Source organism: Streptomyces sp. NBC_01217 (assembly GCF_035994185.1).
GTDB lineage: Bacteria > Actinomycetota > Actinomycetes > Streptomycetales > Streptomycetaceae > Streptomyces.
Genome location: NZ_CP108538.1, coordinates 1611430 through 1669100, shown reverse-complemented (window position 1 = coordinate 1669100; position 57671 = coordinate 1611430). Strand labels below are relative to the sequence as shown.

Annotated in this window: 54 protein-coding genes (2 of these 54 only partly in view); 48 read left to right on the top strand and 6 right to left on the bottom strand. The window is 70.2% G+C overall.

Annotation, left to right across the window (positions count from 1 at the left end; genetic code table 11):
• The 16 genes from pgsA to OG507_RS07090 form a co-directional block, all read left to right on the top strand.
• A protein-coding gene (gene pgsA, locus OG507_RS07165; protein ID WP_327366298.1) for a phosphatidylinositol phosphate synthase crosses the window boundary here: on the top strand, positions 1 to 64 show its 3' portion. 611 nt of this gene lie to the left of the window's left edge; the window shows 64 of its 675 coding nt (coding positions 612–675); its start codon lies off the left edge, out of view; its stop codon occupies positions 62 to 64.
• Positions 61 to 1005 (top strand): phosphatidylinositol mannoside acyltransferase, encoded by a 945-nt coding sequence (locus OG507_RS07160; RefSeq protein WP_327366297.1) that lies wholly within the window; start codon positions 61 to 63, stop codon positions 1003 to 1005. The genes pgsA and OG507_RS07160 overlap by 4 nt, the downstream gene beginning before the upstream one ends.
• The gene (locus tag OG507_RS07155; protein WP_327366296.1) at positions 1002 to 2162 is read left to right on the top strand and encodes a glycosyltransferase family 4 protein; all 1161 of its coding nucleotides are present in this window, start codon (positions 1002 to 1004) and stop codon (positions 2160 to 2162) included. Before OG507_RS07160 ends, OG507_RS07155 begins: the two co-directional genes overlap by 4 nt.
• Positions 2163 to 2365: 203 nt before the next feature.
• On the top strand, positions 2366 to 2863 hold the full coding sequence (locus OG507_RS07150) for a hypothetical protein (protein WP_327371885.1): 498 nt from the start codon (positions 2366 to 2368) through the stop codon (positions 2861 to 2863).
• Between the two features lie 183 nt (positions 2864 to 3046).
• Positions 3047 to 3967, top strand: a complete 921-nt coding sequence (gene pdxS / locus OG507_RS07145; protein WP_327366295.1) for a pyridoxal 5'-phosphate synthase lyase subunit PdxS — start codon at positions 3047 to 3049, stop codon at positions 3965 to 3967.
• 6 nt (positions 3968 to 3973) lie between these two features.
• Positions 3974 to 4567, top strand: coding sequence for a pyridoxal 5'-phosphate synthase glutaminase subunit PdxT (gene pdxT / locus OG507_RS07140; protein WP_327366294.1), 594 nt, complete (start codon positions 3974 to 3976; stop codon positions 4565 to 4567).
• A gap of 61 nt (positions 4568 to 4628) precedes the next feature.
• Positions 4629 to 5381 carry a YebC/PmpR family DNA-binding transcriptional regulator gene (locus OG507_RS07135; protein WP_327366293.1) on the top strand — a complete coding sequence of 251 codons (753 nt, stop codon included), beginning with the start codon at positions 4629 to 4631 and terminating at the stop codon, positions 5379 to 5381.
• Between the two features lie 124 nt (positions 5382 to 5505).
• The gene (gene ruvC / locus OG507_RS07130; RefSeq protein ID WP_327366292.1) at positions 5506 to 6081 is read left to right on the top strand and encodes a crossover junction endodeoxyribonuclease RuvC; all 576 of its coding nucleotides are present in this window, start codon (positions 5506 to 5508) and stop codon (positions 6079 to 6081) included.
• Positions 6078 to 6704: a Holliday junction branch migration protein RuvA gene (gene ruvA, locus OG507_RS07125; protein ID WP_327366291.1), complete on the top strand. Its 627-nt coding sequence runs from the start codon at positions 6078 to 6080 to the stop codon at positions 6702 to 6704. Before ruvC ends, ruvA begins: the two co-directional genes overlap by 4 nt.
• A 71-nt stretch (positions 6705 to 6775) precedes the next feature.
• Positions 6776 to 7849: a Holliday junction branch migration DNA helicase RuvB gene (ruvB, locus tag OG507_RS07120; protein ID WP_327366290.1), complete on the top strand. Its 1074-nt coding sequence runs from the start codon at positions 6776 to 6778 to the stop codon at positions 7847 to 7849.
• Positions 7850 to 8013: 164 nt separating this feature from the next.
• Entirely contained in the window at positions 8014 to 8493 is a 480-nt protein-coding gene (yajC, locus tag OG507_RS07115) for a preprotein translocase subunit YajC (protein ID WP_327366289.1), read from the top strand.
• A gap of 146 nt (positions 8494 to 8639) precedes the next feature.
• The gene (secD, locus tag OG507_RS07110; protein WP_327366288.1) at positions 8640 to 10379 is read left to right on the top strand and encodes a protein translocase subunit SecD; all 1740 of its coding nucleotides are present in this window, start codon (positions 8640 to 8642) and stop codon (positions 10377 to 10379) included.
• A gap of 1 nt (position 10380) precedes the next feature.
• Positions 10381 to 11484: a protein translocase subunit SecF gene (secF, locus tag OG507_RS07105; protein ID WP_327366287.1), complete on the top strand. Its 1104-nt coding sequence runs from the start codon at positions 10381 to 10383 to the stop codon at positions 11482 to 11484.
• The gene (locus tag OG507_RS07100) at positions 11481 to 12035 is read left to right on the top strand and encodes an adenine phosphoribosyltransferase (RefSeq protein WP_327366286.1); all 555 of its coding nucleotides are present in this window, start codon (positions 11481 to 11483) and stop codon (positions 12033 to 12035) included. The genes secF and OG507_RS07100 overlap by 4 nt, the downstream gene beginning before the upstream one ends.
• A 132-nt stretch (positions 12036 to 12167) precedes the next feature.
• Entirely contained in the window at positions 12168 to 12632 is a 465-nt protein-coding gene (locus tag OG507_RS07095; RefSeq protein WP_327366285.1) for a hypothetical protein, read from the top strand.
• A gap of 258 nt (positions 12633 to 12890) precedes the next feature.
• On the top strand, positions 12891 to 15464 hold the full coding sequence (locus OG507_RS07090; protein ID WP_327366284.1) for a RelA/SpoT family protein: 2574 nt from the start codon (positions 12891 to 12893) through the stop codon (positions 15462 to 15464).
• 98 nt (positions 15465 to 15562) lie between these two features.
• Here OG507_RS07090 and OG507_RS07085 read toward each other — a convergent pair whose 3' ends face one another.
• Both OG507_RS07085 and OG507_RS07080 read right to left on the bottom strand, forming a co-directional pair.
• Positions 15563 to 16792 carry a DUF349 domain-containing protein gene (locus tag OG507_RS07085; protein WP_327366283.1) on the bottom strand — a complete coding sequence of 410 codons (1230 nt, stop codon included), beginning with the start codon at positions 16790 to 16792 and terminating at the stop codon, positions 15563 to 15565.
• A 203-nt stretch (positions 16793 to 16995) separates the two neighbouring features.
• On the bottom strand, positions 16996 to 17790 hold the full coding sequence (locus OG507_RS07080) for a peptidylprolyl isomerase (RefSeq protein ID WP_327366282.1): 795 nt from the start codon (positions 17788 to 17790) through the stop codon (positions 16996 to 16998).
• 148 nt (positions 17791 to 17938) lie between these two features.
• Between OG507_RS07080 and OG507_RS07075 the strand changes: the two genes are divergently transcribed.
• The 4 genes from OG507_RS07075 to OG507_RS07060 all read left to right on the top strand — a co-directional run bounded on the left by OG507_RS07075 (position 17939) and on the right by OG507_RS07060 (position 22317).
• Complete coding sequence (locus tag OG507_RS07075; protein WP_327366281.1) at positions 17939 to 18625, top strand: MBL fold metallo-hydrolase; 687 nt, start codon at positions 17939 to 17941, stop codon at positions 18623 to 18625.
• A gap of 14 nt (positions 18626 to 18639) precedes the next feature.
• Positions 18640 to 19902 (top strand): histidine--tRNA ligase, encoded by a 1263-nt coding sequence (gene hisS / locus OG507_RS07070; protein WP_327366280.1) that lies wholly within the window; start codon positions 18640 to 18642, stop codon positions 19900 to 19902.
• Between the two features lie 327 nt (positions 19903 to 20229).
• Positions 20230 to 20865 (top strand): vitamin K epoxide reductase family protein, encoded by a 636-nt coding sequence (locus OG507_RS07065; protein WP_327366279.1) that lies wholly within the window; start codon positions 20230 to 20232, stop codon positions 20863 to 20865.
• A 69-nt stretch (positions 20866 to 20934) separates the two neighbouring features.
• A complete protein-coding gene (locus OG507_RS07060; protein ID WP_327366278.1) occupies positions 20935 to 22317 on the top strand; it encodes a replication-associated recombination protein A in 1383 nt (460 codons plus the stop codon).
• Between the two features lie 29 nt (positions 22318 to 22346).
• Here the strand turns inward: OG507_RS07060 and OG507_RS07055 are convergent, their stop codons facing one another.
• Positions 22347 to 23048 (bottom strand): DUF2470 domain-containing protein, encoded by a 702-nt coding sequence (locus tag OG507_RS07055; RefSeq protein ID WP_327366277.1) that lies wholly within the window; start codon positions 23046 to 23048, stop codon positions 22347 to 22349.
• Between the two features lie 188 nt (positions 23049 to 23236).
• On the opposite strand from OG507_RS07055, the gene rpsD reads away from it, so the two are divergent.
• Positions 23237 to 23851, top strand: coding sequence for a 30S ribosomal protein S4 (gene rpsD / locus OG507_RS07050; protein ID WP_030918857.1), 615 nt, complete (start codon positions 23237 to 23239; stop codon positions 23849 to 23851).
• Between the two features lie 17 nt (positions 23852 to 23868).
• On the opposite strand, the gene OG507_RS07045 is transcribed toward rpsD, so the two are convergent.
• Complete coding sequence (locus OG507_RS07045; protein ID WP_327366276.1) at positions 23869 to 26073, bottom strand: ATP-binding protein; 2205 nt, start codon at positions 26071 to 26073, stop codon at positions 23869 to 23871.
• 224 nt (positions 26074 to 26297) lie between these two features.
• Between OG507_RS07045 and OG507_RS07040 the strand changes: the two genes are divergently transcribed.
• The 13 genes from OG507_RS07040 to nusB all read left to right on the top strand — a co-directional run bounded on the left by OG507_RS07040 (position 26298) and on the right by nusB (position 39578).
• Positions 26298 to 26747, top strand: coding sequence for a DUF948 domain-containing protein (locus OG507_RS07040; RefSeq protein WP_327371884.1), 450 nt, complete (start codon positions 26298 to 26300; stop codon positions 26745 to 26747).
• 7 nt (positions 26748 to 26754) lie between these two features.
• Entirely contained in the window at positions 26755 to 27117 is a 363-nt protein-coding gene (locus OG507_RS07035) for a DUF6167 family protein (protein ID WP_327366275.1), read from the top strand.
• Complete coding sequence (gene alaS, locus OG507_RS07030) at positions 27117 to 29786, top strand: alanine--tRNA ligase (RefSeq protein WP_327366274.1); 2670 nt, start codon at positions 27117 to 27119, stop codon at positions 29784 to 29786. The genes OG507_RS07035 and alaS overlap by 1 nt, the downstream gene beginning before the upstream one ends.
• An 8-nt stretch (positions 29787 to 29794) precedes the next feature.
• Positions 29795 to 30268 (top strand): Holliday junction resolvase RuvX, encoded by a 474-nt coding sequence (gene ruvX, locus OG507_RS07025; protein ID WP_327366273.1) that lies wholly within the window; start codon positions 29795 to 29797, stop codon positions 30266 to 30268.
• 96 nt (positions 30269 to 30364) lie between these two features.
• Complete coding sequence (gene mltG, locus OG507_RS07020; protein ID WP_327366272.1) at positions 30365 to 32152, top strand: endolytic transglycosylase MltG; 1788 nt, start codon at positions 30365 to 30367, stop codon at positions 32150 to 32152.
• Positions 32149 to 32976 carry a shikimate dehydrogenase gene (locus OG507_RS07015; RefSeq protein WP_327366271.1) on the top strand — a complete coding sequence of 276 codons (828 nt, stop codon included), beginning with the start codon at positions 32149 to 32151 and terminating at the stop codon, positions 32974 to 32976. Before mltG ends, OG507_RS07015 begins: the two co-directional genes overlap by 4 nt.
• 147 nt (positions 32977 to 33123) lie before the next feature.
• Complete coding sequence (gene aroC / locus OG507_RS07010; RefSeq protein WP_327366270.1) at positions 33124 to 34308, top strand: chorismate synthase; 1185 nt, start codon at positions 33124 to 33126, stop codon at positions 34306 to 34308.
• Positions 34305 to 35951: a 3-dehydroquinate synthase gene (gene aroB, locus OG507_RS07005; protein ID WP_327366269.1), complete on the top strand. Its 1647-nt coding sequence runs from the start codon at positions 34305 to 34307 to the stop codon at positions 35949 to 35951. Before aroC ends, aroB begins: the two co-directional genes overlap by 4 nt.
• The gene (gene aroQ, locus OG507_RS07000; protein WP_327366268.1) at positions 35948 to 36388 is read left to right on the top strand and encodes a type II 3-dehydroquinate dehydratase; all 441 of its coding nucleotides are present in this window, start codon (positions 35948 to 35950) and stop codon (positions 36386 to 36388) included. Before aroB ends, aroQ begins: the two co-directional genes overlap by 4 nt.
• Before the next feature lie 138 nt (positions 36389 to 36526).
• Positions 36527 to 37339 carry a Pro-rich N-terminal domain-containing protein gene (locus OG507_RS06995; protein ID WP_327366267.1) on the top strand — a complete coding sequence of 271 codons (813 nt, stop codon included), beginning with the start codon at positions 36527 to 36529 and terminating at the stop codon, positions 37337 to 37339.
• A gap of 81 nt (positions 37340 to 37420) precedes the next feature.
• A complete protein-coding gene (locus OG507_RS06990) occupies positions 37421 to 38527 on the top strand; it encodes an aminopeptidase P family protein (protein ID WP_327366266.1) in 1107 nt (368 codons plus the stop codon).
• A 50-nt stretch (positions 38528 to 38577) separates the two neighbouring features.
• The gene (gene efp / locus OG507_RS06985; protein ID WP_030918902.1) at positions 38578 to 39144 is read left to right on the top strand and encodes an elongation factor P; all 567 of its coding nucleotides are present in this window, start codon (positions 38578 to 38580) and stop codon (positions 39142 to 39144) included.
• A 2-nt stretch (positions 39145 to 39146) separates the two neighbouring features.
• Positions 39147 to 39578 carry a transcription antitermination factor NusB gene (gene nusB / locus OG507_RS06980; protein WP_327366265.1) on the top strand — a complete coding sequence of 144 codons (432 nt, stop codon included), beginning with the start codon at positions 39147 to 39149 and terminating at the stop codon, positions 39576 to 39578.
• A 177-nt stretch (positions 39579 to 39755) separates the two neighbouring features.
• Here nusB and bldD read toward each other — a convergent pair whose 3' ends face one another.
• Positions 39756 to 40256 (bottom strand): transcriptional regulator BldD, encoded by a 501-nt coding sequence (bldD, locus tag OG507_RS06975; RefSeq protein ID WP_014044812.1) that lies wholly within the window; start codon positions 40254 to 40256, stop codon positions 39756 to 39758.
• Positions 40257 to 40477: 221 nt separating this feature from the next.
• Here bldD and pyrR point away from each other — a divergent pair, with 221 nt between their 5' ends.
• The 14 genes from pyrR to OG507_RS06905 all read left to right on the top strand — a co-directional run bounded on the left by pyrR (position 40478) and on the right by OG507_RS06905 (position 57106).
• Complete coding sequence (pyrR, locus tag OG507_RS06970) at positions 40478 to 41062, top strand: bifunctional pyr operon transcriptional regulator/uracil phosphoribosyltransferase PyrR (protein WP_327366264.1); 585 nt, start codon at positions 40478 to 40480, stop codon at positions 41060 to 41062.
• Positions 41063 to 41154: 92 nt separating this feature from the next.
• Positions 41155 to 42141: an aspartate carbamoyltransferase catalytic subunit gene (locus tag OG507_RS06965; protein ID WP_327366263.1), complete on the top strand. Its 987-nt coding sequence runs from the start codon at positions 41155 to 41157 to the stop codon at positions 42139 to 42141.
• A gap of 2 nt (positions 42142 to 42143) precedes the next feature.
• Positions 42144 to 43430 carry a dihydroorotase gene (locus OG507_RS06960; protein ID WP_327366262.1) on the top strand — a complete coding sequence of 429 codons (1287 nt, stop codon included), beginning with the start codon at positions 42144 to 42146 and terminating at the stop codon, positions 43428 to 43430.
• Positions 43427 to 44008 carry a PH-like domain-containing protein gene (locus tag OG507_RS06955; RefSeq protein WP_327366261.1) on the top strand — a complete coding sequence of 194 codons (582 nt, stop codon included), beginning with the start codon at positions 43427 to 43429 and terminating at the stop codon, positions 44006 to 44008. Before OG507_RS06960 ends, OG507_RS06955 begins: the two co-directional genes overlap by 4 nt.
• Positions 44005 to 45147, top strand: a complete 1143-nt coding sequence (carA, locus tag OG507_RS06950; protein ID WP_327366260.1) for a glutamine-hydrolyzing carbamoyl-phosphate synthase small subunit — start codon at positions 44005 to 44007, stop codon at positions 45145 to 45147. The genes OG507_RS06955 and carA overlap by 4 nt, the downstream gene beginning before the upstream one ends.
• Positions 45140 to 48448 (top strand): carbamoyl-phosphate synthase large subunit, encoded by a 3309-nt coding sequence (carB, locus tag OG507_RS06945; RefSeq protein ID WP_327366259.1) that lies wholly within the window; start codon positions 45140 to 45142, stop codon positions 48446 to 48448. Before carA ends, carB begins: the two co-directional genes overlap by 8 nt.
• 73 nt (positions 48449 to 48521) lie before the next feature.
• Entirely contained in the window at positions 48522 to 49631 is a 1110-nt protein-coding gene (locus OG507_RS06940; RefSeq protein ID WP_327366258.1) for a quinone-dependent dihydroorotate dehydrogenase, read from the top strand.
• Complete coding sequence (pyrF, locus tag OG507_RS06935) at positions 49628 to 50467, top strand: orotidine-5'-phosphate decarboxylase (protein WP_327366257.1); 840 nt, start codon at positions 49628 to 49630, stop codon at positions 50465 to 50467. The genes OG507_RS06940 and pyrF overlap by 4 nt, the downstream gene beginning before the upstream one ends.
• Positions 50468 to 50712: 245 nt before the next feature.
• The gene (locus OG507_RS06930; RefSeq protein WP_014157387.1) at positions 50713 to 51036 is read left to right on the top strand and encodes an integration host factor; all 324 of its coding nucleotides are present in this window, start codon (positions 50713 to 50715) and stop codon (positions 51034 to 51036) included.
• Between the two features lie 38 nt (positions 51037 to 51074).
• On the top strand, positions 51075 to 51692 hold the full coding sequence (gmk, locus tag OG507_RS06925; RefSeq protein WP_327366256.1) for a guanylate kinase: 618 nt from the start codon (positions 51075 to 51077) through the stop codon (positions 51690 to 51692).
• Positions 51693 to 51784: 92 nt separating this feature from the next.
• Positions 51785 to 52057, top strand: coding sequence for a DNA-directed RNA polymerase subunit omega (rpoZ, locus tag OG507_RS06920; RefSeq protein WP_003970369.1), 273 nt, complete (start codon positions 51785 to 51787; stop codon positions 52055 to 52057).
• 132 nt (positions 52058 to 52189) lie between these two features.
• On the top strand, positions 52190 to 53392 hold the full coding sequence (gene coaBC, locus OG507_RS06915) for a bifunctional phosphopantothenoylcysteine decarboxylase/phosphopantothenate--cysteine ligase CoaBC (RefSeq protein WP_327366255.1): 1203 nt from the start codon (positions 52190 to 52192) through the stop codon (positions 53390 to 53392).
• Between the two features lie 251 nt (positions 53393 to 53643).
• Positions 53644 to 54852 carry a methionine adenosyltransferase gene (gene metK, locus OG507_RS06910; protein WP_327366254.1) on the top strand — a complete coding sequence of 403 codons (1209 nt, stop codon included), beginning with the start codon at positions 53644 to 53646 and terminating at the stop codon, positions 54850 to 54852.
• Positions 54853 to 54961: 109 nt separating this feature from the next.
• On the top strand, positions 54962 to 57106 hold the full coding sequence (locus OG507_RS06905; RefSeq protein WP_327366253.1) for a primosomal protein N': 2145 nt from the start codon (positions 54962 to 54964) through the stop codon (positions 57104 to 57106).
• A 105-nt stretch (positions 57107 to 57211) separates the two neighbouring features.
• On the opposite strand, the gene OG507_RS06900 is transcribed toward OG507_RS06905, so the two are convergent.
• On the bottom strand, positions 57212 to 57671 hold the 3' portion of the coding sequence (locus OG507_RS06900) for a hypothetical protein (RefSeq protein WP_327366252.1). 89 nt of this gene lie beyond the right edge of the window; 460 of the gene's 549 nt are visible here — the last part of the coding sequence; its start codon lies off the right edge, out of view; the stop codon is at positions 57212 to 57214.

The following is a 57671-nucleotide window of genomic DNA, read 5'->3' as shown; positions in this document are numbered from 1 at the left end:
GTCCGCGGAGGCCGATGCGGCCGAGGCCACCGCTGCGGGTCCGGGGAGCGGGGCCGCACAGTGAGCGGCGCACCGGGCGACGCGCCCACAGGCCTGCGGGACCGGCTGACCGACGGGCTGTACGGGTTCGGCTGGAGCGCCGTCAAGAAGCTCCCCGAGCCGGTCGCCCGGGCCCTCTTCCGCACCATCGCCGACCAGGTGTGGAAGCGCCGGGGCAAGAGTGTGCTGCGGCTGGAGTCGAATCTGGCGCGGGTGGTGCCGGGGGCGTCTCCTGCCCGGCTCGCCGCGCTCTCCAAGGCCGGGATGCGCTCGTACATGCGCTACTGGATGGAGTCGTTCCGGCTGCCCACCTGGAGTCCCGCGCGGATCAAGGCGTCCATAGAGGTGGCGGACGCGCACCGGCTGACCGACGGTCTCGACGCCGGCCGCGGTGTCGTCCTCGCCCTTCCGCACCTGGGGAACTGGGACCTGGCGGGAGCCTGGGTCACCACCGATCTCAAGGTGCCCTTCACCACGGTCGCCGAGCGGCTCAAGCCGGAGACGCTGTACGACCGTTTCGTGGCCTACCGCGAAGGGCTCGGCATGGAGGTCCTGCCGCACAGCGGCGGCGCCGCCTTCGGCACCCTGGCACGGCGGCTGCGCGCGGGGGGCCTGGTCTGTCTGGTCGCCGACCGAGATCTGTCGGCCTCCGGCGTCGAGGTGAAGTTCTTCGGCGACACCGCACGCATGCCCGCGGGACCGGCGCTGCTGGCCCAGCAGACCGGAGCGCTGCTGCTGCCCGTGACGCTCTCGTACGACGAGACGCCCGTAATGAAGGCGCGCATCCATCCGCCGGTCGAGGTGCCCCGGTCAGGCAGCCGTACGGAGAAGACGTCCTCCATGACACAGGCGCTGGCCGATGCCTTCGCCGTCGGGATCGCCGAGCATCCGGAGGACTGGCACATGCTGCAACGGCTCTGGCTTGCGGATCTGGAGCCCGGGGACAACCGGGAGGACCGGCCGTGAAGATCGGCATCGTCTGCCCGTACTCGTGGGACGTACCCGGCGGTGTGCAGTTCCACATCCGGGACCTGGCCGAACATCTGATCCGGCTGGGCCACCGGGTGTCGGTGCTGGCGCCCGCCGACGACGAGACACCGCTGCCGCCGTACGTGGTCTCGGCGGGCCGGGCCGTGCCCGTCCCGTACAACGGCTCCGTCGCCCGGCTGAACTTCGGCTTCCTCTCGGCCGCCCGGGTGCGCCGCTGGCTGCACGACGGCACCTTCGACGTGATCCACATCCACGAGCCGACCTCGCCGTCGCTGGGGCTGCTGGCCTGCTGGGCCGCGCAGGGGCCGATCGTCGCCACGTTCCACACCTCCAACCCGCGCTCCCGGGCGATGATCGCCGCGTACCCGATCCTGCAGCCCGCACTGGAGAAGATCAGCGCGCGCATCGCGGTGAGCGAGTACGCGCGCCGGACCCTGGTCGAGCACCTGGGCGGAGACGCGGTCGTCATCCCGAACGGGGTCGATGTCGGCTTCTTCGCCGGGGCCGAGCCCAAGGCCGAGTGGCAGGGCGGCACGATCGGCTTCATCGGGCGCATCGACGAGCCCCGCAAGGGCCTGCCCGTCCTGATGAGGGCACTGCCCGCGATCCTCGCCGCGCGCCCGGAGACCAGGCTGCTGGTGGCGGGCCGGGGCGACGAGGAGGAGGCCGTCGCCTCGCTGCCCGAAGAGATGCGCGCACGCGTCGAGTTCCTCGGCATGGTGAGCGACGAGGACAAGGCGAGGCTGCTGCGCAGCGTCGATGTGTACGTCGCGCCCAACACGGGCGGCGAGAGCTTCGGCATCATCCTGGTCGAGGCGATGTCGGCCGGCGCGCCGGTCCTCGCCAGCGATCTGGACGCGTTCGCCCAGGTCCTGGACCAGGGCGCGGCGGGCGAGCTCTTCGCCAACGAGGACGCGCACGCGCTGGCGTCGGCGGCGGTCCGGCTGCTCGGCGACCCGCAGCGGCGTACGGAGCTCAGTGAGCGGGGAAGCGCGCATGTGCGGCGTTTCGACTGGTCGACGGTCGGGGCGGACATCCTCGCGGTGTACGAGACGGTGACGGACGGCGCGGCCTCGGTGGCCGCCGACGAACGCACGGGCCTGCGCGCCCGCTTCGGACTGGCACGGGACTAGGCGGGGCGGCGCCTCAAGACCGTTGCCGGGGATACAGGTCAAGTCCGTCCGGCGATTGAGGACCGGGGTCGGGGGCGGCGCCCCTGCTGCCACCGGGCCCGCTCGCACACCGGGCCGGACGGCCGCCCCGCCCGCGCCCGGTAGCCTTGCCGCCCGTGATCGAAACCCTCATCTGGATCGCCGTCGCGATCGTCGCGATCGGTATGTACCTCAGCTGGACCGCCGGACGGCTGGACCGGCTGCACACCCGCATCGACGCCGCCCGCGCGGCCCTCGACGCACAGTTGCTGCGCCGCGCCTCGGTCACCCAGGAACTGGCCACATCCGGCGTCCTCGACCCCGCCGCGTCCATCGTGCTGTACGAGGCCGCGCACGCCGCCCGCCAGGCGGAGGAGGAGAACCGCGAGGTCGCGGAGAGCGAGCTGAGCACCGCGCTGCGGGCGGTGTTCGGTGAGACGGCGCAGGTGGAGTCCGTGAAGGAGATCCCCGGCGGCGAGGACGCGGCGTTCGAGCTCGCCGCGGCCGTGCGCCGGGTCCCGATGGCCCGGCGGTTCCACAACGACGCGGTGCGCGCGGCGCGTGCGCTGCGCAGGCACCGTACGGTGCGGTGGTTCCGGCTGGCCGGGCACGCCCCGTTCCCGCTCGCCTTCGAGATGGACGACGAGCCACCGGTCGCCCTGGCGGACCGCCCCGTCAGCTGACCCCTGCCGGTCGGCCCGGAGGCCGCTGCCGTACGTGACCGGGGCCACAACTCGTCCCGTACGCGTTCAAAACGATCCACCGGCCTTCCATTGGCCCTTGCTGTGGACTGGTCCCGGAGAGTTTGCTCAGCACTGCGCCCAGCAGCGCCTTTCTGCAACTTTTTCTCCGAGTGAGGTCGATCCGTGTCCACGCTTCCCATCACCCCGCAGTCCACCGACACCCCGGCCACCGGCACCGCCCGCGTCAAGCGCGGCATGGCCGAGCAGCTCAAGGGCGGCGTGATCATGGACGTCGTCAACGCTGAGCAGGCGAAGATCGCCGAGGACGCCGGCGCCGTTGCAGTCATGGCCCTGGAGCGCGTGCCCGCCGACATCCGCAAGGACGGCGGCGTGGCCCGGATGTCGGACCCGAACATGATCGAGGAGATCATCGAGGCCGTCTCCATCCCGGTCATGGCGAAGTCCCGCATCGGACACTTCGTCGAGGCCCAGGTCCTGCAGTCCCTCGGCGTCGACTACATCGACGAGTCCGAGGTCCTCACCCCGGCCGACGAGGTCAACCACAGCGACAAGTTCGCCTTCACCACCCCGTTCGTCTGCGGCGCCACCAACCTGGGCGAGGCCCTGCGCCGTATCGCCGAGGGCGCGGCCATGATCCGCTCGAAGGGTGAGGCCGGCACCGGAAACGTCGTCGAGGCGGTCCGTCACCTGCGCCAGATCAAGAACGAGATCGCCCGGCTGCGCGGCTACGACAACAACGAGCTGTACGCCGCCGCCAAGGACCTCCGCGCCCCCTACGAGCTGGTCAAGGAGGTCGCCGAGCTCGGCAAGCTGCCCGTCGTGCTGTTCTCCGCGGGCGGCGTCGCCACCCCCGCCGACGCCGCGCTGATGCGTCAGCTCGGCGCCGAGGGCGTCTTCGTCGGCTCCGGCATCTTCAAGTCCGGCGACCCGGCCAAGCGCGCCGCCGCCATCGTGAAGGCCACCACCTTCTACGACGACCCGAAGATCATCGCGGACGCCTCCCGGAACCTGGGCGAGGCCATGGTCGGCATCAACTGCGACACCCTGCCCGAGGCCGAGCGCTACGCCAACCGTGGCTGGTAGTCACTGATGAGCGACACCCCTGTGATCGGAGTCCTGGCTCTCCAGGGCGACGTACGGGAACACCTGATCGCCCTGGCCTCGGCGGATGCCCTGGCCAGGCCGGTCCGGCGTCCCGAGGAACTCGCCGAGGTCGACGGCCTGGTCATACCCGGTGGCGAGTCCACCACGATGTCCAAGCTGGCTTCCCTGTTCGGCATGCTGGAACCGCTGCGCGAGCGGGTACGAAACGGGATGCCGGTCTACGGCACCTGCGCCGGAATGATTCTGCTCGCCGACAAGATCCTCGACCCGCGCTCGGGCCAGGAGACGATCGGCGGGATCGACATGATCGTGCGCCGTAACGCCTTCGGGCGGCAGAACGAATCCTTCGAGGCAGCCGTCGAGGTCGCCGGAATCGAGGGCGGCCCGGTCGAGGGCGTGTTCATCCGCGCCCCTTGGGTGGAATCGGTCGGCGCGCAGGCCGAGGTGGTCGCGGAGCACGGCGGTCACATTGTCGCCGTGCGCCAGAGAAATGCCCTGGCGACGTCTTTCCACCCGGAACTGACCGGGGACCATCGGGTTCACGCGTTGTTCGTGGACATGGTGCGCGCAGTCGGCTGACTCGATCCCGGTAGGATCCCTCGGGTTCGGATCGATTTTGGTGACGCGAAGGAGAAGGCAGATGTCCGGCCACTCTAAATGGGCTACGACGAAGCACAAGAAGGCCGTGATTGACGCCAAGCGCGGCAAGCTCTTCGCGAAGCTGATCAAGAACATCGAGGTCGCGGCCCGCACCGGCGGTGTGGACCCCGAGGGAAATCCGACCCTCGTGGACGCGATCCAGAAGGCGAAGAAGAGCTCCGTACCGAACAAGAACATCGACTCCGCGGTCAAGCGCGGTGGCGGTCTCGAAGCGGGCGGCGTCGACTACCAGACGATCATGTACGAGGGTTACGGCCCGAACGGCGTCGCGGTGCTCATCGAGTGCCTCACCGACAACCGCAACCGTGCCGCATCCGACGTGCGTGTCGCGATGACCCGCAACGGCGGTTCGATGGCCGACCCGGGTTCGGTCTCGTACCTCTTCAACCGCAAGGGCGTCGTGATCGTCCCCAAGGGCGAACTGACCGAGGACGACGTCCTGGGTGCCGTGCTCGACGCGGGCGCCGAGGAGGTCAACGACCTCGGTGACAACTACGAGGTCGTCAGCGAGGCCACCGACATGGTCGCGGTCCGTACCGCGCTCCAGGAGGCCGGCATCGACTACGACTCCGCCGAGGCCAACTTCCTGCCCACCATGCAGGTCGAGCTGGACGAGGAGGGCGCGCGCAAGATCTTCAAGCTGATCGACGCGCTGGAGGACAGCGACGACGTGCAGAACGTCTTCGCCAACTTCGACGTCTCGGACGAGGTCATGGAGAAGGTCGACGCCTGAGCCGCGCTCAGCACAGCCTTCACGGACGGGCCGACGGGGACACACCCCGTCGGCCCGTCGCATTGTCAGTGCGAGCCGATAGCCTGCGGGAACAGTTGACCGATCGGTACGGAGGGGGCCTCCCATGCGGGTACTCGGCGTCGACCCGGGGCTGACCCGGTGCGGTGTCGGCGTCGTCGAGGGCGTCGCCGGCCGCCCCCTGACGATGCTCGGCGTCGGAGTCGTCCGCACCCCGGCCGATGCGGAGCTGGGCCACCGGCTGGTCACCATCGAGCGTGGCATCGAGGAATGGCTCGACGAGCACCGGCCCGAATTCGTCGCCGTGGAGCGGGTGTTCAGCCAGCACAACGTCCGTACGGTGATGGGCACCGCCCAGGCCAGCGCGGTCGCCATGCTCTGCGCTTCCCGGCGCGGCATCCCCGTCGCCCTGCACACCCCCAGCGAGGTCAAGGCGGCCGTCACCGGCAGCGGCCGGGCCGACAAGGCACAGGTCGGAGCCATGGTCACCCGGCTGCTGAGACTCGACTCCCCGCCGAAACCCGCCGACGCGGCAGACGCCCTCGCGCTCGCGATCTGCCACATCTGGCGGGCCCCCGCGGTCAACCGCCTCCAGCAGGCACACACGGCCGCCGCCGCGGCCGCCCGCGCCCCGCGCGTTCCCCGTACCCCCGCAGTTCCCGTCCGGAAGGTCCCCCGATGATCGCCTTCGTCAGCGGCCCCGTTGCCGCACTCGCCCCGACCACGGCCGTGATCGAGGTCGGCGGCATCGGCATGGCCGTCCAGTGCACGCCGAACACCCTCGCCGGCCTCCGGATCGGCAAGGAGGCCAGGCTGGCCACCTCCCTCGTCGTACGGGAGGACTCCCTCACCCTCTACGGCTTCGCCACCGACGACGAGCGGCAGGTCTTCGAGCTGCTCCAGACCGCCAGCGGAGTCGGCCCCCGGCTCGCCCAGGCGATGCTCGCCACCCACAGTCCGGACGCCCTGCGGATCGCGGTCGCCACCGGCGACGAGAAGGCGCTCACAGCCGTCTCCGGCATCGGCAAGAAGGGCGCGCAGAAGCTCCTTCTCGAACTGAATGACAGACTCGGCGAGCCCACCGGCGCCCACATCGGCCAGCAGGGCATCGGCACCCCGGTCACCTCCTCCTGGCGCGATCAGCTGCAGGCCGCCCTGATCGGTCTCGGCTACGCCACCCGCGAGGCCGACGAAGCGGTCACCGCGGTCACCCCGCAGGCCGAGGCTGCCCTGGCCGAGGGCAGGCAGGCCCCCGTGCCGCAGCTGCTGCGCGCCGCGCTGCAGACCCTCAACCGCGCCCGCTGACCCGACGCGACATCCCCGACGCACGGGCATCGCACGGCCCGGCACCGAAACACCGAGGCGGAACTGACCGAATGAACTGGGACGAGACCGGACCCGACACCGACGAGCGGCTCGACGAGCGCCTTGTCGACGCCGACGCGGACGGCGAGGACACCGCGGTCGAAGCGGCGCTGCGGCCGAAGGACCTCGATGAGTTCGTCGGCCAGGAGAAGGTGCGCGAGCAGCTCGACCTGGTCCTCAAGGCGGCCAGGGCCCGCGGCGCCACCGCCGACCACGTCCTGCTCTCCGGCGCCCCCGGCCTCGGCAAGACCACCCTCTCCATGATCATCGCGGCCGAGATGGGCGCGCCGATCCGGATCACCTCGGGCCCCGCCATCCAGCATGCGGGTGATCTCGCCGCGATTCTCTCCTCCCTACAGGAGGGCGAGGTCCTCTTCCTCGACGAGATCCACCGCATGTCGCGGCCCGCCGAGGAGATGCTCTACATGGCGATGGAGGACTTCCGGGTCGATGTGATCGTCGGCAAGGGCCCCGGCGCCACCGCCATCCCGCTGGAGCTGCCGCCCTTCACCCTGGTCGGCGCCACCACCAGGGCCGGGCTGCTGCCGCCGCCGCTGCGCGACCGCTTCGGCTTCACCGGCCACATGGAGTTCTACGCCCCCGCCGAGCTGGAACGCGTCATCCACCGATCCGCCCGCCTCCTCGATGTCGAGATAGACGCCGACGGAGCCGCCGAGATCGCCGGCCGCTCCCGCGGTACGCCCCGTATCGCCAACCGGCTGCTGCGCCGCGTCAGGGACTACGCCCAGGTCAAGGCCGACGGGCGGATCGACCGAGCCGTCGCCTCCGTGGCCCTCGGGGTCTACGAGGTCGATGCCCGCGGCCTCGACCGGCTGGACCGTGCGGTGCTCGGCGCCCTGCTGAAGCTCTTCGGCGGCGGCCCCGTGGGACTGTCCACGCTCGCCGTGGCCGTGGGCGAGGAGCGGGAGACGGTCGAGGAGGTGGCGGAACCCTTCCTGGTACGGGAAGGGCTGCTGGCCAGGACACCGCGGGGGCGCGTCGCGACGCCCGCGGCCTGGGCCCACCTCGGCCTCGTCCCCCCGCAGCACGGCGGAAAGGGACAACAGGGTCTGTTCGGGGCGTGATGAGTCACAGGTTCACCCGGACAGGAACCACCGGGCGATGCCGGGCGTTGTTCCATCGATGCGGACTCGCTTAGACTCCGCCGATGCCGCCCGTACAGGTCGGTGTACCCACCCCCGTAGATCAGGCCGCCTTCCAGCGCGGTCGTGCGAAGGAAACTCGTCCCGTGAATCCCGTGACTCTCCTCCCCTTCATCGTGCTCATCGGGGCCATGTTCCTGATGACGCGGTCCGCCAAGAAGAAGCAGGCGGCCGCCGCCCAGATGCGCAATGAGATGCAGCCCGGCACCGGCGTCCGCACGATCGGAGGCATGTACGCCACCGTCAAGGAGCTTCACGACGACACGGTTCTCCTTGAGATCGCGCCCGGCGTCCACGCCGTCTACGCCAAGAACGCCATCGGCGCAGTCCTCGACGACGCGGAGTACAACCGCATCGTCCACGGCGACGGCGATGACGCCCTCGACATCGATGGCGCGGTCGTCCCGGACGACGCCTCCTCGCTGACCGAGGCCGAGGCCGACGAGGACACCTCGGACGATGCCAAGATCGACCTGGGCAAGAAGGCCGACGACGCCGAGCCGAAGGACACCGAGTCCGGCAAGAAGTCCGAGGGCAAGGCCGACGGCGAGGCCGACGCGAAGTAACCCACGACCCGGGGATGCCGCGAGCCCACCGGCATCCGGCACTCCTCGGACCGTACGGTCTTCTGCGGGGGCGGGTCCCCACTACACTTCGTGGCCGCTCGGGCGCGTACCCGGCGCGGGGCGGTTGGACAGGGAGAAACGAGAAGGTGGCAGCACCGAAGAAGAGCCGAGGGCCGGCCGGCGGTCAGGGCAGGCCGGGGCGTTCCCTGGCTCTGATCCTGATCGCCATGGTCGCGCTCACCGGTGGGATGTTCCTGGCCGATCAGCCGACCCCACGTCTGGGCATCGACCTGGCGGGCGGCACGTCCATCACGCTTCAGGCGAAGAGCGAGCCCGGCCAGGAATCGGCGATCAACAAGACCAACATGGACACCGCGGTCCAGATCATGGAACGCCGCGTCAATGGTCTGGGCGTCTCCGAGGCCGAGGTCCAGACACAGGGCGATCGCAACATCATCGTCAACATCCCCAAGGGCACGAACTCCGCTCAGGCCCGTGAGCAGGTCGGCACCACCGCCAAGCTCTACTTCCGGCCGGTGCTGACCGTCGCCCAGGGCGCGCCCGCGCCGACGCCCAGCGCCTCGTCGTCCGGCAAGCCCAGCCCGTCCACGAGCCCGAGCGCCTCGGCCTCGGCCGACGGGAAGTCGTCCGCGACGCCGAGCGTGAGCGCCACCACCCAGGGCCGCGCGGTCACCGGCGCACTCAAGGCCGACACCTCGCCCAGCCCGACGGCGAGCACCACGCCGAAGGCGGATGCTACGCCGTCGGCGTCCGCTGCGGACGAGGCGGCCGCCGCCAAGCTGCAGAAGAAGTTCGAGGCGCTCGACTGCTCCAAGAAGGCCGCCCACGCCCAGGCCGCACTCGGCACCAAGCCGACCGACACGGTCGTCGCCTGCAGCACCGAGGGCGACGCCAAGTACGTCCTCGGCCCGGCCCAGGTGTCCGGCACGGACGTGGACAGCGCCAAGGCGGCGATCGACCAGACGAACGGTCAGTGGATCGTTCAGATGGAGTTCACCAAGGCCGGCGCCAAGAAGTTCCAGAAGATCACGGGCCAGCTCGCCCAGCAGCAGTCGCCGCAGAACCAGTTCGCCATCGCGCTCGACGGCGAAGTCGTCTCGGCGCCTTCCGTGCGCACGGCACTGAGCGCCAATGCCGAGATCTCCGGCAGCTTCACCCAGCAGTCAGCCGAGGACCTGGCCAACGTGCTCTCCTACGGTGCGCTCCCGCTCTCCTTCGACGAGGCGAGCGTCACCACGGTGACCGCCGCGCTCGGTGGCGAGCAGCTCCAGGCGGGTCTGATCGCGGGCGCCATCGGTCTGGCCCTGGTGGTCATCTACCTGGTGGCCTACTACCGCGGACTGGCGCTCATCGCGCTCCTGAGCCTCCTGACCTCCGGCATCCTGACCTACACGATCATGGCGCTGCTCGGCCCGGCCATCGGCTTCGCGCTGAACCTCCCGGCCGTCTGCGGTGCCATCGTGGCCATCGGTATCACCGCGGACTCCTTCATCGTGTACTTCGAGAGAATCCGCGACGAGATCCGCGAGGGCCGTACGCTCCGCCCGGCCGTCGAGCGCGCCTGGCCGCGCGCCCGGCGCACCATCCTGGTCTCCGACTTCGTGTCGTTCCTCGCCGCGGCGGTGCTCTTCGTGGTCACCGTCGGCAAGGTCCAGGGCTTCGCCTTCACGCTGGGTCTCACCACCCTGCTCGACGTGGTCGTGGTGTTCCTCTTCACCAAGCCCGTCATGACGCTGATGGCCCGTACGAAGTTCTTCTCCAGCGGCCACCCGTGGTCCGGACTGGACCCGAAGCGGCTCGGCGCCAAGCCGCCGCTGCGCCGCTCGCGCCGTGTCAACGCCCCCACTGACCCGAAGGAGGCGTGAGATGTCGCGACTCGGCAGTCTCGGCGCCCGTCTCTACCGCGGCGAGGTCGGCTACGACTTCATCGGCAAGCGCAAGATCTGGTACGGGATCTCGATCCTGATCACCATCACGGCCATCGTCGGCCTGGCGGTCAGCGGCCTGAACATGGGCATCGAGTTCAAGGGCGGCGCCGTCTTCACCACCCCGAAGACGAGCGTCACCATCTCCCAGGCGGAGGACTTCGCCACGAAGGCCTCCGGCCACCAGGCGATCGTCCAGAAGCTCGGCAACGGCGGTCTGCGCATCCAGATCACCGAGGTCGACACCGCGAAGTCGGACCAGATCAAGGGCGAGCTCTCCAAGGACCTCAACGTCCCGTCGGAGAAGATCGCGGCCGACCTGGTCGGCCCCAGCTGGGGTGAGCAGATCGCCAACAAGGCCTGGACGGGCCTCGGCGTCTTCATGGTCCTCGTCGTGATCTACCTGGCCATCGCCTTCGAGTGGCGCATGGCGATCGCGGCCCTGGTTGCGCTGATCCACGACATCACCATCACGGTCGGTATCTACGCCCTGGTCGGCTTCGAGGTCACCCCGGGCACCGTGATCGGTCTGCTGACGATCCTCGGTTACTCCCTCTACGACACGGTCGTCGTCTTCGACAGCCTCAAGGAGGGCACGAAGGACATCACCAAGCAGACCCGGTGGACGTACAGCGAGATCGCCAACCGCTCCATCAACGGCACGCTGGTCCGTTCCATCAACACCACCGTCGTGGCACTGCTGCCGGTCGCCGGTCTGCTGTTCATCGGTGGCGGCGTCCTCGGCGCCGGCATGCTGAACGACATCTCCCTGGCGCTCTTCGTCGGCCTCGCCGCCGGTGCGTACTCCTCGATCTTCATCGCCACCCCGCTGGTCGCCGACCTCAAGGAACGCGACCCGCAGATGAAGGCCCTGAAGAAGCGGGTCCTCGCCAAGCGCGCGGCTGCCGCCGGCAAGGGCGAGTCCGCCGAGGACGAGCAGCGTGAGGACGACTTCCCGCAGGACGTCGCACCCGCGGCCGCGGTCGTCGGTCAGCGCCAGCAGCCCCCCAGGGGCCACGGCCGGACCCCGGGGAAGCGCCGATGACCAGCAGTACCGCCGAGGTCACCCGGGAGCTCCTGCTCAGCCGGATCCGCGACGTGCCGGACTATCCGAGGCCGGGCGTGATGTTCAAGGACATCACCCCGCTGCTTGCGGACCCGACCGCGTTCGCGGCCCTCACCGAGACCCTCGCGGAGCTGTGCGTACGGCACGGCGCCACGAAGATCGCCGGTCTGGAGGCACGCGGCTTCATCCTGGCCGCACCCGTCGCGATCCGGGCCGGCCTCGGCTTCGTACCCGTCCGCAAGGCGGGGAAGCTGCCCAGGGCCACACTGCGGCAGGCGTACGACCTGGAGTACGGCAGCGCGGAGATCGAGATCCACGCAGAGGACCTCTGCGCCGATGACCGGGTCATGGTCATCGACGACGTCCTTGCCACGGGTGGCACCGCCGAGGCGTCGCTGGAGCTCATCCGGCGGGCCGGTGCCCAGGTCGCGGGCGTCGCGGTCCTCATGGAGCTCGGGTTCCTCGCGGGCCGGGCCCGTCTGGAGCGCGCCCTGGCGGGCGCACCGCTCGAGGCGCTCAGCCGGGTCTGAGACCCTCTGGTCATGAAACGGGTGCCCCAAGGATTTTCCTTGGGGCACCCGTTGTGCGTCTGTGAATTGTGCACGAGCGCGGAAGCAGCTCAGAACAACCTCAAATGGCGTGTCAATCGAACTGTCATCTGATTGGATCTTGGTGATGCCACTGACCAGGCATCCAAACAGAAGGAATCCAATGACGATTTCACGCAAGATCGCCACGGGGCGGTTTCTCTTCTCTCTTTCGCGGCCGTCGCGGTGGGCGCCGCTCCCGCCGGCGCAAGCCCGGCCACGACTGCCGCACCGGCCGTCGTGGCCCCGAAGGGCATTTGCTCGGGCTGGAAGAATGCGGTGGGAATTCCAGCGAAGTGGACCACGCTCAACGACGGCTGTGCCCACTTCGGTGCCAAGGGCATGAAAATGGTTTACGGCTGGAAGGTTTACAAGGGCGGCAGTGTCTGCGTAAAGGTCAAGGGCTTCAATTCCAAGGGGAAGAAGACCTGGTACGACGCCGGCTGCGGAAAGAGCGGCCAGATCAAGGTGCCGTGGGGGAACGTCGCCGCCAACAAGGAGATGAAGATCAAGGGAGGCGCGCTCCTGCGGTGGAACTGAACCGCGGCGCGGGCCTCCTCGGTCCCGGGCGCGCCCGTCCGGAGCAGGGGCTGCGCGGTGCCCCGCTGGAGGCTCTGATCACGGTCTGAGCTGCAACGGGCCGTACGTGGCAACGGCTCATGCGCGAAGAACGGGTACCCGGGAACAACCGGGTGCCCGTTCCGTGTTGTGAGGGCTCTCACGATCCCCGGGGGAGGACCGGCCACAGGGTCGATACGATGGCCTTTCCGGGTATCCGGATCCGCATGAGGAGCGCTCTTGCCAGACGAGGCCCAGCCAGTCGCCGCCCCGCAGCCCGACAAGCCCGCGGCGGTCCCAGCCACGCCCGGGAAGAAGCAGGCGGTTCAGAAGCCGAAGCCCCCGGCCCCCGAGCCCGGTACGGGTCCGGAGCGGGCCGGCGGCGCGGCACTGCGGCCCTCGCCCGCTTCCCCCGCGCAACCGGCCACACCCGCCTCTCCGGCCGCGTCCGCGCCGAAGCCCCCGGCGAAGCCCGCTGCGAAGCCGGTCACCCCGGCCGCGCCCGCGACCCGCTCCGGCGGCTCCTCCAACCGGGTACGGGCCAGGCTCGCCCGCCTCGGTGTGCAACGCTCCAGCCCGTACAACCCGGTGCTCGAACCGCTGCTGCGCACCGTCCGCAGCAACGACGCCAAGATCGAGACCGCCACGCTGCGCCAGATCGAGCGTGCCTACCAGGTCGCCGAGCGCTGGCACCGCGGCCAGAAACGCAAGAGCGGCGACCCGTACATCACCCACCCGCTCGCCGTCACGACGATCCTCGCCGAACTCGGCATGGACCCGGCGACGCTGATGGCCGGACTGCTCCATGACACGGTCGAGGACACCGAGTACGGTCTGGACACCCTGCGCCGCGACTTCGGCGACCAGGTCGCCCTGCTCGTCGACGGCGTCACCAAGCTGGACAAGGTCAAGTTCGGCGAGGCCGCGCAGGCCGAGACCGTACGCAAGATGGTCGTTGCCATGGCCAAGGACCCCCGGGTCCTCGTCATCAAGCTGGCCGACCGGCTGCACAACATGCGCACCATGCGCTACCTCAAGCGGGAGAAGCAGGAGAAGAAGGCCCGCGAGACGCTGGAGATCTACGCCCCGCTGGCACACCGCCTGGGCATGAACACCATCAAGTGGGAGCTGGAGGATCTCGCCTTCGCGATCCTCTACCCCAAGATGTACGACGAGATCGTGCGCCTCGTCGCCGAGCGGGCCCCCAAGCGCGACGAGTACCTCGCCATAGTGACCGACGAGGTCCAGGCCGACCTGCGCGCCGCCCGGATCAAGGCGACTGTCACAGGCCGGCCGAAGCACTACTACAGCGTCTACCAGAAGATGATCGTGCGGGGCCGGGACTTCGCCGAGATCTACGACCTGGTGGGCATCCGGGTCCTCGTCGACACCGTCCGCGACTGCTACGCGGCGCTCGGCACCGTCCACGCGCGATGGAATCCGGTCCCCGGCCGGTTCAAGGACTACATCGCGATGCCCAAGTTCAACATGTACCAGTCGCTGCACACCACGGTGATCGGCCCCAGCGGCAAGCCCGTCGAGCTGCAGATCCGCACCTTCGACATGCACCGCCGCGCCGAGTACGGCATCGCCGCGCACTGGAAGTACAAGCAGGAGGCCGTCGCGGGCGCCTCCAAGGTGCGTACGGACGTCCCCAAGAACACCGGCCGCGGCCAGGACACCGTCAACGACATGGCGTGGCTGCGCCAGCTCCTGGACTGGCAGAAGGAGACCGAGGACCCCAGCGAGTTCCTGGAGTCGCTGCGCTTCGACCTCTCGCGCAACGAGGTCTTCGTCTTCACGCCCAAGGGCGACGTCATAGCGCTCCCCGCGGGTGCGACACCGGTCGACTTCGCCTACGCCGTCCATACGGAGGTCGGCCACCGGACCATAGGAGCACGGGTCAACGGGCGGCTCGTACCGCTCGAATCGACCCTCGACAACGGCGATCTGGTGGAGGTCTTCACCTCCAAGGCGGCCGGAGCCGGACCCTCCCGGGACTGGCTGGGCTTCGTCAAGTCGCCGCGCGCCCGGAACAAGATCCGCGCCTGGTTCTCCAAGGAGCGCCGCGACGAGGCGATCGAGCAGGGCAAGGACGCCATCGCGCGCGCCATGCGCAAGCAGAACCTGCCGATCCAGCGCATCCTGACCGGCGACTCCCTGGTCACCCTCGCCCATGAGATGCGCTACCCCGACATCTCGTCGCTGTACGCGGCGATCGGCGAGGGCCATGTGGCCGCGGCCGGTGTCGTGCAGAAGCTGGTCCAGGCGCTCGGCGGCGAGGACGCGGCCAACGAGGACCTCGCGGAGAGCTCGCCGCCCTCGCGCAGCCGCGGCAAGCGCCGCTCCAACGCCGATCCCGGTGTCGTCGTCAAGGGCGTCGAGGACGTCTGGGTCAAACTGGCCCGCTGTTGTACGCCCGTCCCCGGCGACCCGATCATCGGCTTCGTCACCCGCGGCAGCGGTGTCTCCGTGCACCGCGCCGACTGCGTCAACGTCGACTCGCTGTCGCAGCAGCCCGAGCGGATCCTGGAGGTCGAGTGGGCGCCCACCCAGTCCTCGGTCTTCCTGGTCGCCATCCAGGTCGAGGCACTGGACCGGTCGCGGCTGCTCTCGGACGTCACCCGCGTCCTGTCCGACCAGCACGTCAACATCCTGTCCGCGGCCGTGCAGACGTCCCGGGACCGGGTGGCCACCTCACGCTTCACCTTCGAGATGGGCGACCCGAAGCACCTCGGACACGTACTGAAGGCGGTACGGGGCGTGGAGGGCGTCTACGACGTCTACCGCGTCACCTCGGCCCGAAGGCCGTGAACAGAGACACGCGTCCGTAAGCGGAGACACGCGAGGAGGGCCCCGGTACGCGATGCGTACCGGGGCCCTCCTCTTCGTACGGGGTCCGTACGGGGCGGTCAGCCGCCGAACTCCTCCAGGCCCTTCAGCGCCTGGTCCAGCAGCGCCTGCCGGCCTTCGAGCTCCCTGGCCAGCTTGTCGGCCCGGGCGTTGTTGCCCGAGGCGCGGGCCGTGTCGATCTGCGTACGCAGCTTGTCCACGGCCGCCTGCAGCTGACCGGTCAGACCCGCGGCACGCGCACGCGCCTCCGGGTTCGTCCGGCGCCACTCCGACTCCTCGGCCTCCTGGAGCGCCCGCTCCACCGCGTGCATCCGGCCCTCGACCTTCGGGCGGGCGTCACGCGGCACATGGCCGATGGCCTCCCAGCGCTCGTTGATGGCCCTGAACGCGGCCCTGGCCGCCTTCAGGTCCTGCACCGGCACCAGCTTCTCGGCCTCGACCGCGAGCTCCTCCTTGAGCTTGAGGTTCTCGCCCTGCTCCGCGTCCCGCTCGGCGAAGACCTCGCCGCGGGCGGCGAAGAAGACGTCCTGCGCACCGCGGAACCGGTTCCACAGCTCGTCCTCCGCCTCGCGCTGGGCGCGGCCCGCCGCCTTCCACTCCGTCATCAGGTCGCGATAGCGGGCGGCCGTCGCTCCCCAGTCCGTGGAGCCGGAGAGCGATTCGGCCTCGACGACCAGCTTCTCCTTGGCCTTGCGGGCCTCCTCGCGCTGGGCGTCCAGCGAGGCGAAGTGGGTCTTGCGGCGCTTGGAGAACGCCGAGCGGGCGTGCGAGAAGCGGTGCCACAGCTCGTCGTCGGACTTGCGGTCGAGCCGCGGCAGGCCCTTCCACGTGTCGACGAGCGCACGGAGCCGCTCGCCCGCGGAACGCCACTGCTCGCTCTGCGCCAGCTCCTCGGCCTCGGCGACCAGCGCCTCCTTGGCGTGCTTCGCCTCGTCGGTCTGCTTGGCCTTTTGGACCTTGCGCTCCTCGCGCCGCGAGTCGACCGTCGCCACCAGCGCGTCGAGCCGCTTGCGCAGGGCGTCGAGGTCACCGACGGCGTGATGCTCGTCCACCTGAGAACGCAGATGCTCGATGGCGGTCGTGGCGTCCTTGGCCGACAGGTCGGTGGTCTTCACCCGCCGTTCGAGGAGGCCGATCTCGACCACAATGCCCTCGTACTTGCGCTCGAAGTAGGCCAGAGCCTCCTCGGGGGAACCGGCCTGCCACGATCCGACGACCTGCTCGCCATCGGCTGTACGCACGTACACGGTGCCCGTCTCATCGACGCGGCCCCACGGGTCGCTGCTCACAGCGCCTCCTCCACCTGATGCCTGTGAGGGGGTTCGCCCCCCTGGCATCGTCCACAGTTTCCTGGGGCGGGCAGCGCCCGCCCTGCACAACGCCAATCTAGGCGACCGGCCGCCCGGCTGTCCGCACTCAGCGCGGCCGAAAATAATCCGGCCCGCGCTTCGCCGTCACCACCGGACGGCCAGGTCCGGCCGCCCCGGCCGCGTCACGACTTGTCGACGGCGGCCTTCGAGATGTCCACTGCCTTCTTCGGCGCACCGTCGGCCGCACCACCGGCCACACCCGCCGCACCGACGTCCTTGACCGCCTTCAGCGAGGCGTCGTCCATCGTGCCGAACGGGGTGTAGGTGGGCGGCAGTTTGCTGTCTTTGTAGACCAGGAAGAACTGGCTGCCACCGGTGTGCGCCTGACCGGTGTTCGCCATCGCCACCGTGCCCGCCGGATACGTCACCGTGCCGTCCTCGCCCGCCTTGCCCAGCGCGGTCAGGTTCTCGTCCGGGATCGTGTAGCCGGGGCCGCCCGTGCCGTCGCCCTTGGGGTCACCGCACTGCAGGACGAAGATGCCCTGCGTGGTCAGCCGGTGACACTTCGTACCGTCGAAGAAGCCCTTGTCGGCCAGCGACTTGAAGGAGTTCGTGGTGTGCGGGGTCTTCGCCGCGTCCATCGTGAACGCGATGTCGCCCTGGCTCGTCTTGAGCGACATCGTGTACTTCGCCTTTTTGTCGATCTTCATCGCGGGCTCGGGCGCGCTGCTCTCGCTCGGCGACGGCGAGGCCGAGGCCGACGGGCTCGCGTCCGCGGCCGCGTCGCTCTTGTCCTTCTTGCCGTCGCCGTCGAGGGCGAGATACGAGCCCGCCCCCACGAGCGCCGCCACGGCCACCACGGACGCGATGACGACCGTCAGCCGCCTCGTCCTGCGGCGGGCCTCCTCCCGGCGCTGCTGCTGCCGCTCGAACTTCTCCCTGGCGAGCTGCCGCCGCCGCTGATCGCTGCTGACCACCGGGTGATCTCCTTGTAGGTCGTGTGATGAGGCCTGGGCTGCCCGTACCGTATATGGGTTAGCTGTGGAATGAGGAGCGCCGGTAGGCTCTGAACTGCCGCGACCTTCTCAGTCGCCATCCGAAGTCGGACGACCATTAAGGACGATCGTGCTCATTGCCGGGTTCCCCGCCGGGGCCTGGGGGACCAACTGTTATCTGGTCGCCCCGGCCGCAGGCGAGGAGTGCGTGATCATCGACCCCGGCCACCAGGCCGCTTCGGGAGTCGAGGAAGCGCTCAAGAAGCATCGGCTGAAGCCCGTCGCCGTCGTACTGACCCACGGCCACATCGACCATGTCGCCTCGGTCGTCCCGGTGTGCGGCGCGCACGACGTCCCCGCCTGGATCCACCCGGAGGACCGGTACATGATGAGCGACCCGGAGAAGGCACTCGGCCGCTCCATCGGGATGCCGCTCATGGGCGAGCTGACGGTCGGGGAGCCGGACGACGTCAAGGAGCTCAGCGACGGCGCCCTTCTGAAGCTGGCCGGTCTGGAGTTCGGTGTCGCGCATGCGCCCGGCCATACCAGGGGGTCGGTGACGTTCAGAATGCCCGAGGCCGCGGATGTTCCGCAGGTCCTCTTCTCGGGCGACCTGCTCTTCGCCGGCTCCGTCGGACGCACCGACCTGCCCGGCGGCGACCACGCCGAGCTGCTCGAGTCGCTGGCCCGTGTGTGCCTGCCGCTCGACGACTCGACCGTGGTGCTGTCCGGCCACGGCCCCCAGACGACCATCGGCCGCGAGCGCGCCTCGAACCCGTATCTGCACGGGCTGGCCGCGCCCCGACGAGGAATGTGACGAGAGTTAGAACCGTGAGCACCTTCAAGGCCCCCAAGGGCACGTACGACCTGACCCCGCCCGACTCCGCGAAGTATCTTGCGGTGCGCGAGGCGATCGCCGCACCCCTGAAGAACTCCGGCTACGGCTACATCGAGACGCCCGGCTTCGAGGATGTCGCCCTCTTCTCGCGCGGTGTCGGTGAGTCCACCGACATCGTGACCAAGGAGATGTACACCCTCACCACCAAGGGCGGCTCCCAGCTGGCGCTGCGCCCCGAAGGCACCGCCTCCGTGCTGCGTGCCGCGCTGGAGGCCAACCTCCACAAGCTCGGCAACCTGCCGGTGAAGCTCTGGTACTCCGGCTCGTACTACCGCTACGAGCGCCCGCAGAAGGGCCGCTACCGGCACTTCTCGCAGGTCGGTGCCGAGGCGATCGGCGCCGAGGACCCGGCGCTGGACGCCGAGCTGATCATCCTGGCCGACCAGGCCTACCGCACGCTGGGCCTGCGGAACTTCCGCATCCTGCTCAACTCGCTGGGCGACAAGGAGTGTCGCCCCGTCTACCGGGACGCGCTCCAGGAGTTCCTGCGCGAGCTGGACCTCGACGACGACACCCGCCGCCGCATCGACCTCAACCCGCTGCGGGTCCTCGACGACAAACGCCCCGAGGTGCAGAAGCAGCTGGTCGGCGCACCGGTCCTGCGCGACTACCTGTGCGACGCCTGCAAGGCGTACCACGAGGAGGTGCGCGACCTGCTGACGGCGGCAGGCGTGGTGTACGAGGACGACGAGAAGCTCGTCCGCGGCCTCGACTACTACACCCGCACCACCTTCGAGTTCGTCCACGACGGACTCGGCTCGCAGTCCGCGGTGGGCGGCGGCGGCCGCTACGACGGCCTCTCCGAGATGATCGGCGGCCCGGCGCTCCCGTCGGTCGGCTGGGCACTCGGCGTGGACCGTACGGTGCTCGCGCTGGAGGCGGAGGGCATCGAGCTCGAACTGCCCGCGGCCACCAGCGTGTTCGCGGTACCGCTCGGCGAGGAGGCCCGGCGGGTGCTCTTCGGGATCGTCACGCGGCTGCGCCGCGAGGGTGTGGCGGCGGACTTCGCGTACGGGAACCGCGGCCTCAAGGGCGCGATGAAGAGCGCGAACCGGTCGGGCGCGCGGTTCACGATCGTCGCGGGCGAGCGGGACCTGGCCGAGGGCGTCGTCCAGCTCAAGGACATGGAGTCCGGCGAGCAGACGGCGGTACCCCTGCCGGACGTGGCCGGGACGATCCGCGAGCGCCTGGCCTAGAGTCGCCGGTTTCGCCGGGCGGGCCGGGATCCCGGCCCGCCCGGCGAAACAGCGCCGCGAGGTCCGTCGCCCGCCCCGGGCGGTGCGCCACCGTCTTGCCCACCGTCAACTCGGCGGATGCGGATTCATCCTTCCAGTGGCTTTCGGTGCGGGCCGACAGTGGCCGGCGGCAGCCCGCGGAAGCCGGGTCCAGGCCGTCGGTCGCGGTCACTTCGCCGTGATGCGCGGAGCTTTGCGTACGCCTTTATGTCCATCGAACAGAGGGGTGGCTGCGTGGTGCGGCACAATGACCGTGCCCAGCAGGCCACTCACTGATGGAACGGCGATATGACGACTGCAGCGGTTGACCATCCCTCCTCCGACCAGGACGAGGACGGCGGGAAGAGGACCATCGGCGGCAGCCGGGCATTCGCACTGCTGCTGGTGATCACGGGCGCCGCCGGACTCCTCGCCGCCTGGGTCATCACCATCGACAAGTTCAAGTTGCTGGAAGACCCCAACTTCACGCCGGGCTGCAGCCTCAACCCGGTCGTCGCGTGCGGCAACATCATGAAGAGCGAGCAGGCGTCCGCCTTCGGCTTCCCGAACCCGATGCTCGGTCTGGTCACCTACTCCGTGATCATCGGCATCGGCCTGGCCCTGCTCGCGGGCGCACGCTTCCGCAGCTGGTACTGGCTCGGGATGAACGCCGGCACGCTGTTCGGCGTCGGCTTCTGCACCTGGCTCCAGTACCAGTCGCTCTACAACATCAACTCGCTCTGCCTGTGGTGCTGCCTGGCCTGGGTCGCCACGATCTTCATGTTCTGCTACGTCACCACGCACAACATCAAGCACCGGATCCTGCCCGCGCCGAACTGGCTGCGCAACGGACTGACGGAGTTCCACTGGGTGCCGCCGGTGCTGTGGATCGGCATCATCGGCATGCTGATCCTGACCCGCTGGTGGGACTTCTGGACCAGCTGACCGGCCCGCCGCTCCTGCCGGGCGACCGGCCCGGCAGGGATGTCAGTGCCGTGACATAGGCTTCAGAACGTGGAGCCCGACCTCTTTACCGCAGCAGCCGAAGACCGCCAGGAGAAGGACCCGGCCAGCAGCCCACTGGCTGTCCGGATGCGCCCCCGTACCCTCGACGAGGTCGTCGGCCAGCAGCATCTGCTCAAGCAGGGCTCGCCGCTGCGCCGCCTCGTGGGCGAGGGGAACGGCGGTCCGGCGGGCCCGTCGTCGGTGATCCTCTGGGGCCCGCCCGGCATCGGGAAGACGACTCTCGCGTACGTGGTCAGCAAGGCCACCAACAAGCGGTTCGTCGAGCTCTCCGCGATCACCGCGGGCGTCAAGGAAGTACGGGCCGTCATCGAGGGAGCCCGTCGCGCCACCGGCGGCTACGGCAAGGAGACCGTTCTCTTCCTCGACGAGATCCACCGCTTCTCCAAGGCACAGCAGGACTCGCTGCTCCCGGCGGTGGAGAACCGCTGGGTCACCCTGATCGCCGCGACCACCGAGAATCCGTACTTCTCGATCATCTCGCCGCTGCTGTCGCGCTCGCTGCTGCTCACCCTGGAATCGCTCACCGACGACGATCTGCGCGGCCTGCTGCGCCGTGCCCTGACCGATGAGCGCGGGCTCGGCGGGGCTGTGGCGCTGCCGGGGGACGCCGAGGCGCATCTGCTGCGCATCGCGGGCGGTGACGCGCGCCGGGCGCTCACGGCGCTGGAGGCAGCCGCCGGTGCGGCGCTGGCCAAGCAGGAGAAGGAGATCACCCTCCTGACCCTGGAGGAGACCGTCGACCGCGCCGCCGTCAAGTACGACCGGGACGGCGACCAGCACTACGACGTGGCGAGTGCGCTCATCAAATCGATCCGCGGCTCCGACGTGGATGCCGCGCTGCACTATCTGGCCCGGATGATCGAGGCGGGGGAGGACCCCCGGTTCATCGCCCGGCGGCTGATGATCTCGGCCAGCGAGGACATCGGTCTCGCCGACCCCACGGCGCTGCCCACCGCGGTCGCGGCCGCCCAGGCGGTCGCCATGATCGGGTTCCCGGAGGCGGCGCTCACCCTCAGCCATGCCACGATCGCCCTGGCCCTGGCCCCCAAGTCCAATGCGGCGACGCTGGCGATCTCCGCCGCCCAGGAGGACGTACGCAAGGGGCTCGCCGGCCCCGTCCCGGCCCATCTGCGCGACGGCCACTACAAGGGCGCCGCCAAGCTGGGCCACGCCCAGGGCTATGTGTATCCGCACGATGTCCCCGGCGGTATCGCCGCCCAGCAGTACGCCCCGGAAGCCGTCCGCGACAAGCACTACTACCGGCCCACGCGCTACGGCGCCGAGGCGCGGTACGCGGATGTGGTGGAGCGGGTCCGCGAGCGGCTCGGCCGCACGGACTCCGACGGCGCTTCGGGCCCCTCGGCCGACTGAGGAGGCCGCGCGGGGCCAGGGGCCACGGTTCAGTGCGCCGCGGCCTCGAAAAGGGTGTGCATGGCCTGGCGCAGCTCGCTGACGTCCCGCACAGGCTCCGGGAATTCGAAGCGGGCGTCGAAGCACGCGCCGCGGTCCTCGCAGAAGCGCACGCGCAGCCCGTGCCGGTCCAGCGCGAGCGGTACGACGGAGGGCTGATGAGCCGGGCACCGCCGGGCCGAACGCTCGCCGAGCAGTCCGCACAGCGTGCCCAGTTGCTCGCCGTGCGCCGCGTGCAGATGCTGGAGAAGTTCCGCCTCGTGCCCGACGAGCGGATCGGGGGCCGCGTCCCTGAACGCTTCGGGCTCGACCTCCTCGGCGCCCCACATATCGTCGACGTACGCCTCGCCCGTCTCCAGCCGGAGCGTCATCCGGCCCGGCCCCGACACGCCGGGTACGGTGGTGAGCCAGCCGGAGACCCAGGCGCGGCCGCGGATGCGGTGCGGCACGGAGACCGGGGCGACGTCCGTGATCTCCAGCACAGCGGTCAGCTCGTCGTCCTCGGCGTGCGTCGCGGCCCGTACGGCCGGGGAATCAGCGGGGAGTTCGAGGAACAGATCCCCGTCGGGGCCCACGCTCCTGCTCAGCGGCATCAGCTGATCCGAGCCGGGTGCGTTGAGCCCGGGGATGAGCAGTACCGCCGAACAGGTACTCTGTACGAGAGTTCGTGTGCGCTCGGCTGCTGACGGCATCCGAGTGTTTTCAAGCCCGCCGGGACGCGGCTGACCACGATCTGATCGGTCCTCCGTCGTATCGGCACCCCGAGGGGTGTCGACGCTGTCAGTGCTGTCCGTGATGTGACTGGTGTTCCCCGGGCGAGACATGCGATCTCCTCAAGTAAGGTGAGCCTAACCTAACCTACAACGGAGGTCTGGAGAACGTGCCTAACCAGTCGCGTCCCAAGGTCAAGAAGAGCCGCGCGCTCGGCATTGCGCTGACGCCGAAGGCTGTCAAGTACTTCGAGGCCCGCCCCTACCCGCCGGGCGAGCACGGCCGTGGCCGCAAGCAGAACTCGGACTACAAGGTCCGTCTGCTGGAGAAGCAGCGCCTGCGTGCCCAGTACGACATCAGCGAGCGCCAGATGGCGCGTGCCTACGACCGCGCCAAGAAGGCCGAGGGCAAGACGGGCGAGGCGCTGGTCGTCGAGCTCGAGCGTCGTCTCGACGCCCTGGTTCTGCGTTCGGGCATCGCCCGCACCATCTACCAGGCCCGCCAGATGGTCGTGCACGGTCACATCGAGGTCGACGGCCGCAAGGTCGACAAGCCGTCGTTCCGCGTCCGTCCCGACAACATCGTGATGGTCCGCGAGCGCAGCCGCGACAAGCACCCCTTCCAGGTTGCCCGCGAGGGTGGTTACGCCCCCGACGGCGAGACCCCGCGCTACCTGCAGGTGAACCTGAAGGCCCTGGCCTTCCGCCTTGACCGGGACCCGAACCGCAAGGAAATCCCCGTGATCTGCGACGAGCAGCTCGTCGTCGAGTACTACGCCCGCTGATCCAGGCGTAGCCGCTCTCACCAGCGCTCCGGCCCGCCCCTTCCCGATGTACGGGAGGCGGCGGGCCTCCGCGTTTTCCCTGGGGCCGGCACGGGCCCGGGCGGCCGCCCGGGCGTCCCCGGCCGGTCCGCGGGCCCGCTCGCCAGCGCCCTGGCCACCGCGGCGTCCGGATCCAGCTGCCCGCCCGTACGCAACCCCGATTCATAGGGGCCGTCACCCAGCTCCCGGCGCGCCAGCTCCTCGCACCGGGCCCGCGGCTGCCCGTAGTACGCCGAACCGAACAGTGGCAGCCCCACCGATGGCCAGATCCGGTCGGCGGCCCCCTGCAGCACCGCAGCCTCCGCCGCATCCCCCTCCACCGCCGTGACCAGAGCCAGCAGCTCCAGGGCGAGCACCGAGCCGAGCAGGTCGTGGAAGGCGTGCCCGATCGTCAGGGACTCCCCGAGCAGCTCCCTGGCCCGCTCGGGCCGGCCCCGTTGCAGCGCCGCGAAGGCCAGTACATACAGCGCGTACGACTGGGCCCAGCGCTCCCCGTGGTCCTCGCAGACCTCCCTGACCTCCTCACAGATCGCGGCCGCGCCGTCCAGATCCCCTTGGAACCCGATCGCCATCGCCAGCTCGATCCGGGCCATCAGCACATTGCTGTTCAGCTCGCCGAGCGCCCGGTAGCGGCCGAGCGCGTCGTCCAGCAGCTCCTGCGCCCTGACCATGTCGTCCGTGACGAGCGCCAGACACCCCATCCGGTGCACCGCGTACGCGAGCGCCGTCGCGTCATCGGCCCGGTCCGCCTCGTCCCGGCACTCCTGCAGCGCACGGACCGCACCGGCCGGGTCGCCCTGCAGCACGGCCACGTGCCCGAGCACCCACAGCGCCTTCAGCCGTGAGGAGTCGTACGGTGTCTCCTCCTCCAGCACATGACCCAGCCAGTGCCGGCCCTCCGAGAGGCGCCCGCAGCCCACCCAGAGGAACCACAGGGTGCCCGCCAGATACTGCGCCAGATGCGCCTCGCCCGGGATCTCCAGCGAACACTCCATCGCCCGCCGCAGATTCGGCAGCTCGCTCTCCACCCGCGCGGCCACCTCGCGCTGCCGCGGGCTGAACCAGTCGAGCTCGCACCAGGTCGCGAGCCCCAGGAACCAGTCCCGGTGGCGGCGCCGCAGCCGGTCCGTGTCACCCGTGGCCGTCAGCCACTCGGCGCCGTACTCCCGCACCGTGTCCAGCATCCGGTAGCGGGTACCGGCCGGCGAGTCCTCACGCACGACGACGGACTGCGCCAGCAGCCCGGAGAGCACATCGAGCACCGATTCGGCCGGCAGCTCGGCGCCGCTGCAGATGTACTCGACAGCCTCCAGATCGAACTGCCCGGCGAACACCGAGAGCCGTGCCCACAGCAGCCGTTGCTCCGGAGCGCAGAGTTCATGGCTCCAGCCGATGGCCGTACGGAGCGTCTGATGGCGCGCCGGCGCGCTGCGGCTGGGGCCGGTCAGCAGCCGGAAGCGGTCGTCCAGGCGTTGCAGCACCTGCTCGGTGGAGAGGGCACGCAGCCGTCCCGCGGCCAGTTCCAACGCGAGCGGGATCCCGTCGAGGCGGCGGCACAGCTCCCGTGTGACCGCGCGGTTGCGGTCCGTCAGCCGGAACTCCGGTCGTACCGCTGCGGCCCGCTCGGCGAAGAGCAGCATCGCGTCCGCGTCCGTCATCGGTGCGAGCGGGAAGGCGAGTTCGCCGTCCAGCTCCAGGGGCAGCCGTCCGGCGGCCAGCACCCGCAGCCGCGGGGCCCGGCGGAGTAGTTCCCGTACCAGTTCGGCGCAGGCGTCCACGAGATGCTCGAAGCCGTCGATCACCAGGAGGAGTTGGCGCCCGGCAAGATGTTCGAGGAGTGTCGTGCGGGGCGGTCTGCTGGTGTGATCGGTGAGTCCCAGGGCGTCGATCAGAGCGTGTTCCAGCAGCTCGGGATCGTGGATGGCGGACAGTTCCACCATCCGGACGCCGTCGCAGTACCGTTTCTCCATGAGCGCCGCGATCTTGGTGGCGCAGCGGGTCTTGCCCACGCCGCCCACCCCGACCACGGTGACGAGCCTCGACCTGTCGAGCATGCGGCCGAGATCGGCCAGTTCGTTCTCCCGCCCCACGAATCCGTTCAGTTCCGCCGGGAGATTACCGAGGGCGGTGGCGGAGGCACTCGGATCGCGGGGCGACCGAAAGGGGTGCTGGGGGCGTCGCATGAAACACGCAGAGTACTGGCACGGAAGCTCTCCGTACAATCTCCTTATGGCAACTGCGGCCCCTGGCGCCGGGAATGCGGTACAGGGCGCGACCACCGGCGCGATAGGCTCGGGAGGCGACGATCGGCTGTTGCGACAGCGGTCGCCGGACCGAGCAGAGACAGACAGAGACAGTACAGAGACAGCGACAAGCTAGAGAGCGGTGCACTGTGTCCGGTGGAGAGGTGGCCGGGATCCTGGTGGCCGTCTTCTGGGCGATCCTGGTTTCGTTCCTCGCCGTCGTACTGGTGAGGCTGGCCCAGACGCTCAGGGCGACCACCAAGCTCGTGGCGGACGTGACCGAGCAGGCGGTCCCGCTGCTCGCCGACGCCTCCGCCACCGTGCGCTCCGCGCAGACCCAGCTCGACAAGGTCGACGCGATCGCGACGGACGTCCAGGAAGTCACCTCGAACGCCTCGGCGCTCTCCACCACTGTCGCCTCGGCCTTCGGCGGCCCGCTCGTCAAGGTCGCCGCGTTCGGTTACGGGGTACGGCAGGCGATCGGCCGCAAGACCGATCCCGAACCGGAACCTGCCCCTCGGGCGGCCCGTCGCACGGTGATCGTCGGCCGCACCGTGCCGCCCGCGCGCGGCAGGAAGCGCAACGGCAGAAACTCCCGCGGATCGAAGGACTGACGCAGCGATGTTCCGCCGTACGTTCTGGTTCACCGCCGGCGCCGCCGCCGGCGTCTGGGCCACCACCAAGGTCAACCGGAAGCTCAAGCAGCTGACCCCCGAGAGTCTCGCGGCGCAGGCCGCGGACAAGGCGATCGAGACGGGCCGCCGGATCAAGGACTTCGCTCTGGACGTCCGCGAGTCCATGGCCCGGCGCGAGGCCGAACTGGGCGAGGCCCTCGGCCTTGAGGCACCGGTCGACCCCGCCCTCCCCGTACGCCGTCACTACGCCGTCGAGGCGGCCGAGACCCCCGGACCCGACAGGTCCCTCGAAGCCACCGATCGCCGCACGTTCCCCTACAACTCGTACAACCGGAATGAGGACCACTGATGGAGTCGGCTGAAATTCGTCGCCGCTGGCTGAGCTTCTTCGAAGAGCGCGGTCACACCGTCGTCCCTTCGGCGTCGCTCATCGCGGACGACCCGACTCTGCTGCTGGTCCCCGCGGGCATGGTGCCTTTCAAGCCGTACTTCCTCGGCGAGGTCAAGCCGCCCGCCCCGCGCGTCACCAGCGTGCAGAAGTGCGTCCGCACGCCGGACATCGAAGAGGTCGGCAAGACCACCCGGCACGGCACGTTCTTCCAGATGTGCGGCAACTTCTCCTTCGGGGACTACTTCAAGGAAGGCGCCATCAGTTACGCCTGGGAGGCTCTGACGAGCCCCGTGGCGGAAGGCGGCTTCGGTCTCGACCCCGAGCGGCTGTGGATCACGGTCTACCTCGATGACGACGAGGCCGAGCAGATCTGGCGCGACAAGATCGGCGTGCCGGCCGAGCGCATCCAGCGCCTGGGCAAGAAGGACAACTTCTGGTCCATGGGCGTCCCCGGACCCTGCGGCCCCTGCTCCGAGATCAACTACGACCGCGGACCCGAATTCGGCGTCGAGGGCGGCCCTGCCGTCAACGACGAGCGCTACGTGGAGATCTGGAACCTGGTCTTCATGCAGTACGAGCGGGGCGCCGGTGACGGCAAGGAGGACTTCCCGATCCTCGGCGACCTGCCGTCGAAGAACATCGACACGGGTCTGGGCCTGGAACGCCTCGCCATGATCCTTCAGGGCGTACAGAACATGTACGAGACCGACACCCTGCGCGTCGTCATGGACAGGGCCACCGAGTTGACCGGCGTCCGGTACGGCGCCGACCACGGCTCGGACGTCTCGCTCCGCGTCGTCGCCGACCACATCCGTACCTCCGCGATGCTGATCGGTGACGGCGTCACCCCCGGCAACGAGGGCCGCGGCTATGTGCTGCGCCGCATCATGCGCCGCGCCATCCGCAACATGCGCCTGATGGGTGCCACCGGACCGGTCGTCAAGGACCTCGTCGACGTCGTGATCAACACGATGGGGCAGCAGTATCCCGAGCTGATCACCGACCGCAAGCGCATCGAGACCGTCGCGCTGGCCGAGGAGGCCGCCTTCCTCAAGGCCCTCAAGGGCGGCACCAACATCCTCGACACCGCCGTCACCGAGACCAAGGCCGCAGGCGGCAAGGTCCTCGCCGGCGACAAGGCGTTCCTGCTCCACGACACCTGGGGCTTCCCGATCGACCTCACCCTGGAGATGGCCGCCGAACAGGGCCTCTCGGTGGACGAGGACGGCTTCCGCCGCCTGATGAAGGAGCAGCGGGAGCGGGCCAAGGCCGACGCCAGGGCCAAGAAGACCGGCCACGCCGACCTGTCCGCCTACCGTGAGGTCGCCGACAACTCCGGCATCACCGAGTTCACCGGCTACACCGCCACCGAGGGCGAGTCGACCGTCGTCGGCCTCCTCGTCGACGGTGTGTCCTCGCCCGCCGCCACCGAGGGCGACGAGGTCGAGGTCGTGCTCGACCGCACCCCGTTCTACGCCGAGGGCGGCGGCCAGCTCGCCGACCAGGGCCGGATCCGGCTCGACACCGGCGCCGTCATCCAGGTCCGCGACGTCCAGCAGCCCGTCCCCGGCGTCTCCGTCCACAAGGGCACGGTCCAGGTCGGCGAGGTGACGGTCGGCTCCACCGCCTACGCCGCCATCGACACCACCCGCCGCCGCGCCATCGCCCGCGCCCACAGCGCCACGCACCTCACGCACCAGGCGCTGCGCGACGCCCTCGGCCCGACGGCCGCCCAGGCCGGTTCCGAGAACTCCCCGGGCCGCTTCCGCTTCGACTTCGGCTCGCCCGCCGCCGTACCCGGCACGGTCCTCACCGACGTCGAGCAGAAGATCAACGAGGTCCTCTCCCGCGAACTGGACGTCCAGGCCGAGGTCATGTCGATCGACGAGGCCAAGAAGCAGGGCGCCATCGCCGAGTTCGGCGAGAAGTACGGAGAGCGGGTCCGGGTCGTCACCATCGGTGACTTCTCCAAGGAGCTGTGCGGCGGTACGCACGTCCACAACACCGCTCAGCTGGGTCTGGTGAAGCTGCTCGGCGAATCGTCCATCGGTTCCGGTGTGCGCCGTATCGAGGCCCTCGTCGGCGTCGACGCGTACAACTTCCTCGCCAGGGAGCACACGGTCGTCGCCCAGCTCCAGGAGCTGGTCAAGGGCCGTCCCGAGGAGCTGCCGGAGAAGATCGCCGGGATGCTCGGCAAGCTGAAGGACGCCGAGAAGGAGATCGAGAAGTTCCGCGCGGAGAAGGTCCTCCAGGCCGCCTCCGGACTGGTCGACTCCGCCAAGGACGTACGGGGCGTCGCCCTGGTCACCGGCCAGGTCCCCGACGGCACCTCCGCCGACGACCTGCGCAAGCTCGTCCTCGACGTCCGTGGCCGCATCCAGGGCGGCCGCCCGGCCGTCGTGGCCCTGTTCACCACCGCGGGCGGCCGCCCGTTGACCGTGATCGCCACCAACGAGGCCGCCCGTGAGCGCGGACTCAAGGCCGGTGACCTGGTCCGTACGGCCGCCAAGACCCTCGGTGGCGGTGGCGGCGGCAAGCCGGACGTCGCCCAGGGCGGCGGCCAGAACCCCGAGGCCATCGGCGCCGCCGTGGCCGCTGTCGAGCGTCTCGTCACCGAGACGGCGTGACGGCGGGGATGACGCGCATGCGCCGCGGCCGTCGGCTCGCGATCGACGTCGGGGACGCCCGGATCGGGGTCGCCTCGTGCGACCCCGACGGGATCCTCGCCACGCCGGTGGAGACCGTTCCGGGACGCGATGTCCCGGCGGCCCACCGGCGGCTCGGGCAGATCGTCGAGGAGTACGAGCCGATCGAGATCATCATCGGCCTGCCGCGGTCCCTCGGCGGCGGTGAAGGCCCCGCCGCCGCCAAGATCCGGGTCTTCGCCCAGGAGGTCGCCCGCTCGGTCGCGCCCATTCCGGTGCGATTGGTGGACGAGAGGATGACCACAGTGACGGCCAGTCAAGGACTGCGCGCTTCGGGTGTGAAGTCCAAGAAAGGCCGTTCCGTCATCGACCAGGCTGCCGCTGTGGTGATCCTTCAGAACGCTCTGGAGTCCGAACGGGCGTCAGGTAAAGCCCCGGGCGAAGGCGTCGAAGTGGCTCTCTGATCGCGATACGGTAACGTTCCGCGCGATGCGGCGGTGTTCGAACAAACACCGCACAGCAAAAGAGACGGAAGCTCGTCTCGCGGCTCTAGGGGATCGATGACTGAGTATGGCCGGGGCCCCGGCTCCGAACCGTGGCATCCCGAGGACCCCTTGTACGGGGACCAGGGATGGGGAGGACAGCAGCCTGCCCACGGCCAGAACCAGTACGGCGGGCAGCAGCAGCCCTACTCCCAGGACCCGTATGCGCAGCAGCACCAGCCTCAGCACCCCCAGCAGCCGCAGCAACAGCAGGCCCATGACCCGTACGGGCAGCAGCATTACCAGCAGCAGCCCGTGTACGGAGTCCCGCAGGACCCGTATGCGCAGCAGCACCAGCCTCAGCACCCCCAGCAGGCGCAGCAGCCCCAGCACCCCCAGCACCCCCAGCACCCCCAGCAGCCTCAGCATCCGCAGTACAACAACGGCGGCTGGGAAACCGGGCAGCAGCCCGCCTCGGCGCCGTACGACGCCCAGCAGGCCGACCCGTACGGCGGCCGGCAGGTCGGCTACGGCGAGACGCACGACTACTACGGCACGCCGGAGGCCTACCCGCCACCGCAGCCCCCGGGCCGCCGCGATGCCGGTGCCGAGCCGCCCCCCGCGCGGAATCCCGACTGGGACCCGGAGGTCCAGCCGGAAGAGACGCATCCTTTCTTCACCGGCGCCGACGACCGCGACGACAACGACGACGAGTACGACGACGACCCGCGTGAATCACGCCGCGGCCGTGGCGGCAACGAGCGCCGGGGCGGCAAGGGAAAGAAGAAGAGCCGTAGCGGCTGCGCCTGCCTGGTCGTCTCGATGGTCCTCGTCGGCGGTCTCGGCGGAGCGGCCTACGTCGGCTACTCGTACTGGCAGGACAAGTTCGGCGCGGCGCCCGACTACACCGGAGTGGGCACCGGCGAGGTCGAGGTGGAGATCGAGAAGGGCGCCTACGGCTACGACATCGGCAACATCCTGAAGCAGAAGGGTGTCGTCAAGAGCGTCGACGCCTTCGTCTCCGCGCAGAACGCGAACCCCAAGGGCAAGACGATCCAGGCAGGCGTCTACATCCTCCACGAGAAGATGTCCGCAGCCGAGGCCGTGAAGATGATGGTCGACCCCAAGAGCCAGAATCTCCTGATCATTCCCGAGGGCACCCGCAACAAAGAGATCTACGCGAAGATCGACAAGAAGCTCGGCGTCAAGGCCGGAACGACCAAGAGTGTCGCCGTCTCCAAGGCCGGCAGCCTCGGCATGCCCGACTGGGCCGACAAGAACAAGAGCCTCATCGACCCGCTGGAGGGCTTCCTCTACCCGGCGGCCTACCCGGTGACCAAGGAGATGAAGCCGGAGGCCGTCCTCAAGAAGATGGTCTCGCGGGCCAACGAGGAGTACGAGAAGGTCGACCTCGAAGGCGCGGCCAAGGAGGTGGGTCTCAAGAACCCCTGGCAGGTGATCACCGTCGCCAGCCTCGTTCAGGCCGAGGGCAAATACAAGCACGACTTCGACAAGGTCGCACGGGTCGTCTATAACCGGCTGAAGCCCAACAACACCGAGACGTACGGCCTGCTCGACTTCGACTCCACGGTGAACTACGCCAAGGCGCAGAGCACACTGGACACGGGACCGGTTTCGGACCTGCGAAACTTCAAGAACCCGTACAACACGTACTACATCCACGGACTGCCGCCGGGGCCCATCAACAATCCCGGCGACGCCGCGCTTCATTCGGCGATCAAGCCCACTCCCGGACCGTGGTACTACTTCGTGTCCGTGACCGAGGACAAGACGCTGTTCGCAGTGACCAACGCGGAGCACGAGCAGAATCGCAAGAAGTACGAAGAGGAGAAGTCGGGCCAGTGAGCACCATCCGACGGGCGGCCGTCCTCGGCTCGCCCATCGCCCACTCGCTCTCCCCGGTACTGCACCGCGCCGCCTACCGCGAACTCGGTCTCACCGACTGGTCGTACGACCGCTTCGAGATCGACGAGGCCGCACTGCCCGGCTTCGTCCAGGGGCTCGACGCCACTTGGGCCGGACTGTCGCTGACCATGCCGCTCAAGCGCGCGATCATTCCGCTGCTGGACTCCATCAGCGAGACCGCGTCCTCGGTGGAGGCGGTCAACACGGTCGTCCTCACGGAGGACGGACGAAGGCTCGGTGACAACACCGATATCCCCGGAATGATCGCCGCGCTGCGCGAACGCGGTGTGGAGAAGACCGAATCCGCCGCCGTCCTCGGTGCCGGAGCGACCGCCTCCTCGGCGCTCGCCGCGCTGTCGGCGATCTGTACGGGACCGGTCACGGCGTACGTCCGCAGTCGGGAACGGGGGCGGGAGATGCGTGGCTGGGGCGAGCGCCTCGGCGTCGACGTCCGGATCTCGGACTGGGCGCAGGCCGGGCAGGCGCTGCACGCCCCGCTGATCATCGCCACCACACCGGCCGGTGCCACGGACGCGCTGGCCGCCGCGGTACCGGAACGGCCCGGCACGCTCTTCGACGTGCTGTACGAGCCCTGGCCCACCAAACTCGCCACCGCCTGGGCGGCCCGTAACGGCGCAGTCGTCGGAGGTCTCGACCTTCTGGTGCACCAGGCCGTCCTCCAGGTCGAGCAGATGACGGGCCGTGCGCCCGCCCCGCTCGCCGCCATGCGGCAGGCCGGGGAAGTGGCGCTCGCCACTCGCTGACACCTTGCGCCCGGCGGTGCGGTGCGTCCGTCTGCTGGACCGGCGACCGGTTCACGCCCCCGGCCGTGGGAGGATCAAAGGCGGCGGGCCAGGGCCGCGCACCCGGTCGCGCCGTTGCAGTTCCAGGCGCGAGCATGAGGAGCACCGTTGAGCAGGTTGCGCTGGCTGACCGCGGGGGAGTCGCACGGCCCCGCACTCGTGGCGACGCTGGAGGGTCTTCCCGCCGGTGTCCCGATCACCACGGAGATGGTGGCGGACGCACTGGCCCGGCGGCGGCTCGGCTATGGCCGCGGCGCTCGGATGAAGTTCGAGAAGGACGAGGTCACCTTCCTCGGCGGGGTGCGCCACGGGCTCACCATGGGCTCCCCGGTCGCCGTGATGGTGGGCAACACCGAATGGCCCAAGTGGGAGCAGGTCATGTCGGCCGACCCGGTCGACCTCGACGAACTGGCCAAGCTGGCCCGTAACGCCCCGCTGACCCGCCCCCGCCCCGGCCACGCCGACCTCGCCGGCATGCAGAAGTACGGCTTCGACGAGGCCCGGCCGATCCTGGAGCGCGCCAGCGCCCGGGAGACCGCGGCCCGGGTGGCGCTCGGCGCCGTCGCGCGGTCGTACCTCAAGGAGACCGCGGGCATCGAGATCGTCAGCCACGTCGTCGAACTCGCCGCGGCCAAGGCTCCCTACGGTGTCTACCCCACGCCCGCCGACGTCGAGAAGCTCGACGCCGACCCGGTGCGGTGCCTGGACGCCGACGCCGGCAAGGCGATGGTCGCCGAGATCGACCAGGCCCACAAGGACGGCGACACCCTCGGCGGTGTGGTCGAGGTGCTCGCGTACGGAGTGCCGGTCGGCCTCGGCTCGCACGTCCACTGGGACCGCCGTCTCGACGCCCGGCTCGCCGCGGCCCTCATGGGCATCCAGGCCATCAAGGGGGTCGAGGTCGGCGACGGCTTCGACCTGGCCCGGGTTCCCGGCTCCAAGGCGCACGACGAGATCCTGGTCACCGAGGACGGCATCAAGCGCGCCTCCGGCCGCTCCGGCGGCACCGAGGGCGGACTGACCACCGGCGAGCTGCTGCGGGTCCGCGCCGCGATGAAGCCCATCGCGACCGTGCCGCGCGCGCTCGCCACCGTCGACGTCGTCACCGGTGAGCCCGCCAAGGCCCACCACCAGCGCTCCGATGTCTGTGCCGTTCCGGCCGCGGGCATCGTCGCCGAGGCGATGGTCGCGCTGGTCCTCGCCGACGCCGTCGCGGAGAAGTTCGGCGGCGACAGCGTCCCCGAGACCCGCCGCAATGTGCAGTCGTACCTCGACCACCTGCAGATCCGATGAGCGGCCCGCTGATCGTCCTCGTCGGCCCGATGGGTGTGGGCAAGTCCACGGTCGGTGAACTGCTCGCCGACCGGCTCGGCACCACCTACCGCGACACCGATGCGGACGTCGTCGCCACGGCCGGCAAGCCGATCTCGGAGATCTTCTACGACGAGGGCGAGGAACACTTCCGCGAGCTGGAGCGACACGCGGTGCACACCGCCGTCGCCGAGCACACGGGTGTCCTCTCCCTCGGCGGCGGCGCCGTGCTCGACGCGACGACCCGCGCGCTGCTCGCCGATCGCCCCGTCGTCTATCTCTCGATGGACGTCGAAGAGGCCGTCAGACGGGTGGGGCTGAACACGGCGCGCCCGCTGCTCGCCGTCAACCCGCGCCGGCAGTGGCGCGAGCTGATGGACGCCCGCCGTCATCTGTACACCGAGGTGGCCCGGGCGACCGTCGCCACCGACGAGCGCACCCCCGAAGAGGTCGCCCAGGCGGTCCTCGACGCACTGGAACTGCCGGAGCACGGGGACGACCCCGCGGCCCCCGGCCGGGAGAACACACGTATGACCGAGCAGGGCCCCACCCGTATCCAGATCGCCGGCAGCGCGGGCACCGACCCGTACGAGGTGCTGGTCGGCCGGCAGCTCCTCGGCGAGCTGCCCACGCTCATCGGAGACCGCGCCAAGCGGGTCGCCGTGCTGCACCCCGAGGCGCTCGCCGAGACCGGTGAGGCGGTTCGCCAGGACCTCGCCGAGCAGGGCTACGAGGCCATCGCGATCCAGCTGCCGAACGCCGAGGAGGCCAAGACCGTCGAGGTCGCGGCGTACTGCTGGAAGGCGCTCGGGCAGACCGGCTTCACCCGCAGCGACGTCATCGTCGGCGTCGGCGGCGGCGCCACCACCGATGTGGCCGGATTCGTCGCGGCGACCTGGCTGCGCGGGGTGCGCTGGATCGCCGTACCGACGACCGTGCTCGCGATGGTCGACGCGGCCGTCGGCGGCAAGACCGGCATCAACACCGCCGAGGGCAAGAACCTCGTCGGCGCCTTCCATCCGCCCGCCGGGGTCCTGTGCGACCTCGCCGCCCTGGACTCGCTGCCCGTGAACGACTACGTCAGCGGCATGGCCGAGATCATCAAGGCCGGCTTCATCGCCGACCCGGCGATCCTCGACCTCGTCGAGGCGGACCCGGAAGGCGCCCGTACGCCCACCGGACCGCACACCGCCGAGCTGATCGAACGCGCCATCCGGGTCAAGGCCGAGGTCGTCTCCAGCGACCTCAAGGAATCCGGGCTGCGCGAGATCCTCAACTACGGTCACACCCTGGCCCACGCCATCGAGAAGAACGAGCGCTACAAGTGGCGCCACGGCGCGGCCGTCTCCATCGGGATGGTCTTCGCCGCCGAGCTGGGCCGGCTGGCCGGACGCCTCGACGATGCCACCGCCGACCGGCACCGCGCCGTCCTGGAGTCCGTCGGACTGCCGCTCACCTACCGGGGCGACCAGTGGCCCAAGCTGCTGGAGAACATGAAGGTCGACAAGAAGTCCCGCGGCGACCTGCTGCGCTTCATCGTCCTGGACGGCCTCGGCAAGCCCACCGTCCTGGAGGGCCCCGACCCGGCCGTGCTGCTCGCCGCCTACGGGGAGGTGTCCGCGTGACGCGCCAGGTCCTCGTCCTCAACGGGCCCAACCTCGGCCGGCTCGGCTCCCGCGAGCCCGATGTGTACGGCGCCACCTCCTACGCCGGACTCGTCGAGACCTGTCAGGCGCTCGGCAAGGAGCTCGGCTTCGACGTCGACGTCCGGGAGACCAACGATGAGGGCGAGCTGATCCGCTGGCTCCACGAGGCCGCGGACGGTTCAATTCCGGTCGTTCTCAACCCGGGGGCCTTCACCCACTATTCGTACGGAATGCGGGACGCGGCGGCCCAGCGCACCGCCCCGCTGATCGAGGTGCACATCTCGAACCCGTACGCACGGGAGGAATTCCGCCACACCTCCGTGGTCGCGCCCATCGCCACGGGTACCGTGGCCGGTTTCGGCATCGGCTCCTACCGCCTCGCCCTGCGCGCCCTCGCTGACGAGCTGACCGACTGACGGACGGCTGCACCGGACGGCCCGGCGGCCGACCGGGCACTGCGGACCGTCCCCGACCGTTGTCCCAGTGGCGGCCGGGGACGGTACGGTTGCCGTTCCACCAGCGCCAGTTGCCTGTACGAGACGGAGTGGCACCGGATGCAGCACGCAGTGGGGGCCCCGCTGCCGCCGCCCCAAGGCCCCGGAAGCGGACCTGCCGGCTGGACGCACCAGGCCCAGCACCCCGGACCGCCGGGTCCACCGCCCCCCAGCCCTCCCACGCCCCAGGGCTGGAGCGTGCCCGCCCCACAGCACGCCCCGGCGCCTCCCCCCAGGGAGACCACCGGGCACATCCAGTTGCCGCCCGGCGGGCCCGTCCCGCTGCCCGCACCGCCCGCCGAGCCCGGCACCGGCAGCGCGACCCTCGCCGTCCTCCTGATCGGCCCCGCGGGCGCCGGCAAGACGACCGTGGCCAAGCTCTGGGCCAGCCGCCGCCGGGTCCCCACCGCCCACGTCAGCCTCGACGACGTACGCGAATGGGTCTGCTCCGGCTTCGCCGACCCGCAGGCCGGGTGGAACGACCACTCCGAGGCCCAGTACCGCCTCGCCCGCCGCACCTGTGGCTTCGCCGCGCGCAACTTCCTCGCCAACGGCATCTCCTGCATCCTCGACGACGCCGTCTTCCCCGACCGGCCGGTCGTCGGCCTCGGCGGCTGGAAGCGCCATGTCGGCCCCGGACTGCTGCCCGTCGTCCTGCTGCCCGGCCTGGAGATCGTGCTGGAGCGCAATGCGGCCCGCAGCGGGAACCGCCGCCTCTCCGACGAGGAGGTCGCCCGGATCCACGGCCGGATGGCCGGCTGGTACGGCTCCGGACTGCCGATCATCGACAACTCGACCTACGACGTGGAGACCACCGCCCGCGTCCTGGACGACGTACTGGCCCGCTCCATAGCCAGCCCGCCGGCCTGGTGAACGGCCACCGGGCGGCGTCCCCGGCCCCCGGTCGGATGCACTGACCGAGCAGGCCCGCGCCACCGCTCGTAGGCTCGTGACATGTCAGAGGTGTACGCCGTCCGCCGCGGGCAGCTCCGCGACCGGTGCGCCGCCGTCGGATCCGCGGCCGCTCTGGTCTCCCGCCCCGCCAACGTCCGCTATCTCGCGGGCGCAGCGCCCCCGGGCGCCGTGCTGCTGCTCGGCCCCGTCGAGGACGTCCTGCTCTGCTCCCACGCCCCGACCGGCGATCCCGCCGACGGACGCACCGACGATCAGCTGCGGGTCTCCCCGCTGCCGGTCACCGACGGCGATCCGGTGGTCGCGGCCGCCGATCTGGCCGGTTCCTCGGGCGCGGAGTCCCTGGCCGTCGAGGAGCACCATCTGACGGTCGCCCGCCACCGGGCCATGGGCTCGGTCGCCCCGAGGCTCCGGCTCGCCGATCTCGGCACCACCGTCGAGCAGCTGCGCCTCGTCAAGGACGAGGAGGAGATCGCCTGTCTGCGGATCGCCGCGGAGATCACCGACCAGGCCCTGGGCGAACTCCTCGAATCCATCCTGGTGGGCCGCACCGAACGCCATCTCGCCCTGGAGCTGGAGCGCCGCCTGGTGGACCACGGCGCCGACGGCCCCGCCTTCGCCACCTCCGTGGCCACCGGGCCGAACTCCGGCCAGGGCCGCCACCGCCCCTCGGACCGGCGAGTGGAGGAAGGAGACTTCCTCTCCGTGTGCCTCGGTGCGAACTACCGCGGCTACCGCTGCGAGATCGGCCGTACGTTCGTCATCGGCACGACACCGGCCGACTGGCAGATCGAGCTCTACGACCTGGTATTCGCCGCTCAGCGGGCCGGGCGCGAGGCGCTCGTGCCCGGCGCCGCCTACCGCGATGTGGACCGCGCGGCCCGTCATCTCCTGGACTCCGCGGGCCATGGCGAGGGCCTGGCACCGTGGACCGGGCACGGTGTGGGGCTCGAAATCGACGAGGACCCGCAGCTGGCACCGGCCGCCATGGGTAAACTGGACGCTTGTGTGCCGGTCACCGTCGAACCGGGGGTCCACCTCCCGGGCCGGGGCGGGGTCCGGATCGATGACACGCTCGTCGTGCGCCCCGAGGCGGACGGCGGACCCGAGCTACTCACCATTACGACCAAGGAGCTGCTCGCGCTCTAGCGCGCATCCTCGGTCGTTCCACCAGCTTCAGTCCAGGAGATTCCGCAACCGTGGCTTCCACGAACGACCTCAAGAACGGCCTGGTGCTCAAGCTCGACGGAGGCCAGCTCTGGTCCGTCGTCGAGTTCCAGCACGTCAAGCCCGGCAAGGGCCCGGCCTTCGTGCGCACCAAGCTCAAGAACGTGCTGTCCGGCAAGGTCGTCGACAAGACGTTCAACGCCGGCGTGAAGGTCGAAACGGCCACCATCGACCGTCGCGACATGCAGTTCTCGTACATGGACGGCGAGTACTTCGTCTTCATGGACATGGACACGTACGACCAGCTCATGGTCGACCGCAAGGCTGTCGGCGACGCCGCCAACTTCCTGATCGAGGGGTTCACCGCCTCCGTCGCCCAGCACGAGGGCGAGGTGCTCTACGTCGAGCTGCCTGCCGCCGTCGAGCTGACCATCCAGCACACCGACCCGGGCGTCCAGGGCGACCGCTCCACCGGTGGCACCAAGCCCGCCACGCTGGAGACCGGCTACGAGATCGGCGTGCCCCTCTTCATCACCACGGGTGAGAAGATCAAGGTCGACACCCGCACGGGCGACTACCTCGGCCGGGTGAACAGCTAACCGTGGCTGCTCGGAACAAGGCCCGCAAGCGCGCCTTCCAGATCCTCTTCGAGGCCGACCAGCGCGGTGAGTCCGTGCAGACGGTCCTCGCGGACTGGGTGCGGCACTCGCGGTCCGACCCTCGTCAGCCGCCGGTCACCGAGTACACGATGGAGCTCGTCGAGGGGTACGCGCAGTACGCGGACCGGATCGACGACCTCATCGTGACGTACGCGGTGGACTGGGAGATCGACCGCATGCCGGTCGTCGACCGGAACATCCTGCGGCTCGGTGCGTACGAGCTGATCTGGGTGGACGGGACCCCGGACGCGGTGGTGATCGACGAGGCGGTCCAGCTCGCCAAGGAGTTCTCCACCGACGACTCCCCGTCCTTCGTGAACGGGATGCTGGCCCGGTTCAAGGACCTCAAGCCGAACCTCCGCCGGGAGCAGTAGCCTCCCGGATCCCGGAGTCGTTCAGCCGACGAAGGGCCCACGGTCACCCGACCGTGGGCCCTTCGGCATGCGGGCCCGAGCGCCGCGCACGAAAAGCCGTGCACAAAAAAACCGTGTCGACGCGGCACCCGAAAGGGTGAACCGCGCCGACACGGCGGTACGTTTCTTCGGAGGGCGTCAGCCCTCCTCGTGGGCCACGGCGCGACGCGCGTCCGCGTCGAGCACACCCCAGCTGATCAGCTGTTCCGTGAGTACGGACGGCGACTGGTCGTAGATCACAGCCAGTGTGCGCAGGTCGTCCTGGCGGATCGAGAGCACCTTGCCGTTGTAGTCACCGCGCTGGCTCTGGATCGTGGCCGCGTAGCGCTGCAGCGGGCCGGCCTTCTCCGGCGGGACATGGGCGAGACGCTCCAGGTCCAGGACGAGCTTCGGCGGCGGCTCTGCGGCCCCGCCGGGCGTCGTACCGGGCAGGAGCTCCTGCACCGGGACCCCGTAGAAGTCCGCGAGCTCGGCGAGACGCTGTACGGTCACGGCACGGTCGCCGCGCTCGTACGAACCGACCACGACGGCCTTCCAGCGGCCCTGGGACTTCTCCTCCACGCCATGGAGGGAGAGGCCCTGCTGGGTGCGGATGGCACGGAGTTTGGCCCCGAGCTGCTTTGCGTATTCGCTGGACATAAGGCTCCCCGGACGCTGGGACATTTTGCGGCTCCGCCGCGTGGCTGGTAACTCACTGTGAGGTTACGCAGCGTTACTTGGATGCGTCAAGCCGAAAGGTCCGCACCGGCACCTCCCGGGGGTGTGACCAGGGCCCGGTACAAGCCCTGGTAACGTTGATGACGCAATTTCGACGTCCTTTAAGGTCCGTCCAGTGAGGCGGAGAAGGAGGTCCGTTTCTTATGGACGCACAGCACGAAGCCACCGGCAATGCGGCACGCCCCGTTCTCGAGGCTCCCGACATCGCCCGGGCACTGACCCGAATCGCCCACGAGATCGTCGAACGCGCCAAGGGCGCCGACGACGTGGTGCTTCTCGGCATCCCGACGCGGGGCGTATTCATCGCCCGTCGGCTCGCCGAAAAGCTCGAAGAGATCACCGGCCGAAAGATGCCGGTCGGCTCGCTCGACATCACCATGTACCGCGACGATCTGCGGCTGCGCCCCGCGCGCGCCCTGGCCCGCACCGAGATCCCCGGAGACGGCATCGAGGGCCGCCTGGTCGTCCTCGTCGACGACGTCCTCTTCTCGGGCCGCACGATCCGCGCCGCGCTCGACGCGCTGGGCGACATCGGCAGGCCCCGCGCGGTGCAGCTCGCCGTCCTCGTCGACCGCGGTCACCGCGAACTCCCGATCCGTGCCGATTACGTCGGCAAGAACCTCCCCACGTCGCTGCGGGAGACGGTCAAGGTCCAGCTCGCCGAGGAGGACGGCCGCGACGCCGTGCTGCTCGGCGTCCAGCAGACCGCCCCGGCGGGCGCGCAGTAGCTCCGCTTCCCCCGTACGGCGTACCTCGTACCCGTACGGCCGCTTCCGCACGCCCGCATGCTGAACCCTCCAGCCCTCCGGAGAACACCCAGATGAAGCGCCACCTCATCTCGGCCGCCGACCTCACCCGCGACGACGCCGTCCTGATCCTCGACACCGCCGAGGAGATGGCCCGGGTCGCCGACCGGCCGATCAAGAAGCTCCCGACCCTGCGCGGCCGTACCGTCGTCAACCTCTTCTTCGAGGACTCGACGCGTACCCGCATCTCCTTCGAGGCCGCCGCCAAGCGCCTCTCCGCCGATGTCATCAACTTCTCCGCGAAGGGTTCGTCCGTCTCCAAGGGCGAGTCGCTCAAGGACACCGCGCTGACCCTGGAGGCGATGGGCGCCGACGCCGTCGTCATCCGGCACGGCGCCTCCGGTGCCCCGTACCGCCTGGCCACCTCCGGCTGGATCGACGGCGCCGTCGTCAACGCCGGTGACGGCACCCACGAACACCCCACCCAGGCACTGCTGGACGCCTTCACCATGCGCCGCCGCCTCGTCGGGGCCGACAGCGGCCTCGGCCGGGACCTCGAAGGCCGCCGGATCACCATCGTCGGCGACATCCTGCACAGCCGGGTGGCCCGCTCCAACGTCCACCTGCTGAACACGCTCGGCGCCCACGTCACCCTGGTGGCCCCGCCGACCCTCGTCCCGGTCGGCGTCGAGCAGTGGCCGTGCGATGTCAGCTACAGCCTCGACGAGGTGCTGCCGAAGTCCGACGCGGTGATGATGCTGCGTGTGCAGCGCGAACGGATGAACGCCGCGTACTTCCCGACCGAGCGCGAGTACTCCCGCCGCTACGGCCTGGACGGCGAGCGGATGGCGAAGATGCCCGAGCACGCCATCGTCATGCACCCCGGCCCGATGGTCCGCGGCATGGAGATCACCGCCGAGGTCGCCGACTCCGACCGGTGCACGGCCGTCGAGCAGGTCGCCAACGGCGTCTCGATCCGCATGGCCGTCCTGTACCTGCTGCTGGGCGGCTCCGAGCCCGCCGCCCCGGCCACCCCCGCCCGTACCGAGGAGAGCAAGTAAACATGAGCAAGATCCTTATCCGCGGCGCGAAGATCCTCGGCGGCGAACCCCAGGACGTCCTGATCGACGGCGAGACCATCGCGGCGGTCGGCACGGACATCGAGGCCGGTGACGCGACCGTCGTCGAGGCCGCCGGACAGATCCTCCTGCCCGGCCTGGTCGACCTCCACACCCACTTGCGCGAGCCCGGCCGCGAGGACTCCGAGACCGTCCTCACCGGCACCAGGGCGGCGGCCGTCGGCGGCTTCACCGCCGTGCACGCCATGGCCAACACCTTCCCGGTCGCCGACACCGCCGGTGTCGTCGAGCAGGTCTGGCGGCTGGGCAAGGAGTCCGGCTACTGCGACGTACAGCCGATCGGCGCCGTCACCGTCGGCCTGGAGGGCAAGCACCTCGCCGAACTGGGCGCCATGCACGATTCGGCCGCCGGGGTGAAGGTCTTCTCCGACGACGGCAAGTGCGTCGACGACGCGGTGATCATGCGCCGCGCCCTGGAGTACGTGAAGGCCTTCGACGGCGTCGTCGCCCAGCACGCCCAGGAGCCCCGCCTCACCGAGGGCGCCCAGATGAACGAGGGCATCGTCTCCGCGGAACTCGGTCTCGGCGGCTGGCCCGCCGTCGCCGAGGAGTCGATCATCGCCCGCGACGTCCTGCTCGCCGCCCACGTCGGCTCCCGGGTGCACATCTGTCACCTGTCGACCGCCGGCTCCGTGGAGATCGTGCGCTGGGCCAAGTCCAAGGGCTGGAACGTCACCGCCGAGGTCACCCCGCACCACCTGCTCCTCACCGACGAACTCGTACGGTCCTACGACCCGGTCTACAAGGTGAACCCGCCGCTGCGCACCGAGGCCGACGTCATGGCCCTGCGCGAGGCGCTCGCCGACGGCACGATCGACTGCGTCGCCACCGACCACGCCCCGCACCCGCACGAGGACAAGGACTGCGAGTGGGCCGCGGCCGCCATGGGCATGGTGGGCCTGGAGACCGCGCTCTCCGTCGTCCAGCAGACGATGGTCGACACCGGCCTCATCGACTGGGCGGGTGTCGCCGACCGGATGTCGTTCCGGCCGGCCGCCATCGGCCGTCTCGACGGACACGGCCGGCCCGTCTCGGCCGGTGAGCCCGCCAACCTCACGCTGGTCGATCCGGCATACCGTGGTGTCGTGGACCCCGCGGGCTTCGCCTCCCGCAGCCGCAACACTCCGTACGAGGGCCGCGAGCTGCCGGGGCGAGTCACCCACACCTTCCTGCGGGGCCGTGCCACGGTCGTCGACGGGAAGCTCGCGTGACAACACTCACCCCCCTGCACCTCCAGCTCGCAGCCGAGCAGAAGTCGGCCGAAGTGACCGACTGGTCCGCTCGCATCAGCTGGGTCATCGCACTGATCGTCCTCATCGCCTTCGTCTACTGGCTGATGCGCCAGGGATGGAAGTGGCGCGGGAGTCTCCAGTCCGGTCTGCCGGAGCTCAGCCCCACTCCGGACGGGTTCGCGGACGGCGAGAAGCTGCTCACGCTGACCGGCCGTTACCACGCCTCCACGACCGCCGGGCAGTGGCTCGACCGGATCGTCGCCCACGGCCTCGGCACCCGCAGCCGCGTCGAGCTCACCCTGACCCACCAGGGCCTCGATGTCGTACGACCCGGCGCGGCCGACTTCTTCGTCCCGGCCGCCGCACTGCGTGAGGCCCGGCTCGACAAGGGCATCGCGGGCAAGGTCCTCCCCGAGGGCGGCCTGCTGATCATCACCTGGGCACACGGCGACAAGCTGATCGACTCCGGTTTCCGCTCCGACCGCTCGGCCGAGCACCCGGCCTGGGTCGAGGCCATCAACCAACTCACCAGCACTACGGAAGGCACCGCACGATGACGATCTCCACCCGGGGAGCCGCCAAAGCTCCCGCCGTACTCGTCCTGGAGGACGGCCGCGCCTTCCGCGGTCGCGCCTACGGGGCCGTGGGGGAGACCTTCGGCGAGGCGGTGTTCTCCACCGGCATGACCGGCTACCAGGAGACGCTGACCGACCCCTCGTACCACCGCCAGGTCGTCGTGATGACCGCCCCGCACGTCGGCAACACCGGTGTGAACGACGAGGACCCCGAGTCGAAGCGGATCTGGGTCGCCGGATATGTGGTGCGTGACCCCGCCCGGGTGCCGTCCAACTGGCGCTCGCAGCGCTCGCTCGACGAGGAGCTGGAGCGCCAGGGCGTCGTCGGCATCAGTGGCATCGACACCCGCGCCCTCACCCGCCACCTGCGCGAGCGCGGCGCCATGCGCGTCGGCATCTTCTCCGGTGACGCCGTCGCCGACGAGGCCACGCTGCTGGCCCGCGTCAAGCAAGCCCCCGAGATGGTGGGCGCCGACCTCTCCGCCGAGGTCGCCACCAAGGAGACGTACGTCGTCCCCGCGATCGGCACCAAGAAGTTCACCGTCGCCGCGATCGACCTCGGCATCAAGGGCATGACCCCGCGCCGGATGGCCGAGCGCGGCATCGAGGTGCACGTGCTGCCCGCCACCGCCACCCTCGACGAGGTGTACGCGGTCGAGCCCGACGGCGTCTTCTTCTCCAACGGCCCCGGCGACCCGGCCACCGCCGACCACCCGGTCTCCGTCATGCAGGGCGTCCTGGAGCGCAAAACCCCGCTCTTCGGCATCTGCTTCGGCAACCAGATCCTGGGCCGCGCCCTCGGCTTCGGCACGTACAAGCTGAAGTACGGCCACCGCGGCATCAACCAGCCCGTGCAGGACCGCACGACCGGCAAGGTCGAGGTCACCGCGCACAACCACGGCTTCGCCGTCGACGCCCCCCTCGACAAGGTGTCCGACACGAAGTTCGGCCGCGCCGAGGTCTCCCACGTCTGCCTGAACGACCAGGTCGTCGAGGGACTTCAGCTCCTCGACCAGCCGGCGTTCAGCGTCCAGTACCACCCCGAAGCAGCCGCGGGCCCGCACGATGCCGCGTACCTCTTCGACCGTTTCGTATCCCTGATGGAGGGCCAGCGTGCCTAAGCGCTCCGATATCCAGTCCGTCCTGGTCATCGGCTCCGGCCCGATCGTCATCGGACAGGCCGCCGAGTTCGACTACTCCGGCACCCAGGCCTGCCGCGTCCTCAAGGCCGAGGGCCTGCGCGTCATCCTGGTGAACTCCAACCCGGCGACGATCATGACCGACCCGGAGATCGCCGACGCCACGTACGTCGAGCCGATCACCCCCGAGTTCGTCGAGAAGATCATCGCCAAGGAGCGCCCCGACGCGCTGCTCCCCACCCTGGGCGGCCAGACCGCGCTCAACACCGCCATCTCCATGCACGAGAACGGTGTCCTGGAGAAGTACGGCGTCGAGCTGATCGGCGCCAACGTCGAGGCCATCAACAAGGGCGAGGACCGCGACCTCTTCAAGGGCGTCGTCGAAGCCGTCAACGCCAAGATCGGCCACGGCGAGTCCGCCCGCTCGGTCATCTGCCACTCCATGGACGACGTCCTGGCAGGCGTCGAGACGCTCGGCGGCTACCCCGTCGTCGTCCGCCCCTCCTTCACCATGGGCGGCGCCGGCTCCGGCTTCGCCCACGACGAGGAGGAGCTGCGCCGTATCGCCGGCCAGGGCCTGACGCTCTCGCCGACCACCGAGGTGCTCCTGGAGGAGTCCATCCTCGGCTGGAAGGAGTACGAACTGGAGCTGATGCGCGACAAGCACGACAACGTCGTGGTCGTCTGCTCCATCGAGAACTTCGACCCGATGGGCGTCCACACGGGTGACTCGATCACCGTCGCCCCCGCGATGACGCTCACCGACCGCGAGTACCAGCGGCTGCGCGACATCGGCATCGCGATCATCCGCGAGGTCGGCGTCGACACCGGCGGCTGCAACATCCAGTTCGCCATCGACCCGACCGACGGCCGGGTCATCGTGATCGAGATGAACCCGCGCGTCTCCCGCTCCTCCGCGCTGGCGTCGAAGGCCACCGGCTTCCCGATCGCCAAGATCGCCGCCAAGCTGGCCGTCGGCTACACGCTCGACGAGATCCCCAACGACATCACCGAGAAGACCCCGGCCTCCTTCGAGCCGACCCTCGACTACGTCGTCGTCAAGGCCCCGCGGTTCGCCTTCGAGAAGTTCCCCTCCGCCGACGCCACCCTCACCACCACCATGAAGTCGGTGGGCGAGGCCATGGCGATCGGCCGCAACTTCACCGAGGCGCTCCAGAAGGCGCTGCGCTCCCTGGAGAAGAAGGGCTCGCAGTTCTCCTTCACCGGGGAGACCGGCGACAAGGCCGAGCTGCTGGCCGAGGCGGTCCGCCCGACCGACGGCCGTATCAACACCGTCATGCAGGCGATCCGGGCCGGCGCCACCCAGGAAGAGGTCTTCGAGGCCACGAAGATCGACCCCTGGTTCGTCGACCAGCTCTTCCTGATCAAGGAGATCGCCGACGAGCTGGCCGCCGCCGACAAGCTCGACCCCGAGCTGCTCGCCGAGGCCAAGCGGCACGGCTTCTCCGACGCCCAGATCGCCGAGATCCGCGGACTGCGCGAGGACGTCGTGCGCGAGGTGCGCCACGCCCTCGGTATCCGCCCGGTCTACAAGACGGTCGACACCTGCGCCGCCGAGTTCGCCGCGAACACGCCGTACTTCTACTCCAGTTACGACGAGGAGAGCGAGGTCGCCTCCCGCACCAAGCCCGCGGTGATCATCCTCGGCTCCGGCCCCAACCGCATCGGCCAGGGCATCGAGTTCGACTACTCCTGCGTCCACGCCTCCTTCGCGCTGAGCGACGCCGGCTACGAGACCGTGATGGTCAACTGCAACCCGGAGACGGTCTCCACCGACTACGACACCTCCGACCGCCTGTACTTCGAGCCGCTGACGCTCGAGGACGTGCTGGAGATCGTGCACGCCGAGTCCCTCGCGGGCCCGATCGCCGGTGTCATCGTCCAGCTCGGCGGCCAGACCCCGCTGGGCCTGTCGCAGGCGCTCAAGGACAACGGCGTGCCCGTCGTCGGTACGTCCCCGGAGGCGATCCACGCCGCCGAGGACCGCGGCGCCTTCGGCCGCGTCCTGGCCGAGGCCGGACTTCCGGCCCCCAAGCACGGCACCGCCACCACCTTCGCCGAGGCCAAGGCCATCGCCGACGAGATCGGCTACCCGGTCCTCGTACGCCCGTCGTACGTGCTCGGCGGCCGCGGCATGGAGATCGTGTACGACGAGACGCGGCTCTCCTCGTACATCGCCGAGTCCACCGAGATCAGCCCCACCCGGCCGGTCCTGGTCGACCGCTTCCTCGACGACGCCATCGAGATCGACGTCGACGCGCTCTACGACGGCACCGAGCTCTACCTCGGCGGTGTCATGGAGCACATCGAGGAGGCCGGCATCCACTCCGGCGACTCCGCCTGTGCGCTGCCCCCGATCACCCTCGGCGGCTACGACATCAAGCGGCTGCGGGCCTCCACCGAGGCCATCGCCAAGGGCGTCGGCGTCCGTGGACTGATCAACATCCAGTTCGCCCTCTCCGGCGACATCCTGTACGTCCTGGAAGCCAACCCGCGCGCCTCGCGCACCGTCCCCTTCACCTCGAAGGCGACCGCGGTCCCGCTCGCCAAGGCCGCCGCCCGCATCTCGCTGGGCGCGACCATCGCCGAGCTGCGCGAGGAGGGGCTGCTCCCGAAGAACGGCGACGGCGGCACCCTGCCGCTCGACGCGCCGATCTCCGTCAAGGAGGCCGTCATGCCGTGGTCGCGGTTCCGCGACATCCACGGCCGGGGTGTCGACACCGTCCTCGGCCCGGAGATGCGCTCCACCGGTGAGGTCATGGGCATCGACTCGGTCTTCGGCACGGCGTACGCCAAGTCGCAGGCCGGCGCGTACGGCCCGCTGCCCACCAAGGGCCGCGCGTTCATCTCCGTCGCCAACCGCGACAAGCGCTCGATGATCTTCCCGGCGCGCGAGCTGGTCGCCCACGGCTTCGAGCTGCTGGCCACCTCCGGTACCGCCGAGGTCCTCAAGCGCAACGGCATCCACGCCACGGTCGTGCGCAAGCAGTCCGAGGGCACGGGACCGCAGGGCGAGAGGACCATCGTCCAGCTGATCCACGACGGCGAGGTCGACCTCATCGTCAACACGCCGTACGGCACGGGCGGCCGCCTCGACGGCTACGAGATCCGTACCGCCGCGGTGGCCCGGTCCGTGCCGTGCCTCACGACGGTCCAGGCGCTCGCCGCCGCCGTCCAGGGCATCGACGCCCTCAACCACGGAGACGTCGGCGTCCGCTCCCTCCAGGAACACGCGGAGCATCTGACCGCGGCCCGCGACTAGCAGGGAGCAGGGGGACACCGGAAACGGTGTCCCCCTCTCTGTGAGGACACCCAGGACACCCGAGGACACGCCGATGTACAAACTCTTCTTCCAGCTGTTCTTCAAGCGGATGGACCCCGAGCAGGCCCACCACCTGGCCTTCCGCTGGATCCGTCTCGCCGCCCGCACCCCGGTGCTGCGTACGTTCGTCGCCGCCGCGCTCGCCCCCCGCCACAAGGAGCTGCGCACCGAGGCCCTCGGCCTGCGGATGCACGGCCCGTTCGGCCTCGCCGCGGGCTTCGACAAGAACGCCGTCGCGATCGACGGCATGTCGATGCTCGGCTTCGACCACATCGAGATCGGTACGGTCACCGGCGAGCCGCAGCCCGGCAACCCCAAGAAGCGCCTCTTCCGCCTCGTGGCGGACCGCGCGCTGATCAACCGCATGGGCTTCAACAACGAGGGCTCCGCGTCCGTCGCCGAGCGCCTGGCCACCCGCAGGCCGGTCTTCCGGACCACGGTCGGCGTCAACATCGGCAAGACCAAGGCCGTACCGGAGGCCGAGGCCGTCGGCGACTACGTGAAGTCGACCGAGCGGCTCGCCCGCCACGCCGACTACCTCGTCGTCAACGTCTCCTCGCCCAACACGCCCGGCCTGCGCAACCTCCAGGCCACCGAAGCCCTGCGCCCGCTTCTCACCGCCGTGCGCGAGGCGGCCGACCGGACCGTCACGGACCGCCGGGTCCCGCTCCTCGTCAAGATCGCCCCGGACCTCGCGGACGGGGACGTCGACGCGGTCGCCGATCTCGCGGTCGAGCTGGGCCTGGACGGCATCATCGCCACCAACACCACCATCGCCCGCGACGGCCTCGGCCTGAAGTCCTCGCCGTCCCTGGTCAAGGAGACCGGCGGGCTGTCGGGCGCGCCGCTCAAGGAGCGCTCCCTGGCGGTCCTGAGCCGTCTGTACGCGCGCGTGGGCGACCGGATCACCCTGGTCGGTGTCGGGGGCATCGAGAACGCCGAGGACGCCTGGCAGCGCATCCTCGCCGGTGCCACCCTCGTCCAGGGCTACAGCGCCTTCATCTACGAGGGCCCGTTCTACGCCCGGGCGATCCACAAGGGCCTGGCCGCGCGCCTGGCCGCCTCCCCGTACGCCACCCTCGCCGAAGCCGTCGGCGCAGAAACCAGGAAGGCCACCACATGACCCTTGAACCCTTCGGCGCACGCCTGCGCCGCGCCATGGACACCCGTGGCCCGCTCTGCGTCGGCATCGACCCGCACGCGTCGCTGCTCACCGCCTGGGGCCTGACCGACGACGTCGCGGGCCTGGAGCGGTTCACCCGCACGGTGGTCGAGGCGCTGGCCGACCGGGTCGCCGTCCTCAAGCCGCAGTCCGCCTTCTTCGAGCGGTTCGGCTCGCACGGCATCGCCGTCCTGGAGAAGGCCGTCGAGGAGGCGCGGGCGGCAGGCGCACTCGTCCTGATGGACGCCAAGCGCGGCGACATCGGCTCCACCATGGGCGCCTACGCGGCGACCTACCTGGAGAAGGACTCGCCGCTGTTCTCCGACGCGGTCACCGTCTCGCCGTACCTCGGCTTCGGTTCGCTGCGCCCGGCGCTCGACGCGGCCGTCCTCTCCGGCGCGGGCGTCTTCGTCCTCGGCCTCACCTCCAACCCGGAAGGTGCCGAGGTACAGCGCGCCACGACCGCCGACGGCCGTTCGCTGGCCCAGCTGATGCTCGACCACATGGCCGCCGAGAACGAGGGAGCGACCCCGCTCGGCTCCGTCGGCGCGGTGGTCGGCGCCACGCTCGGGGACGCGGGCGTGAATCTGGCGATCAACGGCCCGCTGCTCGCCCCCGGGATCGGGGCCCAGGGCGCGACGCCCGCGGATCTGCCCGGTGTCTTCGGCGACGCGGTGGGCAATGTGGTGCCCAGTGTGAGCCGCGGCGTGCTGAGCCGGGGACTGGACATGGCGGGGCTGCGCGAGGCCGCCGACCGGTTCGCGGACGAGGTCCGGGTGGCCCTCACAGGTAGCTGACCATGCCACGTTTACAGCGTGTTGACGGAACCCTGACCAAAAAACTCGGTTGTTATGCCTGAAATGTCCTGGTCGGCAGAGGCTGACCAGGACTTTTCGTTGGTTCTCGCTGACTCCGGCGGCCTTGGCCGCTAGTCTCCGACGAGAGCCGACGTACACAAGCTGTCCGTCGCTCACCTGGTGTGGAGCGCCCAGCTTCCTCACCGGTCCGTATCCGACAGATCGACATCCGAGGTGACGTAGGCGTGGCTCTTCCGCCCCTTACCCCTGAACAGCGCGCAGCCGCGCTCGAAAAGGCCGCCGCGGCTCGCCGGGAGCGGGCCGAGGTCAAGAATCGACTCAAGCACTCCGGCGCCTCCCTCCATGAGGTCATCAAGCAGGGCCAGGAGAACGACGTCATCGGGAAGATGAAGGTCTCCGCCCTCCTGGAGTCCCTGCCGGGCGTGGGCAAGGTCCGCGCCAAGCAGATCATGGAGCGGCTCGGCATCTCCGAGAGCCGCCGGGTCCGTGGTCTCGGCTCCAACCAGATCGCATCCCTGGAGCGAGAGTTCGGCGGCAGCGCCGCCTGACGTTCTCGGGCACCCCCGAGAACCTGGATAATCGCTTCATGGCTGCAACATCCCGGGGGACGTCCCCCGTACCCCCGGACGTACGTCCGCGGCTGACCGTGCTCTCCGGCCCCTCGGGGGTCGGCAAGAGCACGGTCGTCGCGCATATGCGCAAGGCGCACCCCGAGGTGTGGCTCTCGGTGTCGGCGACGACCCGCAGGCCGCGCCCCGGCGAGCGCAACGGCGTCCACTACTTCTTCGTGGACAACGACGAGTTCGACAAGCTGATCGCCAACGGCGAGCTGTTGGAGTGGGCCGAGTTCGCCGGCAACCGCTACGGCACGCCCCGCCGTGACGTGCTCGACCGCCTGGAGGCGGGTGAGCCGGTGCTGCTGGAGATCGACCTCCAGGGCGCCCGGCTGGTCCGGCAGTCGATGCCGGACGCACAGCTCGTCTTCCTGGCCCCGCCGAGCTGGGACGAGCTGGTACGCCGGCTCACCGGCCGCGGGACCGAGTCCGCCGAGGTGATCGAGCGCCGGCTCGCCGCCGCCAGGATCGAACTGGCTGCCGAGTCCGAGTTCGATACGACGCTGGTCAACACCTCCGTCGAAGACGTGGCGCGTGAGCTGCTAGCCTTGATGCTGGAGGCTTCCGGCCACCGTGCCGACAGCGACTGACGCAATCACGACGTGCGGCAGCACGCGCGGCAGTACGGAACTCCGCACTATCAAAGATTTCTTTGATCTTTACCCCCTTCGGAAGGCAGAGAGTGTCCTCTTCCATCACCACGCCCGAGGGCATCATCAACCCGCCGATTGATGAGCTCCTTGAGGCCACCGACTCGAAGTACAGCCTCGTGATCTACGCCGCCAAGCGCGCGCGCCAGATCAACGCGTACTACTCGCAGCTCGGTGAGGGTCTCCTGGAGTACGTCGGTCCGCTCGTCGACACCCACGTGCACGAGAAGCCGCTCTCGATCGCGCTCCGCGAGATCAACGCGGGCCTGCTCACCTCCGAGGCCATCGAGGGCCCCGCGCAGTAAGCAGGAATTGCACCTTCACCACAGGCCCGGCGGCCACCGCTGCCGGGCCTGTGGTGTGTCCGGGGCGACAACGTCGGACCGGGCGCGGTGAGGCAGCATGGGGGTGTTCGTATCCGAGTGCGGGGAGACGCAGTGGACAAGCCGAAGGTCGTTCTGGGGGTCAGCGGGGGCATCGCCGCGTACAAGGCGTGCGAGCTGCTGCGCCGGCTGACCGAGTCCGGTCACGATGTACGCGTCGTCCCGACCGCGTCGGCCCTGCATTTCGTGGGCGCGGCCACCTGGTCGGCGCTCTCGGGCCACCCGGTGTCCACGGAGGTCTGGAACGACGTCCACGAGGTGCCGCACGTCAGGATCGGGCAGGGCGCCGACCTGGTCGTCGTCGCCCCCGCCACCGCCGATACGCTCGCCAGGGCCGCCCATGGTCTGGCCGACGACCTGCTCACCAACACGCTCCTCACCGCCCGCTGTCCGGTGGTCTTCGCACCTGCCATGCACACCGAGATGTGGGAGCACCCCGCCACTCAGGAGAACGTCGCGACGCTGCGACGCCGCGGCGCCGTCGTCATCGAGCCCGCCGTCGGCCGCCTCACCGGCGTCGACACCGGCAAGGGCCGGCTGCCCGACCCCGGGGAGATCTTCGAGGTCTGCCGCCGGGTGCTGGCCCGCGGGACCGTCGAGGCCGACCTGGCCGGCCGGCACGTCGTGATCAGCGCGGGCGGTACGCGCGAGCCGCTCGACCCGGTGCGCTACCTCGGTAACCGCTCCTCCGGCAAGCAGGGCTATGCCCTGGCCCGCACAGCGGTCGCCCGCGGCGCGCGGGTCACCCTCGTCGAGGCCAACACCGGCCTGCCCGACCCGGCGGGCGCCGACGTCCTTCACGCCGGGACGGCCATGCAACTGCGCGAGGCCGTGCTGAAGGCCGCCGCGGACGCCGATGTGGTCGTGATGGCGGCGGCCGTCGCCGACTTCCGCCCCGCCGCGTACGCGACGGGGAAGATCAAGAAGAAGGACGGCCAGGAGCCCGCGCCCATCAAGCTCGTCCGCAACCCCGACATCCTCGCCGAGGTCGCCGGTGAACGCGCCCGGCCGGACCAGATCGTCGTCGGTTTCGCCGCCGAGACGGACAACGTCCTCGCCAACGGCCGCGAGAAGCTCCGCCGCAAGGGCTGCGATCTCCTCGTCGTCAACGAGGTGGGAGAGCGCCGGACATTCGGTTCCGAGGAGAACGAAGCGGTGGTCCTTGCGGCCGACGGCGGTGAGACCCCGGTGCCGTACGGCCCCAAGGAGGCACTCGCCGACACGGTCTGGGATCTCGTGTCGTCGCGGCTCGGATGAAAATCTCGTTTCGGCCATTGCGTGGGCCGGAGCCCTTGGGAACCCTTGGAATATGGGCGTAAATGGACTTTCCGGGAGGCGATTTCCGTACAGTCACAGGCCGTGCGACAGGTCACAGAACTCCCAAAGGGCGAGACATGTTGTCCGCTGAGCGATAGCGACCGATAAACTGACCCCGGACCGTACCGGGCGCAGCTCCCGGCCGTCCGCCAAATGATCAGCCAGCAGCCGCTGCAACCCCAGGGAGCGATGTGTCCCGCCGTCTCTTCACCTCGGAGTCCGTCACCGAGGGTCACCCCGACAAGATCGCTGACCAGATCAGCGACACCATTCTCGACGCACTGCTCCGTGAGGACCCCCGGTCCCGCGTCGCCGTCGAGACCCTGATCACCACCGGTCTGGTGCATGTTGCGGGTGAGGTCACGACCAAGGCCTACGCCGACATCCCGACCCTCGTGCGCAACAAGATCCTCGAAATCGGCTACGACTCCTCGAAGAAGGGCTTCGACGGCGCCTCCTGCGGTGTCTCGGTGTCCATCGGCGCGCAGTCGCCCGACATCGCGCAGGGTGTCGACACCGCGTACGAGAAGCGCGTCGAGGGCGATGAGGACGAGCTCGACAAGCAGGGCGCCGGTGACCAGGGCCTGATGTTCGGCTACGCCTGCGACGAGACGCCCGAGCTCATGCCGCTCCCGATCTACGTGGCGCACCGCCTCTCGCGCCGGCTGTCCGAGGTCCGTAAGAACGGGACCATTCCGTACCTGCGCCCCGACGGCAAGACGCAGGTCACCATCGAGTACGACGGCGACAAGGCCGTCCGTCTCGACACGGTCGTCGTCTCCTCGCAGCACGCCAGCGACATCGACCTCGACTCGCTGCTCGCGCCCGACATCCGTGAGTTCGTCGTCGAGCACGTGCTCGCGCAGCTGATCGAGGACGGCATCAAGCTGGACACCGACGGCTACCGGCTGCTGGTCAACCCGACCGGGCGCTTCGAGATCGGCGGCCCGATGGGCGACGCCGGTCTGACCGGCCGCAAGATCATCATCGACACCTACGGCGGCATGGCCCGCCACGGCGGCGGCGCCTTCTCGGGCAAGGACCCGTCGAAGGTCGACCGCTCGGCCGCGTACGCCATGCGCTGGGTCGCCAAGAACGTCGTCGCCGCGGGCCTCGCCGCCCGTTGCGAGGTGCAGGTCGCGTACGCGATCGGCAAGGCCGAGCCCGTCGGTCTGTTCGTCGAGACGTTCGGCACCGCCGCGATCGAGACCGAGAAGATCGAGCACGCCATCGGCGAGGTCTTCGACCTCCGCCCGGCCGCGATCATCCGCGACCTCGACCTGCTCCGCCCGATCTACGCCCAGACCGCGGCGTACGGTCACTTCGGCCGCGAGCTTCCCGACTTCACCTGGGAGCGCACGGACCGCGTGGACGCGCTGCGCACGGCGGCCGGCCTGTAGGCCTGCCGCTCTCTGCCCGTACGCCGGGGCCCGGACGCCGCACAGGGTGTCCGGGCCCCGGTGCGTACGGCCGGGGCCGGTGTCAGTGCTGTCTGGTAGGAATTTGGCTGTGAGCAGCGACAACGAGCGAACCGAGGACCCCGGGGGCGGGGTCCCGGAGCAGCTTGCGCTCATTCGGGAGACGGTGCGCAAGGCCAAGGTGCCGCGGGCCAAGCCGCGGACCTGGCGCGGCGCCGCTCTCGCCAAGGAACTGCCCGTCGCCCGGGTGCTGGTCAACAAGGGCGTGCTCCATCTCGACCAGTACTTCGACTACGCCGTGCCCGAGGAGCTGGACGCCGACGCACAGCCCGGGGTGCGGGTGCGGGTGCGCTTCGGGGCCGGGGCGCGCAATGTCCGCGGCGGCAGGCGCGAGGGGGGCGGGCTGATCGACGGGTTCCTCGTCGAGCGGCTCGCCGAATCCGACTACACGGGCGCGCTGGCCGCGCTCGCCTATGTCGTGTCGCCCGAGCCGGTGCTGGGCCCGGAGCTGCTCGCCCTCTCACGGGCCGTCGCCGACCGTTACGCGGGCAGCCTCGCCGACGTGCTGCAGCTCGCCGTACCGCCGAGGAACGGACGGGCCGAGTCCAGGCCCTCGCCCGAGCCCCTGCCACCGCCGCCCGCCCCGTCGGCGGGGAGCTGGGAGCGGTACGGACAGGGGCCCGCGTTCCTGCGGGCGCTGGCCGAGGGCGGGGCGCCCCGGGCGGTATGGACCGCGCTGCCCGGACCGCACTGGCCCGAGGAGATCGCCAGAGCCATGGCCGCGACGCTCGCCTCCGGGCGCGGCGCGCTCGTCGTCGTGCCCGACGGCCGGACCGCGGGGCGGGTCGACGCCGCGCTCACCGAGCTGCTCGGACAGGGGCGCCACGCCCTGCTGACGGCCGACTCCGGACCCGAGAAGCGCTACCGGGAGTGGCTCGCCGTGCGGCGCGGCTCCGTGCGGGCGGTCGTCGGGACGAGGGCCGCGATGTTCGCACCCGTCGCCGACCTCGGCCTGGTCGCCGTCTGGGACGACGGGGACTCCAGCCACAGCGACGACAACGCCCCCTTCCCGCACGTGCGCGAGGTGCTCGAACTACGGGCCGCGAACGGCCGGTGCGCCTTCCTGCTCGGCGGTACGAACTGCACGGTGGAGGCCGCCCAGCTGGTCGAGAGCGGCTGGGCCCTGCCACTGCGCGCGGACCGGGAACAGCTGCGGATCGCGGCGCCCCTGGTGCGTACGGTCGGTGACGGGGAGCTGGCGCGGGACGGGGTCGCGAGGGCGGCCCGGCTGCCCAGCCTCGCCTGGCAGACCGTCCGGGACGGGCTGCGCAGCGGCCCCGTCCTGGTCCAGGTGCCGCGCCGCGGATACGCGCCGCGGCTGGCCTGCGAGCGCTGCCGTGAACCCGCCAGGTGCCGGCACTGCGCCGGACCGCTTCAGGCGCCGGACCAGCGGGATCTCGACTGCGCCTGGTGCGGCCGGGCCGAGACGGCCTGGCACTGCGTGGCCTGCGGCAGCAATCGGCTGCGTGCCCGGATCGTCGGTGCCCGCCGCACCGCCGAGGAGCTCGGCCGGGCGTTTCCCGCCGTGCCGGTACGGACATCGGGCCGCGACCACATCCTGGACTCCGTGCCGGACGTCCCGGCACTGGTCGTCAGCACCCCCGGCGCCGAACCCGTCGCCGAGGGCGGCTACGCGGCCGCTCTGCTGCTGGACGGCTGGGCGATGGTCGGCCGCCCAGACCTGCGGGCCGGCGAGGAGGCACTGCGCCGCTGGACGGCCGCGGCCTCGCTGGTGCGGGGGCAGCCGGAGGGCGGCACGGTGGTGATCGTCGCCGAGCCGACGCTGCGGCCGGTGCAGGCGCTGGTGCGCTGGGACCCGGTCGGACACGCTCGCCGCGAGCTGGCGGAGCGGGCCGAGCTCGGCTTCCCGCCGGTGTCCCGGATGGCCTCGGTGACCGGCTCGCAGGAGGCGCTCGCCGCGTTTCTCGCGGCCGCCGAACTGCCACCGGAGGCCGAGGTGCTCGGCCCGGTCCCGGTGCCGGGCGCCGAACCCGGCAGGCCCCGCAGGCCCGGGGACGCGCCGCTGGGGGAGTCCTGGGAGCGCGTGCTGCTCAGGGTGCCTCCGGGGAACGGGGCGGCGCTCGCGGCCGCGCTGAAGGCGGCGCAGGCGGCACGGATGTCCCGGGGGAGCAGCGAGCAGGTCCGGATCAGGGTGGATCCGCCGGACATCGGGTGACGGCCGTCGCCTGCGCGGGCCCGCCGTTGAAACGGCTGCCCCGCCGTGCGTCGCGCGCGGCGGGGCAGGGGATGGTCAGCCGTTGTCCGGTCGGCCGCTGACCGGTCAGCCGTTGCGGGGACCGGGGAAGACGCCCGGGCGCAGGTCCTCGCGCATGGCCGGACGCTCCGTCGACGGCTGCGGGGGCATGGAGCGTGCGGCGGGTACGGCGGGCAGCGCCGGTGCATTGGGGGAGCCGGGCGCCATGGGCAGGGGCCGCGGTACCGCGCTCTCCGCGGCGGCCTCGTCCGCCCCCGGCTGCCGGGCGTTGCGGCGGGCGCCGTAGCGGCGGTGCACCGCCTGCTTGGTGACGCCGAGCGCGGAGCCCACCGCGTCCCAGGAGAAGCCCAGTGAGCGGTCGAAGTCCACTGCCGCGGTGACCAGGGTCTCGACGCTGTCGCGCAGCTCCTGGGCCAGCCTGACGGTGGGGGCCGGGGCCCTGCCGTAGACGACGAAGCCCGCGGACGGGCCGGAGCGGCGCGGACGGTAGACGTTGCCCAGTTGGGCGGTGAGGGTGCGCAGCGCG

Excerpts from the sequence above, each read along its gene's own strand:
- OG507_RS07150 (WP_327371885.1), top strand. The coding sequence starts at position 2,366 with ATGTACCTCAGCTGGACCGCCGGACGGCTGGACCGGCTGCACACCCGC.
- pdxT (WP_327366294.1), top strand. The coding sequence starts at position 3,974 with ATGAGCGACACCCCTGTGATCGGAGTCCTGGCTCTCCAGGGCGACGTA.
- OG507_RS07135 (WP_327366293.1), top strand. The coding sequence starts at position 4,629 with ATGTCCGGCCACTCTAAATGGGCTACGACGAAGCACAAGAAGGCCGTG.
- ruvC (WP_327366292.1), top strand. The coding sequence starts at position 5,506 with ATGCGGGTACTCGGCGTCGACCCGGGGCTGACCCGGTGCGGTGTCGGC.
- ruvA (WP_327366291.1), top strand. The coding sequence starts at position 6,078 with ATGATCGCCTTCGTCAGCGGCCCCGTTGCCGCACTCGCCCCGACCACG.
- ruvB (WP_327366290.1), top strand. The coding sequence starts at position 6,776 with ATGAACTGGGACGAGACCGGACCCGACACCGACGAGCGGCTCGACGAG.
- secF (WP_327366287.1), top strand. The coding sequence starts at position 10,381 with ATGTCGCGACTCGGCAGTCTCGGCGCCCGTCTCTACCGCGGCGAGGTC.
- OG507_RS07100 (WP_327366286.1), top strand. The coding sequence starts at position 11,481 with ATGACCAGCAGTACCGCCGAGGTCACCCGGGAGCTCCTGCTCAGCCGG.
- OG507_RS07065 (WP_327366279.1), top strand. The coding sequence starts at position 20,230 with ATGACGACTGCAGCGGTTGACCATCCCTCCTCCGACCAGGACGAGGAC.
- OG507_RS07055 (WP_327366277.1), bottom strand. The coding sequence starts at position 23,048 with ATGCCGTCAGCAGCCGAGCGCACACGAACTCTCGTACAGAGTACCTGT.
- OG507_RS07045 (WP_327366276.1), bottom strand. The coding sequence starts at position 26,073 with ATGCGACGCCCCCAGCACCCCTTTCGGTCGCCCCGCGATCCGAGTGCC.
- OG507_RS07035 (WP_327366275.1), top strand. The coding sequence starts at position 26,755 with ATGTTCCGCCGTACGTTCTGGTTCACCGCCGGCGCCGCCGCCGGCGTC.
- alaS (WP_327366274.1), top strand. The coding sequence starts at position 27,117 with ATGGAGTCGGCTGAAATTCGTCGCCGCTGGCTGAGCTTCTTCGAAGAG.
- ruvX (WP_327366273.1), top strand. The coding sequence starts at position 29,795 with ATGACGCGCATGCGCCGCGGCCGTCGGCTCGCGATCGACGTCGGGGAC.
- mltG (WP_327366272.1), top strand. The coding sequence starts at position 30,365 with ATGACTGAGTATGGCCGGGGCCCCGGCTCCGAACCGTGGCATCCCGAG.
- aroB (WP_327366269.1), top strand. The coding sequence starts at position 34,305 with ATGAGCGGCCCGCTGATCGTCCTCGTCGGCCCGATGGGTGTGGGCAAG.
- OG507_RS06995 (WP_327366267.1), top strand. The coding sequence starts at position 36,527 with ATGCAGCACGCAGTGGGGGCCCCGCTGCCGCCGCCCCAAGGCCCCGGA.
- OG507_RS06990 (WP_327366266.1), top strand. The coding sequence starts at position 37,421 with ATGTCAGAGGTGTACGCCGTCCGCCGCGGGCAGCTCCGCGACCGGTGC.
- bldD (WP_014044812.1), bottom strand. The coding sequence starts at position 40,256 with ATGTCCAGCGAATACGCAAAGCAGCTCGGGGCCAAACTCCGTGCCATC.
- pyrR (WP_327366264.1), top strand. The coding sequence starts at position 40,478 with ATGGACGCACAGCACGAAGCCACCGGCAATGCGGCACGCCCCGTTCTC.
- OG507_RS06965 (WP_327366263.1), top strand. The coding sequence starts at position 41,155 with ATGAAGCGCCACCTCATCTCGGCCGCCGACCTCACCCGCGACGACGCC.
- OG507_RS06960 (WP_327366262.1), top strand. The coding sequence starts at position 42,144 with ATGAGCAAGATCCTTATCCGCGGCGCGAAGATCCTCGGCGGCGAACCC.
- carA (WP_327366260.1), top strand. The coding sequence starts at position 44,005 with ATGACGATCTCCACCCGGGGAGCCGCCAAAGCTCCCGCCGTACTCGTC.
- OG507_RS06940 (WP_327366258.1), top strand. The coding sequence starts at position 48,522 with ATGTACAAACTCTTCTTCCAGCTGTTCTTCAAGCGGATGGACCCCGAG.
- pyrF (WP_327366257.1), top strand. The coding sequence starts at position 49,628 with ATGACCCTTGAACCCTTCGGCGCACGCCTGCGCCGCGCCATGGACACC.
- gmk (WP_327366256.1), top strand. The coding sequence starts at position 51,075 with ATGGCTGCAACATCCCGGGGGACGTCCCCCGTACCCCCGGACGTACGT.